The organism is Streptococcus sp. NLN64, from assembly GCF_015831295.1.
Classification (GTDB): Bacteria; Bacillota; Bacilli; order Lactobacillales; family Streptococcaceae; genus Streptococcus.
This window is the reverse complement of sequence record NZ_JADXDQ010000006.1, coordinates 1-51,494: the sequence shown is the minus strand read 5'-3', so window position 1 is coordinate 51,494 and position 51,494 is coordinate 1. Positions and strand designations below refer to the sequence as shown.

The 51,494-nt window shown below is 43.9% G+C and carries 50 protein-coding genes, 1 tRNA gene and 2 other RNA genes; 9 read left to right on the top strand and 44 right to left on the bottom strand.

Annotated elements, in window-relative coordinates; genetic code table 11:
- Nucleotides 1–561 (top strand): ISAs1 family transposase (locus I2503_RS01950; RefSeq protein ID WP_196966846.1); only part of this gene is annotated, 561 nt, incomplete at its 5' end.
- A 139-nt stretch (nucleotides 562–700) separates the two neighbouring features.
- On the opposite strand, the gene I2503_RS09840 is transcribed toward I2503_RS01950, so the two are convergent.
- From I2503_RS09840 to I2503_RS01855, 19 genes are all read right to left on the bottom strand, one after another.
- The gene (locus I2503_RS09840) at nucleotides 701–1,957 is read right to left on the bottom strand and encodes a CHAP domain-containing protein (protein WP_348769619.1); all 1,257 of its coding nucleotides are present in this window, start codon (nucleotides 1,955–1,957) and stop codon (nucleotides 701–703) included.
- Nucleotides 1,958–2,100: 143 nt separating this feature from the next.
- On the bottom strand, nucleotides 2,101–2,445 hold the full coding sequence (gene yajC, locus I2503_RS01940; protein WP_196091661.1) for a preprotein translocase subunit YajC: 345 nt from the start codon (nucleotides 2,443–2,445) through the stop codon (nucleotides 2,101–2,103).
- A gap of 115 nt (nucleotides 2,446–2,560) precedes the next feature.
- Nucleotides 2,561–4,534, bottom strand: a complete 1,974-nt coding sequence (gene tkt, locus I2503_RS01935; protein ID WP_196966845.1) for a transketolase — start codon at nucleotides 4,532–4,534, stop codon at nucleotides 2,561–2,563.
- Between the two features lie 99 nt (nucleotides 4,535–4,633).
- On the bottom strand, nucleotides 4,634–5,725 hold the full coding sequence (gene ulaG / locus I2503_RS01930) for an L-ascorbate 6-phosphate lactonase (RefSeq protein ID WP_196091659.1): 1,092 nt from the start codon (nucleotides 5,723–5,725) through the stop codon (nucleotides 4,634–4,636).
- A gap of 159 nt (nucleotides 5,726–5,884) precedes the next feature.
- The gene (locus I2503_RS01925; RefSeq protein WP_196966844.1) at nucleotides 5,885–6,643 is read right to left on the bottom strand and encodes an AP endonuclease; all 759 of its coding nucleotides are present in this window, start codon (nucleotides 6,641–6,643) and stop codon (nucleotides 5,885–5,887) included.
- A complete protein-coding gene (locus I2503_RS01920; RefSeq protein ID WP_196966843.1) occupies nucleotides 6,640–8,157 on the bottom strand; it encodes an FGGY-family carbohydrate kinase in 1,518 nt (505 codons plus the stop codon). Before I2503_RS01920 ends, I2503_RS01925 begins: the two co-directional genes overlap by 4 nt.
- 218 nt (nucleotides 8,158–8,375) lie before the next feature.
- A complete protein-coding gene (locus tag I2503_RS01915) occupies nucleotides 8,376–9,362 on the bottom strand; it encodes an amidohydrolase family protein (RefSeq protein ID WP_196966842.1) in 987 nt (328 codons plus the stop codon).
- A 64-nt stretch (nucleotides 9,363–9,426) separates the two neighbouring features.
- On the bottom strand, nucleotides 9,427–10,878 hold the full coding sequence (locus I2503_RS01910; protein ID WP_196966841.1) for a PTS transporter subunit IIC: 1,452 nt from the start codon (nucleotides 10,876–10,878) through the stop codon (nucleotides 9,427–9,429).
- Nucleotides 10,879–10,889: 11 nt separating this feature from the next.
- Nucleotides 10,890–11,846, bottom strand: coding sequence for a 2-hydroxyacid dehydrogenase family protein (locus I2503_RS01905; protein ID WP_196966840.1), 957 nt, complete (start codon nucleotides 11,844–11,846; stop codon nucleotides 10,890–10,892).
- A gap of 2 nt (nucleotides 11,847–11,848) precedes the next feature.
- The gene (locus I2503_RS01900) at nucleotides 11,849–12,877 is read right to left on the bottom strand and encodes a hypothetical protein (protein ID WP_196966839.1); all 1,029 of its coding nucleotides are present in this window, start codon (nucleotides 12,875–12,877) and stop codon (nucleotides 11,849–11,851) included.
- Between the two features lie 221 nt (nucleotides 12,878–13,098).
- Nucleotides 13,099–13,695, bottom strand: a complete 597-nt coding sequence (locus tag I2503_RS01895) for a sugar O-acetyltransferase (RefSeq protein WP_196966838.1) — start codon at nucleotides 13,693–13,695, stop codon at nucleotides 13,099–13,101.
- A gap of 13 nt (nucleotides 13,696–13,708) precedes the next feature.
- Nucleotides 13,709–14,689, bottom strand: a complete 981-nt coding sequence (locus tag I2503_RS01890) for a LacI family DNA-binding transcriptional regulator (RefSeq protein WP_196966837.1) — start codon at nucleotides 14,687–14,689, stop codon at nucleotides 13,709–13,711.
- A 245-nt stretch (nucleotides 14,690–14,934) separates the two neighbouring features.
- On the bottom strand, nucleotides 14,935–16,617 hold the full coding sequence (locus tag I2503_RS01885) for a transcription antiterminator (protein WP_196966836.1): 1,683 nt from the start codon (nucleotides 16,615–16,617) through the stop codon (nucleotides 14,935–14,937).
- A 300-nt stretch (nucleotides 16,618–16,917) separates the two neighbouring features.
- Nucleotides 16,918–17,628: an L-ribulose-5-phosphate 4-epimerase gene (locus I2503_RS01880; protein WP_196966835.1), complete on the bottom strand. Its 711-nt coding sequence runs from the start codon at nucleotides 17,626–17,628 to the stop codon at nucleotides 16,918–16,920.
- On the bottom strand, nucleotides 17,628–18,488 hold the full coding sequence (locus I2503_RS01875; RefSeq protein WP_196091656.1) for an L-ribulose-5-phosphate 3-epimerase: 861 nt from the start codon (nucleotides 18,486–18,488) through the stop codon (nucleotides 17,628–17,630). The genes I2503_RS01880 and I2503_RS01875 overlap by 1 nt, the downstream gene beginning before the upstream one ends.
- 3 nt (nucleotides 18,489–18,491) lie before the next feature.
- Nucleotides 18,492–19,154: a 3-keto-L-gulonate-6-phosphate decarboxylase UlaD gene (locus I2503_RS01870; RefSeq protein ID WP_196966834.1), complete on the bottom strand. Its 663-nt coding sequence runs from the start codon at nucleotides 19,152–19,154 to the stop codon at nucleotides 18,492–18,494.
- Between the two features lie 46 nt (nucleotides 19,155–19,200).
- Nucleotides 19,201–19,686, bottom strand: a complete 486-nt coding sequence (locus I2503_RS01865) for a PTS sugar transporter subunit IIA (protein WP_196091654.1) — start codon at nucleotides 19,684–19,686, stop codon at nucleotides 19,201–19,203.
- A gap of 66 nt (nucleotides 19,687–19,752) precedes the next feature.
- Nucleotides 19,753–20,031: a PTS sugar transporter subunit IIB gene (locus I2503_RS01860; RefSeq protein WP_160332611.1), complete on the bottom strand. Its 279-nt coding sequence runs from the start codon at nucleotides 20,029–20,031 to the stop codon at nucleotides 19,753–19,755.
- 19 nt (nucleotides 20,032–20,050) lie between these two features.
- Nucleotides 20,051–21,508 (bottom strand): PTS ascorbate transporter subunit IIC, encoded by a 1,458-nt coding sequence (locus I2503_RS01855; protein ID WP_196091653.1) that lies wholly within the window; start codon nucleotides 21,506–21,508, stop codon nucleotides 20,051–20,053.
- Nucleotides 21,509–21,748: 240 nt separating this feature from the next.
- Here I2503_RS01855 and I2503_RS01850 point away from each other — a divergent pair, with 240 nt between their 5' ends.
- Nucleotides 21,749–22,378, top strand: coding sequence for a DUF4190 domain-containing protein (locus tag I2503_RS01850; protein ID WP_196091652.1), 630 nt, complete (start codon nucleotides 21,749–21,751; stop codon nucleotides 22,376–22,378).
- A 140-nt stretch (nucleotides 22,379–22,518) separates the two neighbouring features.
- On the opposite strand, the gene ffs is transcribed toward I2503_RS01850, so the two are convergent.
- From ffs to I2503_RS01830, 4 genes are all read right to left on the bottom strand, one after another.
- An RNA gene (gene ffs / locus I2503_RS01845) (signal recognition particle sRNA small type) lies at nucleotides 22,519–22,615 on the bottom strand.
- Between the two features lie 58 nt (nucleotides 22,616–22,673).
- On the bottom strand, nucleotides 22,674–23,648 hold the full coding sequence (locus I2503_RS01840) for a hypothetical protein (protein ID WP_196091651.1): 975 nt from the start codon (nucleotides 23,646–23,648) through the stop codon (nucleotides 22,674–22,676).
- 51 nt (nucleotides 23,649–23,699) lie between these two features.
- Entirely contained in the window at nucleotides 23,700–24,167 is a 468-nt protein-coding gene (tadA, locus tag I2503_RS01835) for a tRNA adenosine(34) deaminase TadA (protein ID WP_196091650.1), read from the bottom strand.
- Between the two features lie 11 nt (nucleotides 24,168–24,178).
- The gene (locus I2503_RS01830; RefSeq protein WP_196966833.1) at nucleotides 24,179–25,468 is read right to left on the bottom strand and encodes an adenylosuccinate synthase; all 1,290 of its coding nucleotides are present in this window, start codon (nucleotides 25,466–25,468) and stop codon (nucleotides 24,179–24,181) included.
- A 340-nt stretch (nucleotides 25,469–25,808) separates the two neighbouring features.
- Between I2503_RS01830 and I2503_RS01825 the strand changes: the two genes are divergently transcribed.
- Nucleotides 25,809–26,660: a hypothetical protein gene (locus tag I2503_RS01825; protein WP_196091648.1), complete on the top strand. Its 852-nt coding sequence runs from the start codon at nucleotides 25,809–25,811 to the stop codon at nucleotides 26,658–26,660.
- Nucleotides 26,657–27,922, top strand: coding sequence for a toxic anion resistance protein (locus I2503_RS01820; protein WP_196966832.1), 1,266 nt, complete (start codon nucleotides 26,657–26,659; stop codon nucleotides 27,920–27,922). Before I2503_RS01825 ends, I2503_RS01820 begins: the two co-directional genes overlap by 4 nt.
- Nucleotides 27,923–28,312: 390 nt before the next feature.
- Here I2503_RS01820 and I2503_RS01815 read toward each other — a convergent pair whose 3' ends face one another.
- The 4 genes from I2503_RS01815 to I2503_RS01800 all read right to left on the bottom strand — a co-directional run bounded on the left by I2503_RS01815 (nucleotide 28,313) and on the right by I2503_RS01800 (nucleotide 32,559).
- Nucleotides 28,313–28,600, bottom strand: coding sequence for a rhodanese-like domain-containing protein (locus I2503_RS01815; protein WP_196091646.1), 288 nt, complete (start codon nucleotides 28,598–28,600; stop codon nucleotides 28,313–28,315).
- Nucleotides 28,601–28,606: 6 nt separating this feature from the next.
- Nucleotides 28,607–29,050 carry a D-aminoacyl-tRNA deacylase gene (dtd, locus tag I2503_RS01810; protein ID WP_196091645.1) on the bottom strand — a complete coding sequence of 148 codons (444 nt, stop codon included), beginning with the start codon at nucleotides 29,048–29,050 and terminating at the stop codon, nucleotides 28,607–28,609.
- Between the two features lie 9 nt (nucleotides 29,051–29,059).
- Nucleotides 29,060–31,279, bottom strand: a complete 2,220-nt coding sequence (locus I2503_RS01805; RefSeq protein WP_196091644.1) for a bifunctional (p)ppGpp synthetase/guanosine-3',5'-bis(diphosphate) 3'-pyrophosphohydrolase — start codon at nucleotides 31,277–31,279, stop codon at nucleotides 29,060–29,062.
- 65 nt (nucleotides 31,280–31,344) lie between these two features.
- Complete coding sequence (locus tag I2503_RS01800) at nucleotides 31,345–32,559, bottom strand: hypothetical protein (protein ID WP_196966831.1); 1,215 nt, start codon at nucleotides 32,557–32,559, stop codon at nucleotides 31,345–31,347.
- Nucleotides 32,560–32,651: 92 nt separating this feature from the next.
- Between I2503_RS01800 and I2503_RS01795 the strand changes: the two genes are divergently transcribed.
- Nucleotides 32,652–33,305: an HD domain-containing protein gene (locus I2503_RS01795; RefSeq protein ID WP_196966830.1), complete on the top strand. Its 654-nt coding sequence runs from the start codon at nucleotides 32,652–32,654 to the stop codon at nucleotides 33,303–33,305.
- Between the two features lie 142 nt (nucleotides 33,306–33,447).
- Here the strand turns inward: I2503_RS01795 and pelG are convergent, their stop codons facing one another.
- The 7 genes from pelG to I2503_RS01760 all read right to left on the bottom strand — a co-directional run bounded on the left by pelG (nucleotide 33,448) and on the right by I2503_RS01760 (nucleotide 41,560).
- Complete coding sequence (gene pelG, locus I2503_RS01790) at nucleotides 33,448–34,896, bottom strand: exopolysaccharide Pel transporter PelG (protein ID WP_196966829.1); 1,449 nt, start codon at nucleotides 34,894–34,896, stop codon at nucleotides 33,448–33,450.
- Nucleotides 34,896–36,293, bottom strand: a complete 1,398-nt coding sequence (gene pelF / locus I2503_RS01785; RefSeq protein ID WP_196091640.1) for a GT4 family glycosyltransferase PelF — start codon at nucleotides 36,291–36,293, stop codon at nucleotides 34,896–34,898. The genes pelG and pelF overlap by 1 nt, the downstream gene beginning before the upstream one ends.
- Before the next feature lie 30 nt (nucleotides 36,294–36,323).
- Nucleotides 36,324–37,223: a hypothetical protein gene (locus tag I2503_RS01780; RefSeq protein WP_196091639.1), complete on the bottom strand. Its 900-nt coding sequence runs from the start codon at nucleotides 37,221–37,223 to the stop codon at nucleotides 36,324–36,326.
- A gap of 3 nt (nucleotides 37,224–37,226) precedes the next feature.
- Nucleotides 37,227–38,966, bottom strand: coding sequence for a hypothetical protein (locus I2503_RS01775; RefSeq protein ID WP_196966828.1), 1,740 nt, complete (start codon nucleotides 38,964–38,966; stop codon nucleotides 37,227–37,229).
- 412 nt (nucleotides 38,967–39,378) lie between these two features.
- Nucleotides 39,379–40,128, bottom strand: a complete 750-nt coding sequence (locus tag I2503_RS01770; protein WP_196966827.1) for a 16S rRNA (uracil(1498)-N(3))-methyltransferase — start codon at nucleotides 40,126–40,128, stop codon at nucleotides 39,379–39,381.
- 1 nt (nucleotide 40,129) lies between these two features.
- Nucleotides 40,130–41,077, bottom strand: coding sequence for a 50S ribosomal protein L11 methyltransferase (gene prmA / locus I2503_RS01765; protein ID WP_196966826.1), 948 nt, complete (start codon nucleotides 41,075–41,077; stop codon nucleotides 40,130–40,132).
- A 12-nt stretch (nucleotides 41,078–41,089) separates the two neighbouring features.
- Nucleotides 41,090–41,560, bottom strand: a complete 471-nt coding sequence (locus tag I2503_RS01760) for a DUF3013 family protein (protein WP_196966825.1) — start codon at nucleotides 41,558–41,560, stop codon at nucleotides 41,090–41,092.
- Nucleotides 41,561–41,632: 72 nt separating this feature from the next.
- Between I2503_RS01760 and I2503_RS01755 the strand changes: the two genes are divergently transcribed.
- From I2503_RS01755 to I2503_RS01745, 3 genes are all read left to right on the top strand, one after another.
- Nucleotides 41,633–42,895, top strand: coding sequence for a replication-associated recombination protein A (locus I2503_RS01755; RefSeq protein WP_196966824.1), 1,263 nt, complete (start codon nucleotides 41,633–41,635; stop codon nucleotides 42,893–42,895).
- A 66-nt stretch (nucleotides 42,896–42,961) separates the two neighbouring features.
- A non-coding RNA gene (gene ssrS, locus I2503_RS01750) (6S RNA) lies at nucleotides 42,962–43,154 on the top strand.
- A tRNA-Lys gene (locus tag I2503_RS01745) sits at nucleotides 43,154–43,226 on the top strand. Before ssrS ends, I2503_RS01745 begins: the two co-directional genes overlap by 1 nt.
- A 215-nt stretch (nucleotides 43,227–43,441) precedes the next feature.
- On the opposite strand, the gene I2503_RS01740 is transcribed toward I2503_RS01745, so the two are convergent.
- The 10 genes from I2503_RS01740 to I2503_RS09555 all read right to left on the bottom strand — a co-directional run bounded on the left by I2503_RS01740 (nucleotide 43,442) and on the right by I2503_RS09555 (nucleotide 50,604).
- Nucleotides 43,442–44,254 (bottom strand): DUF692 family multinuclear iron-containing protein, encoded by an 813-nt coding sequence (locus I2503_RS01740; RefSeq protein ID WP_196966823.1) that lies wholly within the window; start codon nucleotides 44,252–44,254, stop codon nucleotides 43,442–43,444.
- Nucleotides 44,251–45,351, bottom strand: a complete 1,101-nt coding sequence (locus I2503_RS01735; protein WP_196966822.1) for a hypothetical protein — start codon at nucleotides 45,349–45,351, stop codon at nucleotides 44,251–44,253. Before I2503_RS01735 ends, I2503_RS01740 begins: the two co-directional genes overlap by 4 nt.
- 458 nt (nucleotides 45,352–45,809) lie before the next feature.
- Nucleotides 45,810–45,941 (bottom strand): hypothetical protein, encoded by a 132-nt coding sequence (locus tag I2503_RS09755; protein ID WP_282097720.1) that lies wholly within the window; start codon nucleotides 45,939–45,941, stop codon nucleotides 45,810–45,812.
- Nucleotides 45,942–46,323: 382 nt separating this feature from the next.
- Nucleotides 46,324–47,157, bottom strand: coding sequence for an MFS transporter (locus tag I2503_RS01730; RefSeq protein ID WP_247644661.1), 834 nt, complete (start codon nucleotides 47,155–47,157; stop codon nucleotides 46,324–46,326).
- Between the two features lie 207 nt (nucleotides 47,158–47,364).
- Nucleotides 47,365–47,571, bottom strand: a complete 207-nt coding sequence (locus tag I2503_RS01725) for a hypothetical protein (RefSeq protein WP_196966820.1) — start codon at nucleotides 47,569–47,571, stop codon at nucleotides 47,365–47,367.
- Nucleotides 47,572–47,586: 15 nt separating this feature from the next.
- A complete protein-coding gene (locus I2503_RS01720; RefSeq protein ID WP_196966819.1) occupies nucleotides 47,587–48,300 on the bottom strand; it encodes an ABC transporter permease in 714 nt (237 codons plus the stop codon).
- Complete coding sequence (locus I2503_RS01715; protein WP_196966818.1) at nucleotides 48,290–49,120, bottom strand: ABC transporter ATP-binding protein; 831 nt, start codon at nucleotides 49,118–49,120, stop codon at nucleotides 48,290–48,292. Before I2503_RS01715 ends, I2503_RS01720 begins: the two co-directional genes overlap by 11 nt.
- 82 nt (nucleotides 49,121–49,202) lie before the next feature.
- Nucleotides 49,203–49,775 carry a hypothetical protein gene (locus tag I2503_RS01710; protein WP_196966817.1) on the bottom strand — a complete coding sequence of 191 codons (573 nt, stop codon included), beginning with the start codon at nucleotides 49,773–49,775 and terminating at the stop codon, nucleotides 49,203–49,205.
- 223 nt (nucleotides 49,776–49,998) lie between these two features.
- Complete coding sequence (locus I2503_RS01705; protein WP_247644660.1) at nucleotides 49,999–50,274, bottom strand: hypothetical protein; 276 nt, start codon at nucleotides 50,272–50,274, stop codon at nucleotides 49,999–50,001.
- Nucleotides 50,275–50,373: 99 nt separating this feature from the next.
- Nucleotides 50,374–50,604, bottom strand: a complete 231-nt coding sequence (locus I2503_RS09555) for a transposase (protein WP_247644659.1) — start codon at nucleotides 50,602–50,604, stop codon at nucleotides 50,374–50,376.
- A gap of 202 nt (nucleotides 50,605–50,806) precedes the next feature.
- Between I2503_RS09555 and I2503_RS01695 the strand changes: the two genes are divergently transcribed.
- On the top strand, nucleotides 50,807–51,494 hold a 688-nt coding region (locus I2503_RS01695; RefSeq protein ID WP_196966815.1), incomplete at its 3' end, for an IS1380 family transposase.

Here is a 51,494-nt window from a genome sequence, read left to right as displayed (position 1 = left end):
AAAAAAATAATCAAACAGGGTGGCGATTTCTGCCTACCTGTCAAAGGAAATCAAAAAGGATTATTGGAAGATATTGTTGCTTGCTTTTCCTATGACCAAGAGTCTGTAGTAGATTATTATGAAACTATTGAAAAAGCTCATGGTCAAATCGAAACACGAAAGTATGAAGTTGTCCACGACACTTCTTGGTTCCGAAAAGACCATCCAGATTGGCCTCATGTTCAATGTTTGGGAAAGGCTATTTGTATTATTGAGAAGGATGATAAGGTAACGCGTATCGAGCGCTATTTTGTCTTGAGTACGAAGGTATTAGCTGACGAACTAGCCAGCTATGTTCGGGGCCACTGGAAAATCGAGAGTATGCACTGGCTATTGGATGTTGTTTTCCGTGAAGACGCTAATAAAACTTTAAATAAACAGTTAGCCTTTAACCTGAATATTATCGACAAATTTTGTTTGAGTGTGTTAAGAAATCTTGATGTTGGTAAAGATATGAGTATGAGACGAAAGAAGTTCCATTTGAGTATGGTATTCGATAAATTTTTAAGAGTACTAATTTAAAAAAGATTCTAGCAGGGAATAAATCTACTAGAATCTTTCGTGCGTTTGTCGCCGTTTTTTAGAACTGATCGTCATTCATTTTCTCTGTTTTTCAACAAAAAAAAGAACGACAACCTAAGTCGCCGTCCTATCACTTGTTTTAGTTTGGATAGATGTAAGTAACAGTACCTTGTGCAGTTGTAGGGTCAAAGGTTCCACGGTAGTTTCCAATTTGTTGGATTCCGTTGTAGTTTGACTCGTAAACTTGGATAGCATTTTCAGATTCAACTGCTGTAACGTAGGCAACGTGTCCGTAACCACCGTCATTCCAAGATGCAACGGCACCAACTTGAGGCGTTGTACCAGTACGGAAACCTGCTGCAGCTGCAGATGCAGCCCAGTCACCACCGTTACCCCAGTAATCGCCAACCCAAGGCGCCATCACTTTAACACCCCAAGTACATTGACCAACAGGGTAGCTTCCTGAAGTGTTGTAGTTGTAAGTCGGTGTGATTGATCCTGTTTGAACTTCTTGAGCCGCTTGTTGAGCCGCAGCTTGCTCTGCTGCTTGACGCTCAGCCTCAGCTTGTTGGGCTGCAGCCTGTTCAGCCGCTTGACGCTCAGCTTCTGCTTGAGCAGCTGCTGCTTGCTCTGCCGCTACACGTTCTGCTTCAGCTTGTTGGGCTGCTTGGTCAGCTGCTGGAGCTGGATTTTCTTCAGCTTTTGGAGCTTCAGGAGTTGGAGTCTCAACAACTGGTGCTTCAGGAGTCGCTGGGGTGTCTGAGACTGGGGCTTCCGCTGCTGGAGCTGCTGCTACAGGTGCATCAACCGCTGGAGCTGCTGATTCGTTAGCCACAAGATTTGCCACAACTGGGGCTTCAACGAGTGGTGTCACAACTGGGGCTTCCGCTGCTGGTGTTTCAACTACAGGAGCTACTGGAGTCGCAACTGCTTCGAAGGCAAGTGGTGCAACTTCAGCAGCTGGAGCTGCAGCCTCAACCGCAACTGGTTGTGCATATACAGCAGCTTCACGTGGCCAAACTGCGTCTTGACGAACTTGCAAGCCAGTACGGAAATCGGAATCTTCAAGTGCATCAATCAACAATTGAGAGAACGCCGCGTTCTTTTCTGAAGGATTCTTTTCAGTTTCAACAACCGCTTCTTCTGCAAATTCTTCGAATGTATCTAAAACATTCCCATGAGTACCTGTTACACCGAAAACAGATGTAAGGTCATTCATTGTTGGAACAGTTGTTGTAGAAACTGCTTCCGCGATGATGTCACTTACTTGGTTATTTTGTAAAGATACTTCTTGTGTTTCAGCTGTAACCGCTTGAGCTTCTAAAGCGGATGCTCCCGCTACAGATCCAAGAACTGCAACTCCGGTAACCAATTTTTTCTTAGTTGTAAATGCCATATGTAAATTTCTCCTTTAAGTTGTTCGCTGATTAACGAAACAAGTAGCGAACCAATCTAGCTTAACTAGCTAAAAAAAGTATAGCAAAAATCCGACCGCCTGTCCGTTACGAAAAGATTACAAAAGATTAATAAACCGTGCCACTACTTGTCACTTGTTTCAATTGGATCTTCCAAAGCCTCTTCTTCTACAACTTCCACAGCCGTTTCTTCCACTACAGGTGCATTTAGAGGTGCATTTACAACTGCTTTTAAGGCTGTTAATTCAAAGGTCAAGTAGACACCGTCTACATCTAGCACCATCTTGTTGGCTTCACGGTCAATCTCATCGATGACCCCATATAACCCACCGATGGTAACAATTTCTGTCCCTTTAGCCAGACTAGCCATCTGTTCTTGGCGTTTCGCTTGTTGTTTTTTTTGCTGACGTTGCATAAAAAACAACATTCCTCCAAAGATCAATAGCATCCAAACAAATTGTAAATTCATAGTTGTCTCCTTTATTTCTATTCACTCTACTATATCAAATCATACCCCTAGTGACAAGGAAGAGAGTGGTCGGTCACATACAAAAACCGGCCCAAAGGGCCGGCGCTTCAACTCATTAAAGGGCTGAGATTTTTGCTTTCACATTTTCAAGGTTAAAGCCATATTCGTCAAGAACTTTTCCTGCTGGGGCAGATGCTCCAAAGGTATCAATGGCTAGAACATCTCCGTCGAGTCCAACATATTTATACCAAGACAGGCTTGCTCCCATTTCAACCGCTAGGCGTTTGCGAATGGCACTTGGTAAAACTTCTTCTTTGTAGGCTGCATCTTGTTGATCAAAGACGTCAGTGGACGGCATGCTGACCACGCGCACTTTGACTCCCTCAGCTTCCAATTCTTTGGCAGCTTTCACAGCCAATTCGACTTCAGAACCAGTTGCAATGACAATGCGGTCAAAATCTGCAGCCGTTTCATAAACCACGTAAGCACCACGCGCCACCTTGTCAAAGTCTGTCCCTTCTTGAACTTCCAAGTTTTGACGAGTCAAGACAAGGGCAGTTGGGGTCGATTCACTGGTAAGCGCTTGGTACCAAGCTGCTTGTGTCTCACGCGCATCCGCTGGACGGAAGACATTGAGGTTCGGCATGGCCCGCAAACCAGCCAAGTGCTCAATTGGTTCATGAGTTGGTCCATCTTCACCAACCGCGATAGAATCGTGGGTGAAGACATAAGTCACTGGAAGCCCCTGAAGAGCTGCCAAACGAATCGCTGCTTTGAGGTAGTCTGAGAAGACGAAGAAAGTTCCTCCGTAAACTCGAAGTCCACCATGCAAGCTCATACCGTTCAAGATCGTTCCCATAGCAAACTCACGGACACCAAATTGAATATTGCGGTTGAGACGATGAGCATCATCTTGCAAACCATCTGCTTTGATATAGGTCATATTGGAATGAGCCAAGTCTGCAGATCCTCCAAGGAAAGTTGGCAAGACTGCTGCTGCCGCATTCAGAGCATCTTGGCTGGAGTTCCGAGTAGCTTGGGAGAAGCCTGCTTCATGAACAGGGAAATCCTCTGGTTTGATGGTTACCGGATCACGACCTTCGATGATGGCAGTCACTTCATCTGCTAAGTCAGGATGAGCTGCTTTATAAGCTTCTACTAAAGTTTCCCATTCAGCGTAGGCTGCTTGTCCACGGTCCACGACATTCTCTTTAAAGTCTGCATAAACTTCTGCGGGTACCTCAAAGGCCTCATAGTCCCAGCCCAGAGCTGCACGCGTTGCCGCTGTTTCTTCAGCCCCTAAAGGTGCCCCGTGAACGGCATTGGTTCCTTGTTTATTTGGAGAACCATGTCCGATGACAGTCTTCACTTCGATCAAGGATGGTTTACCAGACTCTTTTGCCCGCGCAACGGCTGCTTGGATAGCTGCCACATCTGTTCCATCTTCAACCAAATCCGTATGCCAACCATAGGCTTGGTAACGGCCTTTCACATCTTCTGTGAAGGAATCTTTTGTTTCTCCATCTAAGTTGATGTCATTGGAGTCATAAAGAACAATCAACTTGTCTAGTTTTTGCAAACCTGCATAAGAAGCCGCTTCTGCGGAAACACCTTCCATCAAATCCCCATCACCAGCAATGACATAAGTATAGTGGTCGAAGATTGGGAAACCCTCACGGTTGTATTTGGCCGCCAAGAAGCGCTCTGCTTGAGCAAAACCAGTAGCCATGGAAATCCCTTGTCCAAGCGGTCCAGTCGTAGCATCTACACCAGCTGTGTGCCCATACTCTGGGTGACCCGGGGTCTTCGAACCCCATTGACGGAAATTCTTAATTTCTTCCATGCTGACATCTTCAAATCCTGAGAGATGAAGCAGAGCATATAAGAGCATCGAACCATGCCCAGCTGAAAGAATAAAGCGATCACGATTGATCCAATTTGGTTGCGCCGGATTCAAACGCATCTCTTTTGTGAATAGTTCATAAGCCATTGGAGCTGCGCCCATCACCACCCCTGGGTGACCTGACTTCGACTTTTCGATCGCATCAATTCCTAAAAAACGAATAGCATTAACGGATAATGTTGACATGTGTGTCCTCCTCTAATCGAGATCCTAAAGCAATTTTTACCAAATCCATTATATGAAAATTATCCGCATCTCGCAATGGATACGGATAATTCCCAACTATTATAGAAGCGCCTTAAATTGAATGTTGGAGTCTTCTAAGAAGTAATCATCAAATCCACGTGGGTGGTGATACTCGATCTTATCTTTATCCAATGGATAAGTGTATTTGCCGCCTACTTCCCAAATGAATGGGTGGAACTTGTAATCTAGACGCTCTTTACGCATTTTCCAAAGCTGGAGAATTTCATCGGTCGATGCCATAAAGTTAGACCAGATATCGTAGTGAACCGGAATAATAACCTCAGCTCCAAGATTTTCCGCCATCCGAAGAAGGTCGATTGAAGTCATTTTATCTTGGATTCCGATTGGGTTGTCGCCATAGTTGTTGATGGCTACATCAATCTTGAAGTCACGTCCATGTTTGGCAAAATAGTTAGAGAAATGAGAATCCGCACCATGGTAGATGGTTCCACCAGGAGTCTCAAAGACATAGTTGACCGCTTTACGGGCCATCAATTCATCCGTCACCGGAAGGCCTGCTAAGCTACCGCCATTTTCTTCGTAACCGTCAATCGGCAAGGTCACCAAACAAGTACGGTCGAAAGACTCAACAGCGTGGACTTTAATATCTTTGAACTCAAAGCTATCTCCTGGAGCAATGCGGATAATCCGGTCTGCAGGAACACCCCATTTTTCCCAAATATCACCAGACTCAACTGGACCTACAAATTTAACATGATCCAATTTTGGATTATTGATGATTGCAGCTGCAGTGTTAATATCCATGTGATCACTGTGCACATGAGATACCATGTAGTAATCCAATTCGTTGATTGCAAATGGATCAATCACCATTGGCTGAACACGCAAGTTTGGTTGCAATTTACGCACCCCTGCCATGTTGGCCATTTGGTGACCCCAGACCATATCTTTTACCTTCTTAGTCGATTTTCCACGAGAAGACCAAAGATCCATGACCACATTGGCACCACCAGGTGTTTTAATCCAAACACCACAGTTGCCCAACCACCACATCGCAAAGTTGCCTTCCGCAACCACTTCTTCTTCAATCTCTTCGTTCAACCATGTGCCCCACTCAGGGAATGTTGAAAGAATCCAAGACTCACGTGTAATGTCTTTTACATTCGCCATCGCTATATCCTCCGATTTCTTTTATACATCCAGTATAGCCCTAAAAACGGTTCCAAAAAAGCCCAAAAGGAACACAGAACTGTGTTCACTCTTGGACTGAATTTTTTTCACAAGGAGGGTGTCCAGACTAATGCGACTGCTCTAACGGACCCTTCCAAATCAATCAGGAAAAACCGGGAAGCTTACTTCTTCTAACCGATTCAAATCTTCCTCTAATTGCTTTAGGGTAGCTGGATATTCCAACGCTAATGAATCTGCATTTGGGAAATAATCCAACAAGGCCAGTAAATCTAATTCTCCTCCAAAGAAAGAAGCAACTTTAAGAAGCCCCCCTTCCTTTTTAACATTTTTACAGTGAAGATAGGTTGTTGTCTGACCTAAGACCTGAGCTGCTTCGACAGTTGACTCGCCTACAAAGGCCCAATTAGCTATATCAAAAACAAATGAGAGAGGAAGTCTGGCTTCTCCCACCAATTCCATCACTTTTTGGCAATTGGATAGAGTCGCTGCAAGAGGATCTTGGTTATTTTCAAGCCGAAGCTCCACCTCAGAAGAGAAAGTAGTTTCCCACTCTTCTAAAGTTTTACGAGAAATTTTGGAAGCATCTCCAATATTCAACTTCAAAAATGGAGCCCCTAGAATTTTTGCACTTTCGCAATACATAGAGAGTTCTGGATTTACCCTGTCCCCTTGAAGAAAATCAACATTGGCGCTGAAGAAAAGCGAGATTCCTAATTCATCCGCTCGTTCTCGGATTTCTACCAGTTCCTTATATCCTCCAGTCAAAAACTCACTACGTATTTCCAAACGGTTCAAATCCAATTCTTTGACCAAATCCAACAACTCAATCTGCCCAATTCCTTGCGATAATTTTTCAGAAAAGCAAATAGTATTTAAAATAACGTCTTGTCTCTTCATAAAGTTGCCCTTCTTAAAGCCACCAACTCTTTCCAAACAGGTTTCATTGCCAACATAACACGCTGATAAACTTTGTATTTTTCTAGATAGTGATCCTTATCCCCTGGCATAAATCGCTTCTCGATGGCGACCATATTTTCCATCGTTTCACTCAAGCTTGCATTGGTTACTGCTTGGTGACAGGCAATTGCTCCTCCTAAGCCACCTAATTCTTTGACCTTAGGAACCTCAACAGGAACTCCCAAGATATCCGCGAACATTTGCATCCAGGCGTCAGAATTCGTTCCTCCACCTGATAGACGTAATACGCTAGGTTCGTGATCCAAGGATTGAATCAACTGTTCCAAATGTTGTTTATGGGCAAAAACAATCCCTTCATAAACCGCTCGAATCATTTCCGATTTACTGGACTGGGTCGTTAATCCAAAGAAACAAGCTTCCGCCGGCTGCCCAACGTTGCTGCCGTATAGGAACGGACAATAGAGAATATTGGAAAAAGTAGCATCGGTTTCTTGAAGAAACACTTCAAGGGTGTCGTAGATAGACTCCTCCCTATCTTTCAGGTGTTGCATTTCTTCCATCATTAACATTTTCAAAATCGCATCTAGATTCCCCGCCGATGTCGGACTGCTTGCCTCAACTAAATATTCTCCAGTCGGAAAATAAGAATTCATAAGACCACTATCTATAGAAGCTGGGACCTTACTAGGATAAGTGTTAATATTCCAGGTTCCAGCTATAAGACTGAAGGTGTCCGAATCCAAAACACCCGACCCAAGGGCACAAGCATCAATATCAAACAGCCCTCCAACCACTGGAGTTCCCTCCAGCAAACCTGTCTGATAAGCTGCTTCTTGACTGACACCTCCCACAATTTGCTTATAATCTACCAAGGGAGGCAAAGCAGAATCCATTTCCACTATTCCGAAAAACTCCGTAATGGCCGGATCATAGGTCCCGGTTTGAAAATTAATCCAATGATTTCCGGAAGCATCTCCAATTTCTTGTTGAACCAAACCTGTTAGTTTAAATCTAACATAATCCTTGGCGGACAGGACTGCTCCAATTTGCTGATAGCAGTTTGGACGATGGTCCTTTAACCACCGCAACAGAACGGGTGCTTGTGGAGCAACGATATGCTGGTGCGTCAAATCCCAGATTTGACGCACTCGACTTTCAAACTTTTCAGCTAACTGACTAGCACGACTATCTGCAGATAAAATCCCTGAACAGAACTCTTGTTGCTGGTGATCCAACAGGTAAAGTCCCTTTCCATGACCAATGCAGGCAACAGCTTTAATAGCTGAAGCAGGTAGGCTTGAAAGACGAATACTCTCCCGAATCGTATGAGAAATAGCCTCCCAAGTTTCTCCTAAATCAACTTCATAGAAACCAGCTTCTACTTCTTGTCGTTTGGTAGCAAAGGAAGAACTTGAAATCTCCGTTCCCTGTTCATCAAAAATAATAGCCTTTGTACTTGTTCCACCGTAATCAATACTCAAATAGTAGTTCATCCTATCCCCTTTCTAAAGTCATAAGAGGCTGGAACCAACTAGGGCCAACCTCTCACATTACTTTACTAATACTCATTACATTTCAAAATCTGAATGTGTTAATCCTCTACGCCGAACCCTAGTTCTGCCTTCATCGGATTGCCTGTTCAGATTTCGAACTGTTTCGAGTATAAGTTACCCTTAGCGAATCATCGACAGCAGAACATCTTTGCCAAAACTTATAAATTCAAGTCTTTTGTGGCAGGATCCTGTGCTTGACGATTGGCTTCAACAGCAGTTGGTTTAAAATAAACTCTCTCTGCATTATTGTATAGGACATCTTCCAACTCTGCTTGCGTAAAGATATCCAGTTTTTCCAACCACGTTGCTAACTCTTCGTAAGTATTAAAGGTTGCCGACCACGGTGAATCTGTTCCCCAAATCAAGCGTTTAGCTCCCAAAACCTCTTTCGCAATCCGCACATTCGCTTCTGATTTCGGAAATGGAAAATCATCCGGACGATCAATGTCTTGAATAGCTGAGAGGTCAGTATAGATGTTCTCAAAATCCTTCCACATGGATAACTCAGCTCGTAAACGGTTTGGAGTATCTGCATGTGGGAAGGACAGGTGACAAACTACAAAATCCAAACTTGGGTAAAGACTAGCTAAGTTAGCAATCGCATCCGGTTGGTGACTAATCTGATCAAAATTTCCATAATCAACTGTCACTACAAAACCTGGATAATCTAGGAGATAGGACAAAATAAGACTTACATGGGGATCTGTGTCTAAGCGGAATGGTGTTTTTTGGCCACGGTAACCATGGATTCCTCCACCCTGACTGATTTCAAATTTAATCGCACGGAAGCCCAACTCCTCCACATGACGCTGGACAATAGTCATCGCATTTTCGGCATAAGGATCCACTGAGAAGGCTCCTGTAAAACGATCTGGATAACGTTTCATAGCTAGGTAAGTGTAATAGTTTTGATAGCCATTCAAATGACCTTGTAAAATCACGGCTTTTTCAACGTCATTTTCATCCATATATCTCAACAGAGACTCAGCGGAAAAATCTTTATCTCCATAGCCATCTTCAATCAACTTAATCAAGTCCCCATCATCCCAGATAGCATAACCATTTCCAAGTGCATTTAAACGCCCCTTGCCATTAAATCCTGAAATCGTATCCACAATATGTGCATGTCCATCAATTTTTTTCATAAGGTTTTCCTTTCGTTTAAAACGCTTACATTTTGAAGCAGCAATTCTTTAACATCTAAATATACTATTCCTCTGAGATGAAAATTTTCTCAGTACTTCCATCAAAACCACTATTTTTACCTGCCATTACACGGAGATAATCGTAGATGCTTTCCCGCTTGGTACGCAAAAGGAAGAGGAAGGCTAGATAAATAATGACTGTTAAGCCAATCAAAAGAGGATTACCAGAAATCCAGGCAAAGAAAACGACTGCTGTTAACGGATGTGCCAACAAGTTAAAACTCATAATCAACACAACTCCTTGCGGAAGAACTGATCCATACTGCTGAACAGCTTCAGTATAGATTGGACCAAGGGCACTGGCTGCGTAGAGACCAAGGGAGAACCAAATAATTCCGTTCAGAATAGCTTTCAGAATATTCCCTTTAGACACTGCAATCATAGCCTCAATCATAAATGGAATAGCAATTAAATCAACAACTGGTAAAGCGCGATTCCCTGGAAGCAACAAGGCTACCAATACCATAATGGGAACTAAGATCAAGCCGGCAATAATGGTAGCTGGTTCTCCGAACCCTACCCCATCATCCACTGCAATGAACCAACGTTTTTTGTCTGCAAGAGCTTCTTCTGATTCGCTCTCTTTCTTTTTATTTTTTTCAACAGCTTCCGCAAGAGGACCAAAGGCGCTAGCAAAAACTCCTGTAATAAGCGGGAACACTGTCATAACAGCAGCGAGAGACATTGCAAAACCGAGGATTCCGCCCCAAGCATCGAGACTGGACAACTCTTTCAAACTTCCCAAAATACCGATAATCAAACCAAGGATAAATCCCAGGGTCATAGGTTCCCCAAAAATACCCAATTTTGTTTTCAGAGATTCCGGATTTAGCTTAACCTTGTTCACACCAAGCAAATTCCAAAGTGGATCTAGAATGAGGGCAGGAACTAACGTTTCAATGTTATGAATGGAGTTAATTGTCGCATTTTTAACACCATAGTATTCAGACCAACGATCAGCAACAACTTCTGACATAATCAAGGAATAGAGCAGAACAAAAACCATAAAGGCAAAGGAAAGGGCAAAATTTCCAGTAGCTGCATAGGCCATGGTTCCCCAAATCATGTACCCAAAGTTATTCCAAAGGTTAGAAGGCACGAAAACTCTGGTAATTCCCACTAAGAAAAGAACCAACTCAATCAAAAGACCAAAGACAAAGAAGGAAAGACCTATGGATGAGGAGAAAGCTGTTAGGGAACCTGTTTGCCATCCAATATCGACAATCGGAAGATTCAAACCTGCCGTCTCAACCATCTGCTGGATGTATTTGGTCACTAAAGGAGTAAAAGAAGAGATAACCCATCCAAATCCTGTCAAACCAACTCCAGCCCTGAGAGCACTAAAGAAGGCTCTCTTGGGACTGACTTTTAAAAATAAACTGACGATAAAAATCATCACCGGAACCACAATCGTGGCTCCAAATACATTAAAGAAATTTTGTAAGGCTGCTAACATCGCGCACCTCCTTAGTTATTAACCACATTCACTGGTTTTCCAGCAAAATAAGAAATAATATTTTCGGCTGCTTCTTCTGCCAAGGTTCGACGACCTTCAATGGTTCCAGTTCCCGCATGCGGGGCCATGATAACATTATCAAGAGCTCGAAGTTCTTCAGAAACGGCTGGTTCAAACTCAAAGACATCTAAACCAGCTCCAGCAATTTCTCCCGTTTGCAAAGCCTCAATCAGATCTGCTTCAGAAACAATCGGACCCCGAGCCGCATTAATCAAGTAACTCCGGTTCTTCATTCTCTTAAACACATCACGGTTGAATTTGTGTTTTGTAGATGGAAGAGACGGTGCGTGAATGGTCATCACATCTGCCCTTTCCACAAGTTCATCAAATGAAACATAGGTTACACCCAACTCAACCTCACGTTCCTCAGGAAGTCGATAAACATCATGGTAGAGAATCTTCATTCCAAAAGCCTTGGCAAAGCCAGCAACGGTTGAACCAATCCGACCCATACCATAAATTCCCAAGGTAGCTCCTTCAAGTGTCAGTCCTTGGTACTGACGTTCACTCGGATCAATCCAATCTCCTCGGCGGACCACTTGATCATAGAAGGCCAGACGCTTGGTTGCTGCTAACAGAAGACTAAAAGTCATCTCAGCTGTTGGAACTCGCACCGCCTGGGGTGAGTTCGAAACAGTAATCCCCTTACTCTTAGCATATTCAATATCCACGTGATCAAAGCCCACAGCATTCAAAGAGATAATTTTCAAATTCTTTCCAGCATCCAGCATCTCTTGATCACCCTTTTGGCCCATCAAAAGCCAGGCATCATATTCTCCTAGATGCTCTAAGACATATTCTCGTGTAAAAGCTTCTCCATCCGAATAAGTAACTTCAAACGCCTCCATTAATTTGGTCAAACCCTCTTTGGGTACGATACCTGTCACTAACACTTTTTTCTTCGCCATCTTTATCCTCCTAAAGATAATTGATACAATCCAACTTCGTGACTGCCATTATTGGCAGAAAATAGATAGGCTTTTCCATTTTTTTCAAAAGCCAAACAATTACTGGACGCTGCTCCTGCTTCAATAAGGATTTCTCGATAAGCTCCATCTTTAACATTCAAAGCAAAAAGGTCTTTCTGCCCATCACGATAACCAAAAATCAAAAAGTCTTGGCCTAAAAGCCTACCAGCCCAAATAGCGTGACCAAAGGGGGTTGGCTCTTTATAAGCATAAATTTCTTGAGTGAAGTCTTCTGTTAAAATCCGAAAACGATCTCCATGAAAACCCTGAATCAAAGCGTTCTCTAACTGCCCATCGCCATCCAAATCAAGCTGAACAATATCACTGGTTTCCTCCTCGAATAACTGAGTCAAAAGCCAATCGCCTGTTTCACTGTAATCCGGAAAATCTAGACGGAAGATTCCTTCTACTCCCGTAATCAGAGAGTAGCTTCCACCTTCAGGTCTATAATAACCATGATTCTTCTTGAGACGCAGTGGTAAGCTTCGAATTCCAGCTATAGACCTAGAGGTTTTATCAAAGCGCCCAACAAATATCTTGCCATCATCCGACCAGTCCTCTACAAATGCTTTTGAATTGGCGATGGTACACCCAACAAACAATATTTCACCTGATTGAGCTGGAATAAGATCAAAACGATGAAGATAAGGAAAAGTCATGACCTCTTCCACTCGCCACTGCCCATCACCTAGAAAATGGCCATGAACAATGCGGCAATCTTTCGCATCAAAGCCTGGGTAGAAACGCTGAGTCGCCAAGAAATCCATAGAACCTGGGACTTGGATAATGGACATGGTACCCCCGACTTCTGACCAAACCAGAGACTTGCTAAAACGATTGTTCACATCGTAGGCAAAACAAGCTTTCTCTACTTCCGAAGCCACCAAAAGATAATCCTGGTCTTCCTGATACAATCGAGCAACAGCATAACAAGACTCCAGCCGATCCTCAAGAATTTTTGTAAAATCCATCTGAACTCCCTTCTAGTGAAACGGTTAACTAATCGACTAAAATTTTTATCGTCAAAACGAATTTTGACGATTACGTAAAGATAGATGGCATCTAGTTAACCGATTCACTTATCTTATACTCTTATCATACACTTTATCCCACAAAAAGGCAAGCGCTTTCATCGGATTTTTGTTATTTTTTAAAAATCTGTATAAACGCTTGTGCTAATAAAAAATGTCGATTAATGTCGTGGTCTGTAGTCCGTCTTATCCTCTTCTGTAATTTCGCGCAGGACTCGACATGGAACACCAGCAGCAACACTATTAGACGGAATGTCTTGAGTTACTACGCTACCAGAACCTATGATTACATTATCCCCAATTGTGACACCTGGATTGATTTGAACTCCTCCACCAATCCATACATCATTTCCAATTTTAATAGGCTTAGCATAACAGGCACCTTCGAAACGTTCTTGAGGGTCAAAAGCATGATTAGATGTGTAAAGTCCCACACGAGGTCCTATTAGAACCCGATTCCCAATCGTTATTCCCCCACCATCCAACATGACACAATCAAAATTCGCATAAAAATGATCTCCGAGACTAATCTGATCTCCAAATTCACAACGAAAATTGGGTTCAAAAAAAGCTCCCGTTCCAACATTTTTTAACAACTTGGATAAAATTGCCTCTCGTTCAGATGCTGATTTACCATAGCTAGCGTTATACTCATTGGTAAGTCTCACGGCCTTGGCTCTTGCTTCTATTAACTCGGGCGTTAAGTCATCATAGATAACCCCTGATAACATTTCTTTCCTTTGTTCTTCTAAGTTCATATCTTGCCTCCCCTTAAAAAGATTTTCTTAAAATCAACTCACTTGGAACCACCAATCTCTGCGGCCCCTTGTTTTGTTCTTCTCCATGTAATTTTCGCAAGAGGTGAGCAGCAGCTACTCTACCAATCCGATAAGAATCTTGTCGAACACAGGAGATACTTGGATTCAAAACCTGCATCCAATCCAGATCCTCGTAGGATCCTAGACCAAAATCTCGAGGATACTGATAGGAACTTCCATTAATAATTTTCATAAAATCCAATAAAACAGGACCATTCATGGTAAAAAAACCCAAACCTTTTTGAGCCGATGCTAATAAATTTAAAATCCTATCTTGACTATCTTCCTCTCCCAAAATGAGTAATCGCGATGGTTCAGCTCCAATTTCCTCACAAAAACCCTGATAGCGTTTTTCCCGAGTAGAAATTCCTTCAATAGGATAGGTCACAAAATAAAGATCCTGATAACCTGCTGCTTTCATATTCGCTAAAAACTCTCGAGTTGACTCAATATTGTTGGATACCACCGTATCTAAAAACATATCTTGCGATTCACGGTCTATCATTACTGTTTTCTTTGGATCCAACTGCCTCAAACTTGGTAGATTGGCATCTATTGGGTCCAACAAAATACCGGATACATTTTGCTGGAGCAGACGATGGATATTCTCTGCTTCAATATCCGGATGATCATCCGAATTTGTAAAAAGGACACTATATCCATTCTCTTGACACTGGTCATGAATCCCTTTCATCACAGACGAAATAAAGGGATTGGTAATATCAGCAATAACAACACCGATACTCTTCGTATCTTTAGTCGCCAGACTTTGAGCGATTTTATTCGGTTGATAGCCTGTTTCCTCTATCACTTGGCGAATTTTCTCTTGTGTGGCCAAGGACATTTTGGAACGGTTGCCATTCAAATAATAGGAAACCGTGGCTTTGGACACACCCACCATATTTGCAATGTCTTTGATTGTTACCTTGCCCATGCAACTACCTCCCGAAATCAACTATTCCATACTATCATAGCACGTTTTTGAGAAGCCAGTGGAGGAAAATCACAGGAAATACCGAAAAACAACGGTGCCTATTCCACACGTCCAAGAGAATCTGTGAAAACTATGGTTATACGAGATTTCAAAAAAGCTAGATCTGAATCAATCCCGTCAACCTCCAACATAAATCAAAAAGGTGGGGAACTATTGCCCCAGCCTCTTTTCTGATTTCTGATTTTTCAGTTGTTTTTCGATTGACTCAAATGCATCCGCTGACCGTAGAGTTTTTCAATGCGGTAACGGAGGGTTTTCCTGTCATCCGGGGAGGGTACGTAGGGTGTCAGCAGTTTTTCCAATTGCTGGCGGAGTTCTACTCCCGAAGAGAAACCACCTGGTTCCTGGATGAATTGTTGGATGCGATGGATATCACGGGATTCCAGAATTGGAGAGACTTGCAGGGTTGGTGCATTAACTTCGAAGCCATCACTAGTGGTGATGACTAAATCAACCTCGATGAGATCTTCTACACTCCTGTATTGTTCGGTGGTAAAGACTGCATGAATCATTTCGTTTGGTAAATGGTACTGAATCTGTTTCAGTAACATCTTTTGAATCGCCACTCCTTCGTCAGATACCAGATAGATGTGGAGGATTTCCTGGCCCTTATCCAGAGGAGTTTTGAGGGAGCCTCCCATTTGAATACTGAGGTCAGCGATGTCATCCTCGGTTAAGTGAACATCCCAGGCATCTTCCAAAATTTTTGAAGTAACCCGACAGTAAGCGAAGAGATCCGGGTACTTGCATTTGATCTGCTCCAACAAGGGATTCTTGCTGAAAATGCCATAGCGTTTGCGGAACAACAAGGCTTTAAAGTGCATGGTCAGCTGGTTAAGGAGTTCTTCCGGTTTGCCGACGATATACTTAGATTGATTTTGAAAATACCAAATATAATGTTCCAAAGTCGTTCGCAAGTCTTCGAAGTCCTCACTGGTTGCATGTAAATCAGTATCCTTACGATAGGACAGCAGAAGGATGGTTAAAACCTCCAATTCAATACAGTCCAACTGAATATTCTTTTCTTCGGCCAAGCAGGACGCCAAGTGTTGAGCAGCCTTGTATTCTACGCGTTCACGGACCTGGGCAAAATCCGCTTGCAAAAGCTCTTTTTGATCCGTATCCAAGTTCATGTTGCGATAGGCTTGCAAGAGACAAGGAAGAATTTGTGTCAGAGATGTCAGCTCTTGGCGATTAATCCGCTTGCCGACAATTTTTTCCAAATGCGTCCATTCCTGTCTAGCAATTTCCTCAAAGTCATTCAATAGGTCTACTAAGTTTAATTTTTCTTTTAAAATCGAAAGAAAAGGCGCAGCTCCATCCGAAAAAACACTATAGAGCAAATGGTAAATATATTGCACCTTGGCGAAAGGTTCAGCTCGCAGAACGTACCCTTGGGCTTTGGTCGTCATCAAGGTTAGTTGGAACTGATCCAACCGAAGAAGGCGGCGCATTTCACTAAGGTCGCTGAGAACGGTGTTACGAGACACTTCAATCAGCTGCTGCATCTTCTCAATGGTCACGCGCTCAGTGGAAATAGCAATGTAAAGGGTCAGGAGCTGAATCCGTTCCTGACTATTCAAAACATAAGAATAGGAATCAATACGATCCAGCAAATGTTGGCAAGCGTCCTTCTGCTCTTGATTTAAAAGTAAACCAATCCGTGAACGGGGAACCAAGGGAGTGGTGTGATCTGGCAAAGCCTCATTGATTTTATCTAGATGGTAGTAGATTTTTCGTCGAGACTGCCCCAGATGCTTGGCAATATCTGAAATCGTTTCCGGTGTTGTTAGATGCAACAGATGCTGTAAGAGGGCACTACTACTTTTATCGATGGCCATGGCTTCAATTTCCTCCAATTTCTTCACTGGTCACCAACCATAGAACCAGTCTCTAACAATATGATTCCCGTTCCAACCACCAAAGAAAGAACCACGATATTCATACAACTTTTATAGTCTTTTAGTTTGCTTTTAGTACAAGGCAGCGAGTCGCAGACAGTACTGAAGTACGGCAAGACGAGCTAACACAGTAATAAAAGATAAACTAAAAGAGTATATAAAACTTATATGAAGTATTCTACCACTCTTGGAAAGGGATTTCAAAAAAATTGAACGGGATCAGGACCCTTGTCCCAATCCCGCTTTCATCTATTTCATGTCAATTTCTTAATGAGATTGGTCCTTCTGACCATAGTAGGCATTGGGACCATGTTTGCGAAGATAGTGTTTGTCCATCAAGAACTGAGGTGCTTCCTCAACTTTAGGATTTATCGTCTCCGTAAAGCGCGCCATTTTCGCAACTTCTTCTAGAACGACACTATGATAAACCGCTTCCTCAGGCGATTTGCCCCAAGTGAACGGACCATGATTGCGGACCACAATCCCCGGAACCGCCATCGGATCCAATTCACGCTCCCGGAAGGTCTCAATAATAACCGTTCCAGTTTCCATTTCATAGGCCCGATTGATTTCATCCTCTGTGAGCGAACGCGCTGCTGGAATTGGCCCATAGAAGTAATCGGCATGAGTTGTTCCATAAAAAGGAATGTCACGGCCAGCCTGGGCCCAGCCAACAGCTTCTGTCGAGTGTGTATGAACCACCCCACCGATTGCTGGGAAGGCCTTATAGAGTTCAACGTGGGTGGCTAGGTCAGAAGAAGGGTTTAAATCACCTTCGACAACCTTACCATCTAAATCAGTGACCACCATGTTTTCGGGTGACAACAAATCATAGTCGACACCACTTGGCTTGATCACAATCAACCCTGCCTCACGGTCAATCGCCGAAACGTTTCCCCAGGTAAATTTAACCAAACCATGCTTAGGCAGGGCAATATTCGCCTCATACACCCGTTGTCGTAATTCTGGTAATAACATTAAAGACCTGCTTTCTCAATTAATGGGTATAGGAAGGCTTGAGCTTCTTGAATCGCAGCCCTAGTCTCCTCTACTGTCTCACAATTCTCGGACCACATTTCAATCAGGAATGGACCTTGGTAATTGGTATCTTTTAGAACACGGAAGACTTCCTCCCAGTCCACACAACCTTGACCAAAAGGAACATCACGGAATTGCCCCTTACTTGTCTCTGTTACTGGATAGGTGTCCTTCAAATGAAGCGCAGCAATCGAGTTATGTCCCAAGAGGAACTCTGAATACAGGTCATTGTGCCAAGCTGATACATTCCCTGTGTCTGGATAAACAAAGAGGTAGGGAGAATTGATTTCCTTTTCAATCGCCAAGTACTTCTCAATACTGTTAATAAATGGATCATCCATAATCTCAATGGCCAACATCACTTGAGCTTGTTCGGCCCAAGTACAAGCCTGGCGAAGGTTTTTCAAGAAACGTCTCCGAGTTTCTGGCGATTTTTCTTCGTAATAAACGTCATAGCCTGCTAGCTGAATGACCCGAACACCTAAATCTTGAGCCAATTCGATACAAGCCTGCATGGTTTCCAAGGACTTCGCCTCCAGTACAGGATCATTAGACCCCAGAGGGTAACGACGGTGACCTGAGAAGCAGATGGTCGGAATCCGAATCCCAGTTTCATAAATGGCCTTCACCACTTCCAAACGCTCTTCCTTGCTCCAGTCTAAGCGAGCTAGGCGGTCATCCGATTCGTCCACAGACATTTCCACAAAGTTAAAACCAAGTTCCTTGGCAAATTCCAAACGTTCCTTCCAAGTAAAGTGCTTCGGTGTTGCTTTTTCATAAATACCGATTGGACGTGTCATAACTTACCCCCAAATCCGACGAATTTCATCCTTAAATTCACGCGCCGCTTGAGCAGGATTCGCAGCCTCTGTAATTCCACGACCAGCGATGAAGGTGTAGACATCAATTCCTTCAAAGAGTTTCAAGGTATCGACATCCAAGCCACCTGTCACAGAAACTCGGAAGCCCATGTCGATCAATTTCTTAACCTTGGTCAAATCCTTCTCACCCCAAGTTTCCCCAGCAAGAAGGGCATCACGAGATTGGTGATAAATTGCTTGAGAAATGCCTGCATCAAGCCAAAGTTGTGCCTGCTCATAGGTCCAATCACCATACAGTTCAATTTGGATTTCACCCTTGTCCCCACGAACCTCTTTGATCGCTTTCAAAGCGGCTTCCATCGTTGGAATCGTTGCGCTACAGATACAAGTCATCCAGTCCGCACCGCGTTTAGCATTGTTGGCTGCCACAGTTCCTCCAGCATCCGCACATTTTGTATCCGCAACAATAACTTTATCAGGGAATAAATTGCGCAGCACTTCTACCAATTCACTTCCAACCTGCAACAAACAGACCGTTCCAGCTTCAATAATATCGACTTCATGACCAACAGAAACAGCGGCTTTAATAGCTCCTTGCAAGTCTGAGTGGTCCAAGGCAACTTGTAAATTTGGAATTTGTGTCATTTCTCTCTCCTTTTATTCCTTTATTTCAACAGTGACATTTGGTCTCTTAGCTATTCAAGTCCAGACCTTCCAGATAAGGACTATTTTTAGATTCGTCAATCATCGCTAGAACATCTTCTGGGCTTTGGCAGTTGCTCAAACGTTCAATGGAATTTTCCAATTCAAAGAGGGCAATGATTTGTGGGATTGCCACGCTGGTATGGATTTCAGAACTTGTTGCAGCCAAGGCCAAGAGCACTTGCACTTCTTTGCCATCTGAGAAAGTAACGGGCTCTGTCAAGGTAATCAACGAGAAGGAATCCCGATTGACACCAGCTTCTGGACGCGCGTGCGGCATAGCCATCCCTGGCATCAAAATATAGTAGGGACCATATTCTTCTGTGGATTCAATAATGGCATGGTAATATTCTTCCTTAACCGCCCCACTCTCAATCAACGGATCAATCGAAAGACGAACAGCTTCTTGCCAAGTATTGGCACTCAAACCGAGGCGAATGGAATTGTTTTCTGTCAAAGCTTGTGTTAGGTTCATGCTGGTACCTCCTACTATAAAAGAGGGAGCAGGAGAATTCTCCGTGCTCCCTTTGTGTAACTGTGATTAAAGAACTTGTGACAATTTTTCTTTAATTTCTGCGTCATCCATTAGGTTATCCAAGCCGATAATGTGGCCATTCGTACGTCCTTCCAACTCATTTACCAAGTGGATAGAAGCAATTACAATGTCATAACCAGATGCCAACCCTTTTGCCTCACCAACACTACAAGAGTTCACAGTGAAGTCTGATTGACCAAGACCACGAAGGGCATTTTCAACCTTCATTTTAATAACCATGCTGGATCCCATACCGTTTCCGCAAGCTGTTAATACTTTAACCATAATGATTCTCCTTTATTTTTTAATCTTCTGAAGGAATTTGACCTGCATAATACGCTTCTTTATCTTTCGCTTTCGCAAATTGCAATTGAGGAATGATCAAGAAGAAGAGGCAGACCAAGGCAAAACCGATAATACCGAGATATTTGAACATGTAAGCGAATGGTACCCATGGAATATCAAAGTCGATGTTTCCGTGGTATCCACCATAAGACGCCAATCCGAGAAGGGAAACCGCAATCGCTCCAACCGCAACCTGGATAATACCAGAGATGAAGGAAAGAGTGAGGGCTGCCTTCCAACCACCACGCTTATCTGCATAAACTGCAATGGCTGCGTTGTCGAAGAAGACCGGTACAAAACCTGTGATAATCAAGACTGGGTTCTTGAAGACAATCAAGAGGACAATGGTTACCAATTGACCAAGGAGACCAAAGGCAAATCCTGAAAGCACTGCATTTGGAGATCCAAATCCATAAGAAGCTGCAACGTCGACCGCTGGGAAGGAACCTGGCAATAGTTTGCTTGAGATACCTTGGAAGGCATTGGTCAACTCCGATACGAACATCCGTACACCCTGCATCAAGATGAAGAGGTAAACAGAGAAGGTAAAGGCAGTCTGAATAATGTACATGAAGAAGGATTGCTTCTCAGCTACATAGACAGTACCAGAAGTGATGACTTCCGCATTGGACATGATTTCTGGACCCAAGACTGCAAGAATAGCGCCAAAGAAGACCAACATCAACGTCGCAGAGGCTACTACGGTATCGTGGAAAATGGAGAGGAATTTAGGCAACTTCAAGTTGTCCAAGTTCTCTTCTTTCTTCCCGAAGAAAGGAGCTACCTTATCCACAAACCAAATCGCAAATTGTTGTTGGTGACCGATGGCAAATCCTCCACCGCCAGTCAAACGTTGAGTGGCTTCAACCGTCATATTTGAGCTAACTGCCCAATAGAGACCACAAATCACACCGATAGCCAAGACACCCCAGCTGTTGCGCAATTGCGGAACCAAGAGTAGAACAATCAAGGAAATGGTAGCCGCTTGTTGCACCATGATGTGCCCTGTGATGAACAAAGTCCGCACTTTGGTAATCTTCCGAAGAGCTACCAAGAGGATATTAACTCCGAACCCAATCAAAAGCGCTGTTGTAGCTGCTCCGACAAAGTCCGGGAAGTCTTCCGCAATTTTTGTATTGGCTGCGGTCAAACCAAAGTAAGGATCAATAACCGCCGCACCAATCTGGAACTTATAGTTCAAAGCTGCCAAGATAGGACGGAAGGTTGTAACCAGACCACCAGCGCCGACGTTCAAAATCATGTAGCCGACCGTGGCCTTAACGAAACCTGCAAAAACCTCATGGCCTGGTTTCTTCAAAAGGGCATATCCTACTAAAACGAGGAGACCTACGAAGAAGGCCGGATTTTGCAGAATGTTCTGCGAGAACCAATTGAGAATATTAATAATGATATTCATCTTACGACTCCTTTCCTAATTGTTCTGCCGTAATTAAAGTATACGCTTACATTTTCAATCAAAAAAGACCAAGAGTTACACAGACAAGTGTTCACTCTTGGATTGAAAAGCAATGAGCACTCCTCCCCTCACAGGAGATAGGCCATTTTTTTAGGAAACATTCTTTTGGTAAAAATGAAAACTTTGCTATACTAAACTTAGGTTTTACACAAAACGAAAAAGACTATTTAGGAGAACATTATGGATCAGAAACCCGAATCCCATGTTTTAGGGATTATTGCACTAACCCTAGCGGTCCTCGCCTTACTGGGCTCATGGGTTCCTTTTTTAAATTACATTTCTTGTATCCTCGCCCTTATTGCTCTGGTTCTTGGAATCATTGAACTGTATAACAACTGGAAAAACAAGAAGGCTTTGGGCATCGTAAGTACTGCCTTAGCGGTGTCAGCCATCGGTATTTTTTTGATGACACAATCGGTTTATGAGGCAATCGTAAAAGAAATCTACACAAACTATGAGACTTATCTAGAAGATGACGAGGCTTATACAGAATCCGAATTCATATGGACCCAAAAAGATTATGATGACCTTGTTCTCGGAGATGGTGCTACGGGAGCTGGTGGAACCAATCTAAAAGATGTCATCTCTCGCTTTGGCGAACCAACTTCAACCAGTGACGGCACCGCCGAAACTGACACCCAAAGATTCCAAACGAAAACGGCTTACTACGAGAGCAGCCTATACGATGATTACCGATCCGTAACCTTGACCTTTGTCAAACAAGAAAACGGGGACTGGCTCTTGGTCTTTAAATCTGCAACCGACCTAGACACTCATCCGGAAGAAGCTGAACAAGAAACGGTGACCTGATATCATAAGAAAAAAGAGGCTGGAAACTGATTCCAACCTCTTTTTTTGAATTCTTTTACTATACTATTGAAAAGCTTAGTATGTTTGAAATGCAATGAGTCTAAAAGAGTATTAAGAGTATACAAGATGACCAATCTTTTCAAGACACACAAAAAGAGCACACAATCTACATCGCTTAGGGCTGCTGGATTCCTCCCCTGACCCGCTTCACGCAAGACTGTTGCTCCACTAAGTATTATACCACAATTTTGCTTTTTGTCGACTATTTTTCTTCCTTTAGTCTTAAATCCCCAGGCTAACGACGATAATAGATGTTTTCTTCCATCTCTGCCTGCGGCGCTGCGTATTGCGGCATCAGATAAATCCGATCTTGGCTTTTGTCAGACTCATACGATTGAGCTGGGGTGTTCAGAGCTTGGCCGGCTGGAACAAAAACAAATACCGGTGGACTGGACTGTCCTTCCGCAATGCTCCAGGCTATATCCCCATTCACTTCTCTAAATCTCGCTGCAGTATAGGTCTGTCCATTCATGAGGATTTTGTTACCAGAAAGTTCAAAGCTATTTCCACTTACGCTCATCCAGCTTCCTTGGATACTGGAGAAGTCCCCAGCTGCAATGGCTTCCTTGTCACCAGATGATTTTTGACTTGTGGTGGAACTCTCTGGACTCGCTTTGGTATCTGTTAGCTGCACCCAATTGAGGTTTTCAAGAGGGACTTCATTCTCCAGACGAAACATTTCTAGGGCCTGGTCTTGTCCATTCTGGAATTCTTTCTCCTCGACGAATTGTGCTGTTCCCCCCTTAGCAGAAAGCTGATAGTGTTGAACCTTTCCCTTACTACCATTCAAACGATAGGCAAGGATCTGACCACCCTCAAAGACTTGAATACTTTCTGCCGACTCTGGCAGGAGGGAGGTCGGTTGACCATTATTGAGATAATAGAGATCCATTACCCGAACCGATCCATCCCCGTGTTTCGAGCCAAGCAAGAGTTCAGGCTGACCATTTTGGTCAATATCCACCATTGCATAGGACAGAGACTGATTAGAACCAAAGCCTGACAAGACATCCCATGTATCTTTCATTTCCTCCAACATCGGTTGATAGGCTTGCTGGGCAGCTTCTCCTGAGTCAGCCTGACTAGACGAATTGGAACTAGCCACCTTTTCGATGAGTTCCTGCCCCTTTTCACGCACAGTTGTTTCAAGGCTGCAGGCAGTCAGGAGACTGGTTGCCAGGAGTACGCCAACTAGAAATTTCTTTTTCATAAAACGCCTTTCATTCAGAAATAAGACTGGAGAAAGTTCCAGCCTTATTTTTCATTTTTTCCTTCTTTCGCGGAAAAAGCGCTGCATAATCCCTGCACACTCTTCTTCCAAAATCCCGACCTCAACCTCTACTCGATGATTGAGGCGGCTATCTTCGAGAATGTTATAGAGACTACCAGCAGCTCCGAATTTAGGATTGGTTGCCCCATAAACAACTTGCGGAATTCGAGCCAAGCCAATGGCACCGCTACACATGACGCAGGGCTCGATGGTCACAAATAACGTTGTATCCAAAAGGCGCCAATGCCCCTCATGGGCATTGGCAGCTTCAATTGCCATAATTTCTGCATGAAGAACGGCACGATTCAGAGTCTCACGCGCATTGTGGCCACGTCCGATAATCTGACCGTCTTTTACTAGAACACAACCGATGGGAATTTCCTCCAAGGCCAATGCCTTTTCTGCTTCCGCCAGAGCTTCACGCATGAAGGCTTCTTTTTCTTCTAGACTATAGTCCATCGAGGTTGCTCCTATTGACTCCAAACACTTTCTAAAATGTTGGTTTGTTCCCGACCTGGACCAACAGAGAAGGTTGAAATCCGAACACCCACCAATTCTGAAATCCGACGAACATAGTTACGAGCATTTTCTGGCAATTCTTCCAAGCTGCGAACGCCTGTGATGTCTTCAGACCAACCTGGCATTTCTTCATAGATTGGACGGCAACGTTTGAGCTGTTCCAAGCTAGCTGGGTAGTAATCAATGCGCTCACCATCAAGATCATAAGCCACACAAATTTTCACGGTGTCAAAGCCGCTGAGGACATCGATGGAATTAAGGGAAAGGTTTGTGATCCCTGAAACACGACGGGAATGACGCATCACAACTGAGTCAAACCAACCAACACGACGTGGACGACCTGTAGTTGTTCCGTATTCATGACCGACCTCACGAATGCGATCACCGACTTCATCAAATAATTCTGTTGGGAATGGACCATCTCCAACTCGTGATGTATAGGCCTTGCAGACACCTACTACCTTGTCAATCTTACTTGGACCAACTCCTGATCCGATGGTAACCCCACCAGCGACTGGGTTGGAAGAGGTTACAAATGGGTAGGTTCCTTGGTCAATGTCCAACATAACGCCTTGTGCACCTTCAAAGAGAACCCGTTTCCCTTGATCTAAGGCGTCATTCAAGATAACAGAAGTGTCTGTAACATACTTCTTGATTTCCTGTCCGTAGGCATAATATTCTTCAAAGATTTCCTCAAAATCTAAAGCCTCAGCGCCATATAACTTTTCAAAAATTCGATTTTTCTCAGCAAGGTTGATTTGCAGGCGTTCCTTGAAAATATCTCGATCTAGGAGGTCTGCAATCCGGATTCCAACCCGTGCCGCTTTGTCCATATAAGCAGGGCCAATTCCTTTAATCGTAGTCCCGATTTTATTTTCGCCTTTAGCATCTTCTTGCAGTTGATCCAAACAGATGTGGTAAGGCAAGATTACATGTGCCCGATCAGAAATACGAAGGTTATCGGTTGAAACTCCTTCTTCTGCTAGGTACTGCAATTCTTTCACCAAGGACTTGGGATTAACCACCATCCCATTTCCGATCACAGAAATCTTCTCAGGGAAGAAAATTCCTGACGGGATTAAATGCAATTTGTATTTCTTTCCATCAATCACAATGGTGTGCCCAGCATTGTCACCACCTTGATAGCGGGCGATTACTTCCGCATTCGCAGATAAAAAGTCCGTAATCTTCCCTTTTCCTTCATCACCCCATTGGGTTCCCACAACAACAACTGAAGTCATTTCTCGTCTCCTGCTCTTTTTCGAGTGGTCGGGACAAAAAGTCTCAACCTTCCTAACTTAACTAGTAAAATCACTCTGAGTCCGTCTACTTGTGTCCACTTCTATTCCTTGTTCGCTTTTTGGACTATAAATCCGATTTAAACATGTTTTCACAAGCATATCCACGAACAAAACTCTGTTCGGACACACTCTAAGAAGTTTTTACGTCCTATTATACCTAATTTTCGGAATTTTTTCAATTTTTATGCAGTCCTCTCAGACTTCCGTCGGAAGTTCCACCCATTTCCCCCACAAATCCCCTTTTTTTGCTAGAATATTCTTAGGAAGATAGAGGTTATATATGAACAGAAGAAAATCCTTTTTTCACAGTCGTTTTTATAATTCCAGTGCGATCACCATCCTACTCATCTTACTATTTCTTTTCTCGACCATGATAGATCCACTAGAAATTTTAATGCTGCCAAGTCTCCTCTTTATCGCTGCCCACCGTATTCATGTTTCTTCTAATAAAAAATTAAGAATAGAGTACCTGCGTCAGGATATCCAGAAGGTGGACCTCGATTTAAAACAGCTAGACTTTTTTCGAGACAAGGGCGATATCCAGGCCTACCAGGAATTGGCTGGTCCAACCTTGGAACGGTTGGAAACAATCCAAGCTGAGGCCATTGACCTACGCAAAAAACTAGGCCTCAAGCGCTACAATACCATTAGTAAAACCGCTACTAAAAACCAACAAAAAGTCAACTACCAACTCCAAGAATACAAACAACTAGACTATCAGGAACAACTTCGCCTCAAGGAGGCTTATGTGGAACCTATAGACGATAACCAATGGGAAGGTCCAATTCCTGAAGAAATTCGAGAAACCTATCTCAACATCCAAAAGGATCATCAGGAAATTATACGCAAAATCGAAAACTCCACTGGTGGCAACCAGCAAGAATTGATGGCTGTCCACCAAAGCCAGATGAAGAACTTCCAAGAAATCCTCAATGGTTACCTCAAGATTTACCAAGATCCAAAAGATTACTATCAGGCCCAACAACGCCTCAAGAAGGCACAAGTGGCTATGGAACAGTTCGACCTACTCTTGGACGAAACCCTTAAACAATTAAACGAAACCGACATGCGGGACTTCGAAATCAGCCTCCGCATTTTAAGCCCTGAAAACGAAACAGGAGAACATAAATGAGCGAATCCTTCAACTTTGACATTGACAACATTGCGAACAAGGCCCTCAAACAGGACAAGACCAGTGAAATTATCCTAGCCAGTGATCCTGGAAATCCCAACACACCCAGCCTGCAGTTTTTTGATAAACTCACTCCCCAGCAACAATCTGCTATCCAGGACCGTACTCCACAACTGGTAGACCAATTCTTGGAAGATAAAAATTCCCTTTTGGATTTCGGACAAGAGGCTGTGGAAAACGTCAACATCACGGTCAATAAAATCCTTAGTGAGCAGAAGAAGCTGGAAATCCCACAAGTAGACGACATTCTCAGCCAGACAAACCGCGAATTAAACGGCTTCGTCGCGAAGTATAAAGATGCTAAACCAGCCGATCTCGAAGAGAAACCAAATTTCTTGCAAAAACTCTTCCGTCAGGGCAAGAACAACCTGCAAGAATTCTACTTCGACTCCCAAAGCATCGAGAAAAAAATGGATGGGATGGCCGCAGCTGTTGTTAACCAAGAAGGAGTCTTGGCCCGCAACATTGTCTCAGCTGAGATGCTAATTGAGGAAAACACCAATTCTATCGAAAATCTAGTCGGAGTCATCGCCTTTATCGAATCCAGCCAAAAAGAAGCTGGCGATCGCGCTTTCCAACTCCAACAGGAAGTGGCTAGCCTTGACCCTGCTAGCATCGATTACCAAGTCAAATCCGATCAGTTGGCTCACCTAACAGAAGTGGTCAATATGCTCGAAATCCAACACACGGAATACATTAGCCGCCTATACGTAGCCTGGGCAACCACCCCACAAATGCGGAACTTGGTCAAGGTCTCTACGGACATGCGGCAAAAATTAGGGATGCTCCGTCGCAATACCATCCCTACTATGAAACTATCGATTGCTCAACTCGGAATTCTCCAACAATCCGTCCGCTCTGGTATGACCGCCGATGCCATTACCAATGCCAATAATGCGGCCCTAGAGCTACTAGCAGAAACCAGCAAGGAAGCCATTCCAGCCTTGGAACGGACCGCTCAAAATCCAACCATGAGTGTCCAGGCTGTGACAAAGCTGGCCGAAAGTTTAGTCGTGCAAAATCAACAAATTATCCAAGCCATCGAAGACGGTAGACAAAAACGGGCTCAACTGGAACAAACCATCGTTGAATCGGCCAACAGTATCAATGATTCTGTCAAACTTCGCGACAAAACCATTATTCAAAGCCTCCTTAATCAGGGTGTTTCGGCTCAAAAAGAAGTCGAACAACATACTGAATAAGGCTGAGCGAAGACTTCTTGCAGACAGTGGAACTTCAATTTCCAGATAAAAAACTCGTCCTTCCTCTAAATTTATACTCGAAACAGTTCGAAATCTGAAACGAATTGTAATCCAGGAATTGGATTACAATTTAATAGGTAATGAAGCAAGCATCGCTTGCCATCAATCTGATGACGATAGTTCAACGGGTCTGGAAGACCTGTTGAATTTTGTCAATGAAGCGTGCAAGACACGCAATCAATGAGTTCGGCGAAGAGGCTTGACAAAGTCAGATTTTGAAATTCAATGAGTCTAAAAGAGTATAGCGCAGACCAACTCTATGCAGAGCCCCTTAGCTAGCATTGAACCCCAAAAATCCCGTCAAGTCCTTTTTCGACTTGACGGGATTTTTCATCTTTCATAAGTAGCCCAGCCATCTACAATCTGAACGACCTGATAGCCTTGTTTCTGTAAGAGAGCACTAGCACGCTCAGCTCGGATCCCCTTGGTACAGACTACATGATAGACTGTGTTCACGTCCAATTGGTCTAAGCGATCTGCCAATTCGGGTTCGGGAATATTGAGAGAACCCTCAAAGTGTCGAGGAGCGAAGTCTTCGCGATCTCGAACATCTAACACAGCCACTTCTTTCTCATCCAGCAAGGCCCCCAATTGGGCCATCGTCATTTTCTCCATCATAACCCCCTAAGGATTTTTACTGTCCAGTAAAATAGTCACTGGCCCATCATTCACCAGAGCCACCTGCATATCCGCCCCAAAAACACCTGTTTCAACAGGAACAAAGTCCGCTAAGAGCTGGTTAAAGTCCTCATAAAGGGACTTGGCCAAATCTGGTTGGGCTGCCCCGGTAAAGGCAGGGCGATTGCCTTTTTTAGTTTGGGCGAAAAGAGTGAATTGGGAAACGGATAAGATGGCGCCTCCAACATCCTGAATGGAACAATTCATTTTCCCTAGGTCATCGGAAAAAATTCGCATATTGACGACCTTCCGACAAATATAGGCTAGATCATCCGCAGTATCAGCAGGACCAATCCCTACCAACAAGAGAAAGCCAGTGCCAATGGCAGCTTGAACTTCCCCATCAATGGAAACAGAGGCTTCCTTTACTCGCTGTAATACAACCCGCATAAACAGCTCCTATCCATTTGTCCTTTTAACAGAATACACATCCGGAACATTCTTGATCCGATCCACGACCGTGGTCAAGTTGGCTAAACTTGAAATACCAAAGGAAACGTGGATGGTGGCGAATTTCATATCCTTGGATGGTTGAGCATTAAACATGGAAATATTCTTGGTTGAATTGGAAAGCACCTGCAAGACATCATTGAGCAGACCTGTCCGATTGAGGCCGTAGATATCAATATTAGCGGTATATTCCTTATGGCCTGAGCCAGTACTCTCCCACTCAACATCCAAGAGTCTTTGTTCATAGTTTTCTTGCGAACGCAGGTTCATACAGTCTTCGCGGTGAACCGCAACCCCACGTCCCTTGGTGATATAACCAACAATGGCATCACCCGGAACAGGGTTACAACACTTGGCCATCCGGATGAGCAGGCCCGGTGCACCTTTCACAGAAACTCCTTCTTCCTGTCTAGACTTGGTGTTGGCAGGCTTATCACTCTTGATTTCCCCACCTTGAAGGAGTTCTTCAGCTTGGGCACGTGCCTTCTCGCGTTCAATCTCTCGGCGTTCTTTTTCCGTCAAGCGGTTAAAGACAGAAATGGCAGAGGCTTCCCCAAATCCAATGGCTGCATAAAGGGCCTCTTCAGACTTGTAGCTAGATTTTTCCAAATAGACATCCAAGTGTTTCTTATCCAAAAACTGATTGGCCTGCATATCATGCTGCTGGAATTGCTCCACCAAGAGCTCCCGTCCCTTATCAATCGACAAGGCCTTATCTTGATTCTTGAAGAACTGACGAATGCGGTTGCGGGCCTTGCTGGTTTTAACAATGTTAATCCAGTCACGACTTGGACCAAAGGAATTGGCTGAGGTGATGATTTCCACCTGATCTCCAGTCTTAAGTTTGGTGGTCAATGGCACCATCCGGCCATTCACTTTTGCACCAGTAGCCTTTTCCCCAACCTTGGTGTGGATTTCATAGGCAAAATCGATTGGCACGGAATCTTTGGGGAGGGCACGGACCGCACCGTCTGGTGTAAAGACATAAATTTCTTCCGCCAGAAAGTCTTGTTTAACCGTATCCACAAATTCCTTGGCATCCCCAGATTGCTCTTGCAAGTCCATCATCTCGCTAATCCAGTTCATACCAATAGCGGATTCTTTACTGTCAACCTTGCCCTTAATCCCTTTTTTATAAGCCCAGTGAGCCGCAACCCCGTACTCGGCAACTTCATGCATTTCCTGAGTCCGGATTTGAAACTCAATCGGCCCTTTGGGACCATAGACAGTCGTATGGATAGACTGATAACCGTTAGCCTTTGGATTGGCGATATAATCTTTAAAACGTCCCGGCATTGGCCGCCATAGTTCATGGACATACCCCAACATGGCATAAACTTCGCTCGGTGTTTCTAAAATACAGCGAATAGCGATGAGGTCATAGATTTCTTCGAAACGCTTTTTCTTATCCTGCATTTTACGGTAGATGGAATAAATATGTTTGGGACGACCATAAATCTGACCATCCAAATTCCGCTCGGCTGCGTACTTAGTGATTTTAGCAACCACTTCATCCACGAGCGCTTCCCGTTCTCGCCGTTTTTCTTTCATCAAATGGGTAATCTTATAAAATTCAACCTCATTCAAATAGCGGAAGGATAAATCTTCCAGCTCCCACTTGACGCTAGAAATCCCCAAACGATGGGCCAAGGGTGCGTAAATATCCATAGTCTCACGGGAAATCCGTTCCTGCTTGTCCTTGCGCAAATGCTTAAGAGTTCGCATATTGTGCAAGCGGTCGGCCAGCTTCACCAAAATCACGCGCATATCCTGAGACATGGCCATCAACATCTTACGGTGGTTCTCAGCCAACTGCTCCTCATGAGACTTGTACTCCACCTTCCCCAATTTGGTCACGCCATCCACAATCAGGCGAACCTCTTTGGAAAATTCACGCTCCAAATTGTCCAAGGACACAACTGTATCCTCCACCACATCGTGTAGGAAACCACAAGCCACGGTTACCGCGTCCAACTTCAATTTGGCTAAAATTCCAGCAACCTGAATCGGATGAATGATATAAGGCTCACCAGACTTACGGAACTGACCACTATGGCGATCAATTGCATAAATCAAGGCTTTTTGAACGAAGGCCACATCCTCAGGTGATAAATATTCTCTCGTAAGGGCAACAACCTGGGCCCCTGTTAAATTCTCTTCTTTTGACATCCTGCTCCCCCTTGTTCTTGTCCCCTATTTTACCATTTTTCCTTTGGTATGAAAACACTCCAAGCCTATAGAAGCAAGCCTCCAGCCCACTTTTCCCCTTTTTGAGAAAAAATCCAAAGAGGTTTTTTGATCATCGGATCTTCGATACTCAAGCTTAAGAACTTGTAAGCCAGCAAGGGCCAGGAAAGCCAAGTCACACACCGCCTCCTCTGCCCCGCAACCAGCCGCGTCAAATCCAAAGACAGCCGCTTTCGCCCCCGCTCCCCCTGCCAAGTCTCCCAATTAAGGGAAACGGACCAAGCAAAGGGAAAGGCTGCCACTCCCCTATTCTCCCAAGTCAAAATAAGGCAAGTCCCCATCAAACTAGACACAAATTGGACCTGCGGCAACCAGATCTGATACCCCAAACAAGCCGCTACAGCCTGAAACGTTTCGGAATTCCGAGGCAAGGCTGGCCCCAAAAAAGACAAACCCAACCCTCGCATCTGAGCCAGCAAGTCCCGTCCTGGCGGCGCCCACAAACAATGAGAGGACCACTCACCCCCTAGCACCCGCTCCACACCAGCCTGCCCCAAGCCACGCATCTGAGCCCCATCAAACGACGGACCGCCCCGCATCAACTCCTCCAGCCAAACCCGCGTCTGAGCCAGATCCCCCAGCTCATCATGATAAAAACCATAAGACTTCCCCCAGTCCAGCCAAGCAAAAGGACGCCGCAGACAAAAATGACAGTCTCGAAAAGCCAGCAGCCAAGGATCTACGTAAAAGCGCTGGGCAAACTCCCCTTGGGGCAACGGTCCCAAGTTAGCAAGCTGGTGCCACTCCCCCCAATGGCCCAATCCCCCTAACTCTACATAGGCCACCAGACCATCCTGCCCCCAAGCTTTCCCCAAAGCCAAGACCAAACGCTGATAAGCCGCCGCTAAATAAGGATGATGATAATCCGGAACAAGACCTCTTCCAAATGGACTGATATAGGGTTTGGCAGGAACCTTCTCCAAGATCCAAGCTGGCAAACCCGACGTCCTCTTAGAACTAGGACGATCTAGGACGAGTCGAAAAACCAAACGTTGTCTTCGCTGCCGTAGGTGGGAGAAACCCAAACGCTGCTCCCAACCCACAAAAGCGAACTCCCCCTCTTTGGGCTCCAAATCTCGCCAGGTCAAGGATAAAAAGCAAAGACGACTCTCCCTAGCATCTGAACTTCCAATATCTGGCGCATACCCCACTAAGGGGCGCTCCTGCAAGACTTGATACTGCCACCGTTTACACTGATACATCACTCTCCTCCATAAAAGCAGACCCTTCCCTTCCCCACCCAAACATGCTATGCTAATGAGAGAAAGTAGATTTGCACCTAGAAAGGAACCTCATGACTGACAAGACGATCATTCTAGAAAAAGCGAGAGCCTATGTCTTGCAAGAATTAAAGGATGAAACCTCTGGCCACGATTGGTGGCATATCCACCGGGTCACCCAAAACGCGCTCCACATCGCCCAAGAGGAAGGGGCCGATCTCTTTATTTGTGAACTAGCCGCCCTTCTGCACGATATAGCAGATGCCAAATTAAATGAAAGCGAGGCCGCTGGACTGCAAAAAGTACAGGACTGGTTAATCCGTAACGGGGTTTCTCCTAATGACCGTGACCATATCCTCCACATCATCCAATACATGTCCTTCAAGGGAGGCACCCAAACCCATATCTCCTTAAGCCTCGAAGGGCAGGTTGTCCAAGATGCTGATCGCCTAGATGCCCTAGGGGCTATCGGAATCGCACGAACCATGGCCTACTCTGGTCACGCTGGCAGACCCATCCACGACCCCGCCCGAAAGCCACGAGAACAACTCAGCTTGGAAGACTACCGTAGCGGTCAAGACACAGCCATCCTGCACTTCTATGAAAAACTCCTCAAGCTCAAAGATGGCATGAACACTGCCTATGCCAAGAAACTAGCCCAGGGACGACACCAATTTTTAGAGACCTATTTAGAGCAGTTTTATGCGGAATGGGAGGCAGAACGCTAATACTCATGAACTGTTATAGTCTTTTAATTTCAAAATCTGACATTCAGTGAATCTATGGATTGCCAACCTTGCACGCCTTATCGCCGTTATTCAACTTTTGAAAGAGCCGAAAAACCCGGGACGAGGTCCCGGGTTTACTTGTTTATTCGAATTTCGCAAAGATTTCTTCTAATTTCTGAGCTACATTTGTATAGGTGTGTCTGGTTTTCAAGGCATCTTGAGCTGGACGACCTAGCACATGATAGGTCATCTGCTCTTGCAGCTGGCCTAGTCTCCTACGCGCCAAAAACATGAGGATCAGACTAGCTAAGAGGAAACCACAACCCAGATAGGCTGGGGCTAGCCAAGCTAGCAGGCCAGTCAAGCCCAAGGATAAGGTCGCAAAGACCTGGGCTAACTGCTTGGCTCCCCGATAGTCCGCAAAATAGAGCAGGGTAAGAAGATAGGCATTGGCAATACCATAGATTCCGTAAGCCAAACATAACTGATTCAAAAGGAATAGACTCCCAACTGGCAAACTGGCCTCCATCGGTAAGAGCAGAAGGTTGAGCCCCACCATGAGCAAACTGGTCGCAATGACCTGTTTCCAAATGAGATAGCCCAATTCCCTCTGTAATACCCGCATCATCTCGCGCTCAGCCTGTTGCAGACTGAGGTAATTCCCTTTTTTATTATATAAAAGGAAAAAACGATGAAAGTGCGGATAGAAGAAGACTTCAACAGAAATAACATAGGTGACCAGGCCAAAGAGGGTTAGGAGAAAGGCCAAGAGCAGGCCAAACTCATAAGCAGGAGCTTGGCGAAAGAGGCCTGTGACCTGCTGGCTCAAGGGACTATAGAGGGCCACAACGATATGTCCATAGAGCCCTAGGAATAAAAGGGGGCCAACAGGGGCCAAATCGGCATAGTCATCCACCCGCCGTAAAAAATCAAAGGAGAGACGGTGATTGCTAGGGTAGTGCAACAAAATCTGCCCGACCATCCGAATCAGGATAAAGCCATAGGCCAGACAGGCTCCTAAGAGCAGTCCCTGATTGAGACCAAAGAAGGAAGCTAGACCACCCGTCAAGACCAGGATTCCGGCTGCCAATACAAAGGCCTTACTAATGGAGCGGTACTCCTGAATGGCGGTTAGATACTGGATGGAGTTCCAAATCAAGGTCAGAACCCCAAACAAGAGTAAATTCAAAAGATAGGCCCATGGTCCCAAACCAGCGAAAAGAAGGAAGGTACCATAGATCACCGTCCCCAGAAGGAGCAGCAAGACACTAGAGGCAAAAAAGGAAGACAAGACCTGATCTTCTCGGTCCTGGTAGAGACTGTCGGCTAGGTAGCGACTGACCAGATAGGAGAAGAAGCTCTGTATCCCTAGAGAGGCCAACATCGCGTAGGTGATTCCTGTCAATACCTGCATCCGACTGCTCGCATCTATCAAGGTAAATTGAGCTAAAACCTGTACCAAGCCAACCAAAAAGAGACCGAGCAAGAAGGGACCGACGTAAATCAGACTGGTAAACCCATAAGCCTTTTCCTTAGACAAGGGTGTCTGCTCATCGTAGATTTTTCGTAATTCAAAACCGATACCGGCCACTAGCTCAACCTCCCTTCATACATGTGTTGGTATTGCTTAATCATTTGTTGGTGTTGATAACTGCGCGCCACTCTTTGGCGACCCACCTGCCCCATCCGCCAACGAGCCCCTTCAGACAGGGCCATCTTCGTCATAGCCTGTCCCAAAGAATGACTATCCGTTGGTGGAACCGTGTATCCTGCCAAGCCAAGGTGATCAAAAGGTCCACCTTCTAAGAGTTCTCGGCAAGCACCGACATCCGTTGTCACACAGGGCCGACCAGCCGCAAGCGATTCGAGAACGGCCAAAGGTTGTCCCTCTGACAGACTGGAAAGAACCGTGAAATCCAAGTCACGCATATAACTACGAACATCCACGCGCCCTGCAAAGATTACCCGATCCAAGCCCAAATCTTCCACCAGTTGGTAACACTGCTGAGCATAGTCTGGATCAACCGTATCTCCCAAAATATGCAAGCGCACGTAGGAAAGTTCCTGACTCACATCCGAAAAGGCCCGAATCAGATTCAATACATCCTTAATAGGTGCCAACCGAATCACAGCACCGATGTCTACCCAGTCACTTGGTCCCTTGAGAGGAATCCCATTAAAGCGCTCGTAGTGAATTCCGTTGGAAATCACCTTCGTTTTCTGAGCAGGAGCCCCCAAGGACACTTGGATTTTCCGAGCATTTTCAAACAGGGAGGTGATCCTCTCAGCCTGGTCATAGGCCACCTGGGCCAATTGGTTAAAGTACTGAACCCAAGCCTGCTTCATTGCATGGAGAACCCAGCTAGAACTGAGAATCTCTTCCTCCCGCTCACGGCTATAAATTCCATGTTCCGTCACAAAAAGCGGTCGACCCGTCTGATGACTAGCCATCGCTCCCAAAAGTCCGGCATACCCTGTCGAAATAGCATGATAAGCATCCGCATCTGGAATTTCTGCCCCCAGAACCGTCAAAAGTGGGGTAAACATGGATTGAATTGAATAGTAATAATCGGTAAAAGGAACCAAGGGGTAAGACCGCTGGGCTTCTGCTTCTACCCAAGTGATAAAATCCGCACTTCGAGTCAGCCAAGCTGGATCCAAGCATCCTTCTTGGGCCGACTGGAAAAGCTGAGACCAAGAAGGCTCCTCCCCCTGAATAAGAGCTTGTACGTTCGATTTTTCCTGCTTCCTCAAAACAGGGGTTCCATCAGAGCCAACCTGTGGTGGCTGATCGAGGAAGACCTCATGGAAGGCCACGACATTGGCAGGCATCTCATAGACCGGATCCGTAGACACTGAACCTCCTGGATGCACCGTCCAAATCACAAACTCATGTTCTGGTAAGGATTGAATATAGTCATGAGCCCAACTTGACACACCTCCATGAACATAGGGGTATGAACCTTCAAAAATAAGGGCAATTTTCATACTCTTCTCCTTTCATAAGCTCCATCATTTCTAGACACGACCTTCCAAACGTTGTTCCCAGAACCGTAAATGAGCTTCATTCTCATGGGTAATATAAATCCCTTCTTCCCGCACAGAAGCCAAGGCCTTACGGAAATTCCAGGCATCATGTAATTCAAAATAATAGCGAAGTAGAAGCATCCAGACTTCTTCCTGATCCGACCAAGTCGATAAGAGGTGGTAGAGCTCTGCTTGAGCTGCCTCATAATCTTCCAAATCCAACTGAATTTGTGCCAAGCGGAGATGCCCCTTATAGTTATTGGACCGCTCCACCTGCTCCTTGGCCAATCGGCCTGCCTGCAGAAGATAAGCACGACGAGCCTGCCCTTCCAACAGTCCCGACCCCAAGTAGGCCTCTAAAGCTTCCTGATACTTTTTGAGACGCGCAGGCTCATGAGGCGCTTCCTCATAGAACTGCCGCAAACTCCGAATGCCCCGCTCATAGTCCTCCTGCAAACCTGCAATCACACTAGCCGCATAGTGGACAACCTCAGAATCACCATGTTGGCGGGCCATATAGAGCAACTCCAAATTATCCTTAGCCTGCTCCATGGGCAAGTCCAACAACAAGCCGCGAGCCACCTGACCATCCTCCAACAACAGCGCCGTCTCCAGAGGTAGAACCGGATTCTGATGCGGATCCACATCCACCCCCTTAGATTGGGTGGTCACATCCCATTCAACCGGTTCTTCCACCAATTTTAGATCCAATTCAATTTGTTGACTCAAATGAACAATAGAAAGCAGCAAGGGACCGAAAATCGGTAGAAGAAAGGCAAAAATCACATAATAACCAGGAAAATGAAAGACTCCCCGTTTGCCTTGTCTGGTCAAGTAACTAGCCCAGATCAAATGGAGGGCCAACACAAGGCCCATAAAGGTCCATTCCATAGACTAGCCCTCCCCATTCAAATGCCCCAAGGACTTCTGAGCCTCTTCCCTTTCCAGGAAGAATCCCAAAAGCTGGGCGAAAAATTCAATTTGCTGGGACTCCTGCAAATTCATGTGCTGGAAGTCCACCCCTTCAATCCAAAGCAAATAAGCAACCTGACCTGAACGCTTGATACTAACAGCGTAAGCTGGATAGCCAGCCAAGAGATCCGCATTCACCCACGAGGAGCCCTCCTGAATACGCGTAGCGACACGTGGAAGCGCCGATAAATCAATCTTTTGCGGCATCCCTTCCTGCTTGCCAACCACCAGATGGGCGGTTACTAACCCTTGATCAAAACGGTAAATCCCCATATCTCGGGCTTGAATCTTGGTATCCAACTGACTCAAGGCTTCAGAAAAGAGGGCCTCCCCCGGAGCCTGAGCCAGATGGTTGAAGAGGGTCGCGAAGTAACCAAAACCACCCCGTTCGCTCAGAATCTGATAACGCAAAGATTGTCGATCTTCGAGCACATGACGGTAATTTTCTTGCAAGGCTTGGTGTTCCGACATCAGAGCAGCCTGCTCCGCCCGCAAGGTTGCTTGCCGATCCAGGTTTTGCATCTGCAGGTAACCCGCTAAAGCTGTAGCCAGTACATAGGCCAAAAACTGTAGCCAAAACGCAGCCGAACTCAGCAGACTCAAAGCTTGCCCTTGAGCGAAGGCGACTTGAAGGAGCAGAACCACCCCCATAGCCAAGAATCCCTTCTTCATCCCCCGAGCCTGGGCCACAAGGACCAGATAAAGGAGTGGGAAGGAGAGAGAGAGGCTAAAAGACTGCTGGGCCACAAGCAACTGCAAGCCCTGGGCTAGCAAAGCTCCCAAAAGGAGAAGAACATAGTCCACCCAAGGGGCAGTTCCCTGGTCTACAGGAACCCAAACCTTTTCATCCACTCTAAGATCACCCAGCTGTGGTAGTAGAGCCATCACCTCTACTGGCTCAGACCACTGGTAGCGATCTGTTAGCCGATTCCCTTGGATAGGCTGGTACAGTTCTTGCTCCTGCCCTCGGAAGTAGATTTCGTAACCTGTTAACTCTTTATTTTTTTGCAAAATGTCCGCAATCTCCCCAAAAGTCGCCGGTTCACTTGGGAACCAGGTCAGGGTTTCTGTTTGGCCGTCCCAACTGTCTAGAACGCGGTAAATGAGTGAGGACAAGGTATCCAAGATTGCAAAGGGAGCTTCCTGATTCTCCCGCTCCATAAACTCCAACCGTCCTTGCACCTGGGCCTGTCCTAGAATCTTGGCAAAATAAGGCTCCTTCTCCCAGGTTGAAAAGAGGTACGGCAGCTGCAAGACCTTATAAGCTCGGCCTTGCCAAGACTCCAACAAATCCAACTCCAAATCCATCAACCCAGGTAGATTTGATTGAACTTGAGGACCTGTCAGATATAAGAATTTGCTAACGGAAGCCTTTCCAAGCGCCAAAGCAGCCAATAATTCCCGGAGGGAGGCAAGAGACTGGGCACTAGGATTTTTATAGGTCAAGTGATCCGAGAAAAAGACCACTTGCTGAAAATCATAGGCTTCCAAAATTTCAGTCAGACTGAAGGGACTCTGCGCAGGCGACACCACTGTCACCTGCTGGTCTGTCCCTGCACTTATCTCTGACTCTCCAAAAATGAAAACCGCTCCCTGAGGGAAACTTTCTTGAATAAAGGTCTCCGTTACATAAGACGTATTCCCTATTAACAAAGTCCGCATATTCTGGCTCCTACTTTCCTTTTCCAAACTTTTCCTAAATCTGATTGGGAAACCTTTAGAGACAGGGCCCCCCAATTTTATCAATATTCCTATTATACCATACTCTTCTATGGATTTTTGCAGCTATCTGAAAAAAGGCTGGGACAGAAGTCTCAACCTTTCGATTTTATACTGGACAAACTTCAAAATCGGAATACTCGAAAAATTTCAAAAAAATGACTAGGAAAGCCGATGATGGTAGAACTGAAGTTCACCGAAGAGGCTTGACAACGTCAGATTTTGAAATTTAATGAGTATTATACTCTTTTAGTTTATCTTTTATTACTGTGTTAGCTCGTCTTGCCGTACTTTAAGTTAGTATACTCAACTGTCCCACTCTCTTCACGAATCTTTATCCTGAAACACCTTCCACTCACGCGTCACCAGACAATTCCAGCTCATAGCTAATGGCGCTGAGCAGATAGAAGGGGGCGGTTTCAGCTCGGAGAATCCGAGGACCGAGGCCGACCAGCTGGGCACCGTATTCCTGATAGGAGCTAATCTCTTGAGGACTGATGCCCCCCTCTGGTCCGACAAGCACCAGCACCTTCTGCCCCGCCGTTAACTGGCGAAGCACCTGGGCCAGACGGCTTCTTTCGCCAGCTTTAGCTTCTTCTTCATAGGCCACCAAGACATGGTCAAATTGATCCATTCGTTCCAACAGTTCAGCCTGGTTGGCCAGCAGTTCCACCTGAGGAAGCAAGTCTCGCTTGCTTTGCTCAGCTGCTCCCAAGACCACCTTCCGCAATTTCTCCTGGCGCTTGGCTAATTTTTTCGCATCCCATTTGACCACTGACCATTGGCCAGGGAAGCCCCAAATTTGATGAACCCCTAGTTCGGTAGCTTTTTGGGCCACCAATTCTAGCTTATCCCCTTTGGGATAGGCGCAAGCCAAAGTCACCTGAACCGGCAATTCCTTATCAGCAGCTACAGGCTTCTCCAATTCGAAGAGAGCAGATTCCCGATCTGTCAGTTTTGCCTGCCATTTTTCTCCTTGGTCAAAAACAAAAATCAGCTGTTCCCCTTCCTGCAGGCGGAGCACAGAAAATAAATGTTTGAGGAGATCCTTATCCTGTACCTGGTAAGGGTTGCTAACCGGACCTTGGACAAAATATTGCTGCATACTAGCCTCCAATCACACCTTCTGGGTTTTGGGTCTTTTTAAAGATCCCCGCATTCCATTCCCCTTCAATCATCTGACGCTCTAGGTAGAAACCAGCAGCCTCTACCGCCTCCCGAACCATGGTCCACTTATCCGCAATGATTCCACTCATGATCAAGTAACCTTCTTCTTCCAAGAGACGGTAGGCATCCTCCGTCAGCAAGACTAGAATATCCGCTAAAATATTGGCAACAATCACCTGGGCTCGCTCTTCTACCCCAACCAAGAGGTTACCCGCAGCTACCTGAATCTGGTCAGAACCCGGGTTCAAATCAATGTTCTCCTGGGCCACTTTCACAGCTACCTCATCCAGATCATAGGCAAAGACCCGCTCTGCTCCCAACTGAACAGCCGCAATGGATAGAACCCCACTACCGGTTCCCACGTCTAGAACCCGTTCACCCCCACGAAGGACCTGTTCCAGTGCATAGAGACTCAATTTCGTGGTTGGATGGGTACCGGTTCCAAAAGCCATCCCCGGATCCAACCGTAACAATTTCTCACCTGGACTAGGCTGATAATCTTCTGTCCAAGAAGGGACAATGGTTAACTGGTGACTAATCCGAGCTGGCTCATAGTATTTCTTCCAATTCTCAGCCCAGTCTTCCTCTTCCAACTCTTGGGACTCAATTCGGATAGCCGTCTTATCAAAATCCACCTGCGCTGCCTCAATAGCGGTTTCTAAGTCCGTCCACAGAACTGACAAGTCAACCTGTTCCGGATAGTAAGCACGGATGGTCACTGTCGGCAGAACATCTACCTCTGGCAACAATTCTCCGAAGCCATCTTCCTGTCGCTGAAATTCTTGACTGTCCTCAATCGCCACCCCCTGGGCACCCAGACCAATCAAGAGGTCACTCATCCACTCTTCTCCCTCACGATTTACCACAACCGCTAATTCTTGCCACATCCTTTTTTCCTCCTAATAACGCGGATACGGGTAACGAAGTCCCTCTTCCACTTGCTCCAAACCACGATCAAATGCCGCTTGATCCCAAACCAACTCAAAATCTGCCGCTTCTTCATCTTGTAAAAAATCAAAGATGGCGTCCAAACCAGACTCGGCTAGATCTGACAAAAATTGTACAAAGTAAGTTAAAAACTCACGGGAAAACCCAACCTTAGGATCATAGGGCAGAACCGTCAGATAATCTGCCGCCTCATAGCGGGACTTGGCTGGATTGACAAACAAAAGCGACTCCTCTAACAAAAGCTCTTCCGCAAAAACCTGGTCCTCCTCATCAAGTAGAGCCACCTGCTCCTGATTGGCAATCTCCAACAAAAACGACAACTGAATCGCATGGTTCCGCTTATCCCATTGAATCTCATAATCAAAGGGAAAGGCCTTGTCCATCTCCTGGTCAAGAACCTCAATAAATCCATATTTAGCCATGGGGTGAGTCTCCTTCTCTGTGCTATAATAGTAGTTATTATTCTACCACAAGATTGAAGGAGGACGAAAGTCGTGAATCAAAACCTGGCCCTGAACATGCGCCCCACCAACCTAGACCAAATCGTCGGCCAATCCCACCTGGTCGGCCCTGGAAAAGTCCTCCGCCGCATGGTTGAAGCCGGTAAACTCTTCTCCATGATTCTGTACGGACCTCCCGGAATTGGAAAAACCAGCATTGCCAGCGCTCTAGCTGGCAGCACTGGTCAGGTATTCCGCACCTTCAATGCCACCACCGACACCAAACAACGCATGAAGGAAATCGCCGAAGAAGCCCGCTTCTCCGGCAGTTTGGTTCTCCTCCTAGACGAGATCCACCGCCTCAACAAAGACAAACAGGACTTCTTCCTGCCTCTTCTAGAAAGCGGTCAATTAACCATCATCGGAGCCACTACCGAAAACCCCTTCTATTCCATCAACCCCGCCATTCGCTCCAGACTTCAAATCTTCGAACTCAAACCCCTGACCACAGACGAAATGAAGGCCGGCATCCAAGCCGCCCTCCAAGACCCTAACCGTGGCTTTGACTTCCCCGTCCAACTGACCTCTGAGGCCTTAACCTTCCTCAGCCAGGTCAGCAACGGAGACCTTCGTGCAGCCTACAATACCCTAGAATTAGCGGCTCTCTCAACCCCCAAAAACGAAGAGGGCCAAGTCCACCTTGACTTGAATATCCTCAAAGAATGCTTGCAAAGCAGCCACCTCACCCTAGACAAGGACGGCGACGGCCACTATGACCTCCTCTCTGCCCTCCAAAAGTCAATCCGCGGCAGTGATGTCGACGCCAGCCTCCACTACGGTGCCCGCCTCATTAAAGGCGGTGACCTAGACAGCCTAGCCCGCCGCCTCACTGTCATCGCTTACGAAGATATCGGCTTAGCGAACCCACAAGCACAAATCCACACCGTCACCGGATTGGAAGCTGCCAAACGCATCGGCCTCCCCGAAGCTCGAATTATCATCGCCAATATCATTGTTGACCTAGCCCTCTCCCCTAAGTCCAACTCCGCCTACGCAGCCATGAACCAAGCCTTGGCCGATCTTGAAAACTTCGGCTCCCTTCCAATTCCAGACCATCTCCGAAGCGGAACCCATGCCGGAAACAAGCTACAACCTTATCTCTACCCCCACGATTACCCTGACAAGTGGGTAGACCAAGACTACCTTCCAACCCCCCTCAAAAATCGCCACTATTTCCAACCCAACCAAACCGGACGCTACGAAAAAGCCTTGGCCGCACGCAAGGACTGGATTGACAAAGCTAAAGCCAAAACATGATGGCGGTTTCACTTTTTTAACTTTTTCTCTTGCCAATTTTAAAAAAAGTGGTATCATATATATAAAGATAGGCTGTGGTGTGCGAATTCATACCTAAGTGTTGACCGACTATTTTTTGTATAACCCGGGAGACAAAGACATCTAACCGCGTGCAGGCCGTTCCACACGGAAGCAGCTTCAGTTAGAGCATGTCACCCACCTGCTTATTTGCGCGGGTTCAATACAAACCATGAATTTTCGGCACCAATACAGCTATTTCCTTCCTTAGCTCAGCTGGTAGAGCAGCGGACTCTTAATCCGTGGGTCGCAGGTTCGATCCCTGCAGGGAGGATACGAATACAGACGAAAAAGCCTATTTTGTAGGCTTTTTTTGATACTCTTTTATGATTTGTCCGCCGTGTGTCCGTTTCCTGTGAAACTCGATTATTCAATCACTTCTTTCCGAAAAATTGGTATTTTTGGGAAGATAAAAACAACAATTTACAATAATACTAAAAGAGACTGCTTTCACAATCTCTTTTCTAAAAAAATCTATGATGTACACGTCTACTTAAAAATAGATGAAGCAAAAATATCTTTAAGTGCATTTACATCATTAAGAATATCTTCTGCAGAATTAACATTGAAATCTCTTTCCACTAGAACATATTCTAAATTAGTTAAAAAAGGTTTCACATATTTTACCGCTTCAAGTATTTCATCATCTAAATTATTAAAATGTGTGTCCTGATACACCCCTCTTTCATCTATCGTAAGACCAGATACATGCATTACTTTAACTTTATCAAAAGGATAAGATTCTACATACTGCTTAAAATCTTTATTATTCCTTTTACATGTAATATACATATTTGTTATATCAAGCATTAAAGAAACATTTGTTGATTGAATAACTTTATCAATAAATTCTGACTCAGTATATTGATCATTAGTTAATTCTGTTTGAGTAATATTTTCTATCAAAAAATTTTCAGGAAAATATTCAGCAATAGTAGGTAAATTATTTTGAAAAATCTCTAAACTCCTATCATTATATTCAATTTGTTGAACAGCAGTTAAATAAACATTGTCAATATAAGAATAGGCAATATAGTCAGAAAAATATTTAGAATTAAGAAATTCAGACACATAAAAATATTTATCTAGCATATCCTCTTGAGGTCCTTCAGGAGAAAATATTGATGTCCTTAAACAATGCAATCCCAAATCAATATTATTCAATCCAGATAATTCTTTAATATGCTTCATATCTTTAATATCCGTAATTTCTGGCATAATCTCTAAAAAATTTACATTTTTCACTAAAAGATCCAAAAATTGATTATGGATATGAGGTCTGTAACAAACACCGATTTTCATAAATACTTTTCCTTCCTAAATAATAAATAAAAGATAACAAGCAGATTTAAAACAAATAATCCTATTTCTAAAAAAGTTGCTTCCCTTCCAAATAAAGATAAAAGAATTGAAAAGAATGAACCATTTACAGTCAATGTTTGTAAAATGTACTTCATATCATTTTCTTGATTAACCTGTAAAAAATACTTTCTAACTTTAATTCCCAAAGAAATAAGACAGGCAGTTAAAAAACTAAAAATTATCGCTTGTAAAATTGGAAATATAGACAAAATTCGCAGAGAGAAAAATAATACAAACAATAATAAAGCAATATATTCAATAACAGTAGAAGTAAATAGCCACATGTGCTTTTTCTGAAGTTGAATTAATAAAATCGAAGTAATCCCCGGTAATAAGAAAGGTAACCACGAAATTGTATCCAGTCCACCTTCAATAAACGTTTTCGTAATCAAGGGAATCCAAATTACCATAGTTGTACCTGTAATCCCCAATAACAGGTATGATTCCTTTCCTAGAATCCCAACCTGCCTTTGAACAGATTCTAATTGAACCTTTTCGGTTAAAGAAAAACTAAAAAGAGAATTAAAAAAAAGGAAAATCATACAAAGATATAAAAAAAACATCCTCAAACTATCCCCTGATAATAAAATCCCTAAAAAGAACCCCAACATTTTAGAACCATTTCTTAAAAGTTGAATATTAAAAAAACCCGTGGTCAAGCTTAACTCTACTTTTAAAATTTGTTCTTGCAATATCAAAGCCATACAACTTATAAGAAGCGTAATCACAGAATACATCAATAAATAAAGTTCTAGCTGATCCTTAAAACTTATCAAACCAAAAAACATTGAACAAATCAAGAACGTAATCCAAGAGTAATTCCTTAAAGATATACTTTGAATCACAGTTGTTTTCTTTAGACCTAACAGTAACAAAAGATCTATTACAGAAGAAATCAGTAAAATTAACAATGTGTTTTGATTATTAAAACGAATCAAAGTACCAGTCATAAAGGAATAGAAAAAACCTGAAATTAATAAATTTAAAAAATAAACACAGTATATTTTCTTATCATTAGAGAGATCCATAACATCCATACTCCTTCAAAATACCATACTCTTTCATCAAATATTTTAGTTCTTGTTCAGATACCGTAAATCCAAAAATTTCATCATCTTTTCTAAAAAAAACCGACGTAGGAATCACTTTTCATCATATAAATCGCATTTCGATTAAATAATAAACTTCTTGCTGCATACCTCAATACAGATTTACAAATTTCAAAATCAACATGTGAATTGATCAAAAAATTAACAAATGAAATATAAAAATATAAAGTAAATCTCCCATTTTCTTTAAAAAATAAATAAAAAACTCTATTAAAATCTAGCTCGACATCCAATAACTGAGGATGCCTCTCCAAGATCGTGTATCTAAATTTCATTTCAGAACCCAGAGAACTAAATATCATATCTTTTCTATCCATGATACATCCTTCCTATACTTAAAAAGAGATGCAATAAATTGCATCTCCTAAACTATACCTAGGTAAGACTTACTTCCAGTCATAACAAGTTTTTTGTCCAATTCCTTTTTGTTTTGAAGATACTTCCGTAATGGTACGTTCAAAATCATAGCGTGTTTCTTGTGATGCTTGTTTCAGAGTTGTTGCTTTTTCAGTAATCATTGTCAGTACTCCTTTTTCTTATTTTTTGTAACCGTCTACAATAATAGTATATATCCCACATGTATATTTGTCAATAAAATTCTGAATATTTTTTATTTTTTGTATTTAGTATAAATTTAATTATAAAATCTTTGTTCATTGTGTATTTGGTAAATAAAATTACTTGTCCGTTTTTTTTGCCCATCTAAATTTCTTAAAAATACTCATTTAACTCAACTTTCACACTTCTCAAAATCGCTTTAAATCAACATTTTTAATCATTATCTCGAAATAATTACAAAAAATTCAGCCTGCAGGGGGCAGATGAATACAGACGAAAAAGCCTAGTTTATAGGCTTTTTTTGATACTCTTTTCACTTAGCATGCTTACTTCTATCTTAACTTATACTTCACTTGAACTTTCTTCCATTTCCCCAATCTCTCCAATCTTAGGTAGACTTCGGAAGGAGGAACTTAGCAAGAGCGATAGGGAAAGCAAGAGCAGGCTTGCTCCACAAATCACCATCATAGTGGAGGCACCAAGGTTTCTCACGAATAGGTCTCCTAGTAAAGAAGCTAGAGGCACACTGCTTTGCAGCAGGGTCACATTTATCGTATGCACCCGTCCGATCATCTCTTGTGGAGGCAATTTTTGGAAGAGTACAGAGTAAGCCACATTTACCACACCATTGAAAAGATCTGAAAGGAGGGTAAGGAGCATCATGAGCAGGAGTACATGAATTCGGAGGCTGACTACCGCTAACATCCAAGCAAGCCCAGTAACTGAGTAAAAAAAGACAACCAAATAACCAGTTCGAATGCAGGTTGACACAAACTCACTCAAGCCAGATCCCAGCATAGCACCGATCCTTAACAGTAGTAACAAGAGGCCATAAACTGTTGGTGTCTGAAAGTTTAGGCTGGTAAACTCCGGCAAGCTCTCATAAAAGATTGTATAGATACAATTCATCAGCAAAATCGGGAAAAGAAGCCTTCGCACCAGTGGTTGCCGCACGAAAGCCAATCCTTCTTTGAGTCCCTTTGCATAGTTGCCCCAGAAGTCCCTCTTTTCCTGACCTATCTTATTTGGGTGGTTAGAAGTCTTTATTCGTTTAAAACAAAAGAAAGCTAGAAAGAAAATAAGGCTCGTCAGACCAAAGAGCTGATTGAGACTAAACAGGGACAGGATAAGAGCAGAAATAGCATTAAAAAATAAATCTGCACCTGTGCTAGACATCATCAGTCAGGAATTCGCTCTGGTTAACTCTTCTTGAGCTACCATTCGAGGCAGGAGAGCCTCACCTACCGGATAAAGATACTCCGAAGCCGTCGCCAATACTGGAATGGCGAGCAATAGAAACCAGAGTTTAAAGCCTAGTCAATGACTTACAAGGCTGAGGATTAAGAGAGCCAGAACAAGAAGACCTGATAGAGTCCTCAATAATCACCTCTGATCTCGACGATCCACAATAGGACCCCAGAACATTCCAAGCAAAACTGGCAGAGAAAACAGGACGCTGGCAACTCCCGTATAAAATGAATCTTGAGTTACTTGATACAAGTACCACATACAAATCATGTAGACCAAGCTATCCCCTAGATTCAAAAACAATCGGCCCATAAACAAACGCCTAAAATCTGAATTTTTCACAATTCCTCCTAAAAACTACCGCTCCTCCTTTCGGTTCCTCTGGTAGGCCCAAATTGCTAGAAAAGCCGCCAGGCCAAACCAAATCAACAAAGCCAAAAGGGATATGAATTTCACACTACCCGTCACCAAGAATGTGTGGCTAGCTCCCATTAAACTAAGATCGATGAATCCTTGGAGCCAAGTCCAATCCACATAAAACATAGGTAAGAGGCAAGAAAGTAAAAACAAGACCATGGAAACAATAGTTGCTTGGGCAATATTCTTCAAGAACAAGCCTATGGCCAAACCAACTAGCAAATAGGTTACCACAGTTACAAATAACAAGGCAAAGTAAAGTAACCAATTCGTAACCGGTAAACCAAATAGGAATGGGGTCACACTCCCCAGAATAATCGCCGCTCCAAAAGGGATGAGTGCTGTTGATAGCAGATACTCCCCTACTGTCACTCCCACAAGCGACAAGGTCCGAAGATTCCGTTTCTGTTTCTCCTCTGCAGCTATAGCACAAGCAAAAACTGCTGCGTTGGCATAGGTAAGACCCCCTAATAAGAGTCCAGATACGAGAAGAGCCATACCTGCTTCTTCTTCTCTCCCCCCCATCATTTCAACGAGAATCCGAAACAAATAAGCATCCACATAAGGGGATATCAGATAGACAAATAACAAAAACTTATTGCTTTGTAATAATTGCCAACGTAACCAAAGTAGGCTCTTTACTCTATGATTCATGTAGGGATGCTCCTGTCAGTTTGATAAAAATCGCTTCTAAATCCATTTCCGTTGAATCCATTCCAATCACCTGATCCGAAAAGTACTGGCTGACCTCAGCTCGTGGAACGACTCTTGATTGGCCATCCCGATAGCGAATTGTAACCAAATCCTCATTGGGTACCTGACGTTCCCGAATCTCCTCCAGTGTCCCAGACTCCACAATCCGCCCCTTATGAAGCAAAACCAAGCGGTCACAAAGGCGAGTCGCCTCTTCCATATTATGAGTCGTCAGAAAAATTCCAACACCTGCTTCTTTCAATTCCAGCAGCAAGTCTTGAATCTTTCTAGTCAAACTTGGATCCAAACCGGATGTTGGTTCGTCCAAGAATAACAATTGAGGACGATAAAGCACCGCCCGAATCAGCATCATTCGCTGCTTCATCCCCGTCGATAGCTTAGACGCCCGAACATCCCGTTCCTCCCATAACTCTAAGCGCTTCAACAAGGCATCCACCTCTTTCATTGGAATTTGAAAGAAGCGAGCAAAAAAAGTCAGATTTTGATAAACCGTTAAGGTTTCATAAAAACCAAGAGCATCACTCATCAAACCCATTTGGGCAAAATCCTCCGCCCCTAGGTCTTTCACATCCTTGTCGAAAACCTGAACCAGACCCGCATCCGGATCCACCTGTCCCGTCAAGATCCCAATGGTTGTTGACTTCCCCGAACCAGATGGCCCTAAAAATCCCAAAATTTCTCCACTGGCCAGTTCCAAGTCAACCTTATCCAAAGCCACTTTCTGACCAAAACTCTTTTTCAATCCTACTATACGGATCATACAGGACATCCCTTCTTATTTTTTACAAAATATTGTAACAAAAATGAGGATTGAAAAAAAGAGCATGAAATTTTTCACACGACTATTCAGGTAGCTTTACCAAAGTATTTTTTAACTGTTCAGGTTGAGTTAGCATCAACAAATGGTCTTGAGGATGAATCAGATGATGAGGTAAAGCTAACGGAATATGGGAAAAAAGAATCACCTTTTCAGTTTGATTGACAGCTGGTAACAGGGCTTCTTGACTATCAAAGCCGGAGTACAGACCCAAGTAATTGATGGCAGCTCGGTTCCCCAAACGAACACGATAAGCAGATTCTTCCTTTTGTAGATTTTTGAATAAAATCGAGGCAACTTCCTCCCCTACTGGAGAATCTGAGCTAACCATTTCATCCAGATAAGCTTCTTGGGTTGAAAAAGTCTCTTTTTGATTTTCAAACAATACGGGCAATTGTTGTAAATCAGGAATTTCATCAAACCCATCAATCAAAATGAGAGCATTCAGCTGAGTGGGATGTTTTTGGAGATAGTCTAACAAAACTGGAACTCCAAAAGAAACAGCAATCACAATTTTGGGAGATTCTAGAGTATCTAGTTGGGTTGCTTTTTTTTGTCGGATAGCGTCTTTAGAAATCGTCGGAAAACTAGTCTCCAAAAATTCCAAACTTGTCCAATTATAGTCTTTTATTTGAAAATAACACAGTAAAAAAGCGCAAAAAACACTATCTGTGTTATACTTAAGGTGAACATATTTAAAAATGTCTTAAAGGTGTTGCCGCATCCCTAATGCTTTTACTGCTTCATAAGTTTGATGTGTTTTCAAAAGTTTGTAGACAATTCTTAGTATCTTATGAGCACAAGCGATAACAGCCTTCATCTTACTTCCTCTTTGGGAAACTCGCAGGACCAATTTCTGCTAAGATAACAGCAGCTGCGTTTTCGCTTACGCCAGGTACAGTCAATAATAATTGATATTCTTCGGGGAAGTGTTTATTTATATAGGATTTAATATGCTTGTCCAAATCCTCAATGAGACTCTGTATCATGCGATATTGTATTAGACTTTGTGACATGAGAAAACAGTCCTCGCTGGAGAGCTTTCCATTCATGGCTTCAACCAAGTCTATAGCTTGAGCTTTGACACGACCGTGCATGCAAGCTCTAACACTCTCTTCATCAATGACTTCTCCGTTTATGAATAATTCCAGTAAAGCCTGACCGGTTTTTGAAAATATGTCAGAAAGAAAGCTTGTTCATTTAATATTGGATCTCTGAAGAAGATTATGAATCTCATTTTTAATCTGAGTAAGGCTCTCTTTATAGGACCGATATCTTCGAGTTAGTAGGCGAAGCTCCATAACTTCAGGTGTGGGTAAATAGGATGATTCAATTAAACCACAGCGGCCCAGTTGTGCTAACCATTCGGCATCTTTCATATCTGTTTTCCGACCCGGAACATTTTTGACTCGTTGTGGATGTGCCAAGGAGAATTCCAAACTAGATTCAGAAAAAATATTAACCCAAATTATTCATACCTAACTTAAAAACCTTCCAGAAACCGTATTGATCACAGGGTTTCTGGAAGGTTTTGCTTTTCACCCATTGGGTGAAACATTCGACTAGACAAAAAAGGATTTCCCCTTTATGATATAAGTGCAAAAAAAAATAAAAAGAAAGGAAATCCACATGTTCAGTCTAACAAATAATAATGCTAAAAACAATAATTTTTCTTTTGAGGGAGGAAATCTAACGAATTATGGCGGACTGATTCTCTTTAAAGAATTGTTTGAGGTCTTGAAGCTGACTGAGTTAATTTCCAAATATTTAGTCACTAATGATCAACGCCATTCCCCTCTTTACTCAGACACAATGATTGTTATCCAACTCATTTTTCAAATTCTAGCGGGTCATGATACAGACTATGCCTGTCAAGAATTGAAAGATGATGCTTATTTCTATCAGCTGCTAGAGTCGAAACAAGTTGCCTCTCAATCAACCCTGTCGCGTTTCTTTTCACGTGCAACGGAAGAAACTGTTGAGGCTTTAAGACAGCTTAATTTTGAACTAATCCAACTCTTTTTACAATTTCATCAGTTGGATAATCTTATCATTGATGTCGATTCAACTCATTTTACAACTTATGGGAAGCAAGAAGGTTCGGATTACAATGCCCATTACCGTGCTACAGGCTACCATCCTCTCTATGCTTTTGAAAGTCAAACGGGCTATTGTTTCAATGCTCAGTTGCGTCCTGGAAATCACTATTGTTCCCATGGAGCAGTGGATTTTCTTCAACCTATTTTAAAAGGTTTTAAACAGTTACTTTTCCGTATGGACAGCGGTTTTGCCTCTCCACAAATCTACACGTCTATTG

Excerpts from the sequence above, each read along its gene's own strand:
- I2503_RS09840 (WP_348769619.1), bottom strand. The coding sequence starts at position 1,957 with ATGGCATTTACAACTAAGAAAAAATTGGTTACCGGAGTTGCAGTTCTT.
- yajC (WP_196091661.1), bottom strand. The coding sequence starts at position 2,445 with ATGAATTTACAATTTGTTTGGATGCTATTGATCTTTGGAGGAATGTTG.
- tkt (WP_196966845.1), bottom strand. The coding sequence starts at position 4,534 with ATGTCAACATTATCCGTTAATGCTATTCGTTTTTTAGGAATTGATGCG.
- ulaG (WP_196091659.1), bottom strand. The coding sequence starts at position 5,725 with ATGGCGAATGTAAAAGACATTACACGTGAGTCTTGGATTCTTTCAACA.
- I2503_RS01925 (WP_196966844.1), bottom strand. The coding sequence starts at position 6,643 with ATGAAGAGACAAGACGTTATTTTAAATACTATTTGCTTTTCTGAAAAA.
- I2503_RS01920 (WP_196966843.1), bottom strand. The coding sequence starts at position 8,157 with ATGAACTACTATTTGAGTATTGATTACGGTGGAACAAGTACAAAGGCT.
- I2503_RS01915 (WP_196966842.1), bottom strand. The coding sequence starts at position 9,362 with ATGAAAAAAATTGATGGACATGCACATATTGTGGATACGATTTCAGGA.
- I2503_RS01910 (WP_196966841.1), bottom strand. The coding sequence starts at position 10,878 with ATGTTAGCAGCCTTACAAAATTTCTTTAATGTATTTGGAGCCACGATT.
- I2503_RS01905 (WP_196966840.1), bottom strand. The coding sequence starts at position 11,846 with ATGGCGAAGAAAAAAGTGTTAGTGACAGGTATCGTACCCAAAGAGGGT.
- I2503_RS01900 (WP_196966839.1), bottom strand. The coding sequence starts at position 12,877 with ATGGATTTTACAAAAATTCTTGAGGATCGGCTGGAGTCTTGTTATGCT.
- I2503_RS01895 (WP_196966838.1), bottom strand. The coding sequence starts at position 13,695 with ATGAACTTAGAAGAACAAAGGAAAGAAATGTTATCAGGGGTTATCTAT.
- I2503_RS01890 (WP_196966837.1), bottom strand. The coding sequence starts at position 14,689 with ATGGGCAAGGTAACAATCAAAGACATTGCAAATATGGTGGGTGTGTCC.
- I2503_RS01880 (WP_196966835.1), bottom strand. The coding sequence starts at position 17,628 with ATGTTATTACCAGAATTACGACAACGGGTGTATGAGGCGAATATTGCC.
- I2503_RS01875 (WP_196091656.1), bottom strand. The coding sequence starts at position 18,488 with ATGACACGTCCAATCGGTATTTATGAAAAAGCAACACCGAAGCACTTT.
- I2503_RS01870 (WP_196966834.1), bottom strand. The coding sequence starts at position 19,154 with ATGACACAAATTCCAAATTTACAAGTTGCCTTGGACCACTCAGACTTG.
- I2503_RS01865 (WP_196091654.1), bottom strand. The coding sequence starts at position 19,686 with ATGAACCTAACACAAGCTTTGACAGAAAACAATTCCATTCGCCTCGGT.
- I2503_RS01860 (WP_160332611.1), bottom strand. The coding sequence starts at position 20,031 with ATGGTTAAAGTATTAACAGCTTGCGGAAACGGTATGGGATCCAGCATG.
- I2503_RS01855 (WP_196091653.1), bottom strand. The coding sequence starts at position 21,508 with ATGAATATCATTATTAATATTCTCAATTGGTTCTCGCAGAACATTCTG.
- I2503_RS01850 (WP_196091652.1), top strand. The coding sequence starts at position 21,749 with ATGGATCAGAAACCCGAATCCCATGTTTTAGGGATTATTGCACTAACC.
- I2503_RS01840 (WP_196091651.1), bottom strand. The coding sequence starts at position 23,648 with ATGAAAAAGAAATTTCTAGTTGGCGTACTCCTGGCAACCAGTCTCCTG.
- tadA (WP_196091650.1), bottom strand. The coding sequence starts at position 24,167 with ATGGACTATAGTCTAGAAGAAAAAGAAGCCTTCATGCGTGAAGCTCTG.
- I2503_RS01830 (WP_196966833.1), bottom strand. The coding sequence starts at position 25,468 with ATGACTTCAGTTGTTGTTGTGGGAACCCAATGGGGTGATGAAGGAAAA.
- I2503_RS01825 (WP_196091648.1), top strand. The coding sequence starts at position 25,809 with ATGAACAGAAGAAAATCCTTTTTTCACAGTCGTTTTTATAATTCCAGT.
- I2503_RS01820 (WP_196966832.1), top strand. The coding sequence starts at position 26,657 with ATGAGCGAATCCTTCAACTTTGACATTGACAACATTGCGAACAAGGCC.
- I2503_RS01815 (WP_196091646.1), bottom strand. The coding sequence starts at position 28,600 with ATGATGGAGAAAATGACGATGGCCCAATTGGGGGCCTTGCTGGATGAG.
- dtd (WP_196091645.1), bottom strand. The coding sequence starts at position 29,050 with ATGCGGGTTGTATTACAGCGAGTAAAGGAAGCCTCTGTTTCCATTGAT.
- I2503_RS01805 (WP_196091644.1), bottom strand. The coding sequence starts at position 31,279 with ATGTCAAAAGAAGAGAATTTAACAGGGGCCCAGGTTGTTGCCCTTACG.
- I2503_RS01800 (WP_196966831.1), bottom strand. The coding sequence starts at position 32,559 with ATGTATCAGTGTAAACGGTGGCAGTATCAAGTCTTGCAGGAGCGCCCC.
- I2503_RS01795 (WP_196966830.1), top strand. The coding sequence starts at position 32,652 with ATGACTGACAAGACGATCATTCTAGAAAAAGCGAGAGCCTATGTCTTG.
- pelF (WP_196091640.1), bottom strand. The coding sequence starts at position 36,293 with ATGAAAATTGCCCTTATTTTTGAAGGTTCATACCCCTATGTTCATGGA.
- I2503_RS01780 (WP_196091639.1), bottom strand. The coding sequence starts at position 37,223 with ATGGAATGGACCTTTATGGGCCTTGTGTTGGCCCTCCATTTGATCTGG.
- I2503_RS01775 (WP_196966828.1), bottom strand. The coding sequence starts at position 38,966 with ATGCGGACTTTGTTAATAGGGAATACGTCTTATGTAACGGAGACCTTT.
- I2503_RS01770 (WP_196966827.1), bottom strand. The coding sequence starts at position 40,128 with ATGCAGCAATATTTTGTCCAAGGTCCGGTTAGCAACCCTTACCAGGTA.
- prmA (WP_196966826.1), bottom strand. The coding sequence starts at position 41,077 with ATGTGGCAAGAATTAGCGGTTGTGGTAAATCGTGAGGGAGAAGAGTGG.
- I2503_RS01760 (WP_196966825.1), bottom strand. The coding sequence starts at position 41,560 with ATGGCTAAATATGGATTTATTGAGGTTCTTGACCAGGAGATGGACAAG.
- I2503_RS01740 (WP_196966823.1), bottom strand. The coding sequence starts at position 44,254 with ATGAAAATCGGTGTTTGTTACAGACCTCATATCCATAATCAATTTTTG.
- I2503_RS01735 (WP_196966822.1), bottom strand. The coding sequence starts at position 45,351 with ATGGATGTTATGGATCTCTCTAATGATAAGAAAATATACTGTGTTTAT.
- I2503_RS09755 (WP_282097720.1), bottom strand. The coding sequence starts at position 45,941 with ATGATTACTGAAAAAGCAACAACTCTGAAACAAGCATCACAAGAAACA.
- I2503_RS01730 (WP_247644661.1), bottom strand. The coding sequence starts at position 47,157 with ATGTCTAGCACAGGTGCAGATTTATTTTTTAATGCTATTTCTGCTCTT.
- I2503_RS01720 (WP_196966819.1), bottom strand. The coding sequence starts at position 48,300 with ATGAATCATAGAGTAAAGAGCCTACTTTGGTTACGTTGGCAATTATTA.
- I2503_RS01715 (WP_196966818.1), bottom strand. The coding sequence starts at position 49,120 with ATGATCCGTATAGTAGGATTGAAAAAGAGTTTTGGTCAGAAAGTGGCT.
- I2503_RS01705 (WP_247644660.1), bottom strand. The coding sequence starts at position 50,274 with ATGCACGGTCGTGTCAAAGCTCAAGCTATAGACTTGGTTGAAGCCATG.